This is a genomic window from Pedobacter sp. UYP24 (assembly GCF_054057295.1).
Genome location: NZ_JBSRZD010000001.1, coordinates 403,701 through 461,371, shown reverse-complemented (window position 1 = coordinate 461,371; position 57,671 = coordinate 403,701). Strand labels below are relative to the sequence as shown.

The 57,671-nt window shown below is 37.9% G+C and carries 57 protein-coding genes (2 of these 57 cut by a window edge); 24 read left to right on the top strand and 33 right to left on the bottom strand.

Features of this window, described 5'->3' with window-relative positions:
- On the bottom strand, positions 1 to 245 hold the 5' portion of the coding sequence (locus ACVWYN_RS02150) for a hypothetical protein (protein WP_457287172.1). 16 nt of this gene lie to the left of the window's left edge; the window shows 245 of its 261 coding nt (coding positions 1–245); it begins with the start codon at positions 243 to 245; its stop codon lies off the left edge, out of view.
- 78 nt (positions 246 to 323) lie between these two features.
- Between ACVWYN_RS02150 and ACVWYN_RS02145 the strand changes: the two genes are divergently transcribed.
- The gene (locus tag ACVWYN_RS02145; protein ID WP_457287171.1) at positions 324 to 2,474 is read left to right on the top strand and encodes a S9 family peptidase; all 2,151 of its coding nucleotides are present in this window, start codon (positions 324 to 326) and stop codon (positions 2,472 to 2,474) included.
- On the opposite strand, the gene ACVWYN_RS02140 is transcribed toward ACVWYN_RS02145, so the two are convergent.
- From ACVWYN_RS02140 to ligD, 5 genes are all read right to left on the bottom strand, one after another.
- Positions 2,475 to 3,752: a hypothetical protein gene (locus tag ACVWYN_RS02140; RefSeq protein WP_457287170.1), complete on the bottom strand. Its 1,278-nt coding sequence runs from the start codon at positions 3,750 to 3,752 to the stop codon at positions 2,475 to 2,477.
- A complete protein-coding gene (locus ACVWYN_RS02135; RefSeq protein ID WP_457287169.1) occupies positions 3,742 to 4,308 on the bottom strand; it encodes an RNA polymerase sigma factor in 567 nt (188 codons plus the stop codon). The genes ACVWYN_RS02140 and ACVWYN_RS02135 overlap by 11 nt, the downstream gene beginning before the upstream one ends.
- Before the next feature lie 19 nt (positions 4,309 to 4,327).
- On the bottom strand, positions 4,328 to 5,011 hold the full coding sequence (locus tag ACVWYN_RS02130; protein WP_457287168.1) for a DUF4397 domain-containing protein: 684 nt from the start codon (positions 5,009 to 5,011) through the stop codon (positions 4,328 to 4,330).
- Positions 5,012 to 5,242: 231 nt separating this feature from the next.
- Positions 5,243 to 6,598, bottom strand: coding sequence for a S8 family peptidase (locus ACVWYN_RS02125; protein WP_457287167.1), 1,356 nt, complete (start codon positions 6,596 to 6,598; stop codon positions 5,243 to 5,245).
- Between the two features lie 363 nt (positions 6,599 to 6,961).
- A complete protein-coding gene (gene ligD / locus ACVWYN_RS02120; RefSeq protein WP_457287166.1) occupies positions 6,962 to 9,664 on the bottom strand; it encodes a DNA ligase D in 2,703 nt (900 codons plus the stop codon).
- 122 nt (positions 9,665 to 9,786) lie between these two features.
- Between ligD and ACVWYN_RS02115 the strand changes: the two genes are divergently transcribed.
- Together ACVWYN_RS02115 and ku are read left to right on the top strand one after the other, a co-directional pair.
- Positions 9,787 to 10,050: a hypothetical protein gene (locus tag ACVWYN_RS02115; protein WP_457287165.1), complete on the top strand. Its 264-nt coding sequence runs from the start codon at positions 9,787 to 9,789 to the stop codon at positions 10,048 to 10,050.
- 2 nt (positions 10,051 to 10,052) lie between these two features.
- On the top strand, positions 10,053 to 10,829 hold the full coding sequence (gene ku / locus ACVWYN_RS02110) for a non-homologous end joining protein Ku (RefSeq protein WP_457287164.1): 777 nt from the start codon (positions 10,053 to 10,055) through the stop codon (positions 10,827 to 10,829).
- 125 nt (positions 10,830 to 10,954) lie between these two features.
- Here ku and ACVWYN_RS02105 read toward each other — a convergent pair whose 3' ends face one another.
- The 6 genes from ACVWYN_RS02105 to ACVWYN_RS02080 all read right to left on the bottom strand — a co-directional run bounded on the left by ACVWYN_RS02105 (position 10,955) and on the right by ACVWYN_RS02080 (position 14,646).
- Entirely contained in the window at positions 10,955 to 11,593 is a 639-nt protein-coding gene (locus tag ACVWYN_RS02105; protein WP_457287163.1) for a DUF6266 family protein, read from the bottom strand.
- A gap of 110 nt (positions 11,594 to 11,703) precedes the next feature.
- Positions 11,704 to 12,171: a CHAP domain-containing protein gene (locus ACVWYN_RS02100; RefSeq protein WP_457287162.1), complete on the bottom strand. Its 468-nt coding sequence runs from the start codon at positions 12,169 to 12,171 to the stop codon at positions 11,704 to 11,706.
- A gap of 59 nt (positions 12,172 to 12,230) precedes the next feature.
- Positions 12,231 to 12,605, bottom strand: coding sequence for a hypothetical protein (locus ACVWYN_RS02095; RefSeq protein ID WP_457287161.1), 375 nt, complete (start codon positions 12,603 to 12,605; stop codon positions 12,231 to 12,233).
- Between the two features lie 163 nt (positions 12,606 to 12,768).
- Positions 12,769 to 13,416, bottom strand: a complete 648-nt coding sequence (locus ACVWYN_RS02090) for a DUF6266 family protein (protein ID WP_457287160.1) — start codon at positions 13,414 to 13,416, stop codon at positions 12,769 to 12,771.
- A gap of 91 nt (positions 13,417 to 13,507) precedes the next feature.
- On the bottom strand, positions 13,508 to 13,897 hold the full coding sequence (locus tag ACVWYN_RS02085) for a hypothetical protein (RefSeq protein ID WP_457287159.1): 390 nt from the start codon (positions 13,895 to 13,897) through the stop codon (positions 13,508 to 13,510).
- Positions 13,898 to 14,034: 137 nt separating this feature from the next.
- On the bottom strand, positions 14,035 to 14,646 hold the full coding sequence (locus tag ACVWYN_RS02080; protein ID WP_457287158.1) for a hypothetical protein: 612 nt from the start codon (positions 14,644 to 14,646) through the stop codon (positions 14,035 to 14,037).
- Positions 14,647 to 14,895: 249 nt separating this feature from the next.
- Between ACVWYN_RS02080 and ACVWYN_RS02075 the strand changes: the two genes are divergently transcribed.
- The 6 genes from ACVWYN_RS02075 to ACVWYN_RS02050 all read left to right on the top strand — a co-directional run bounded on the left by ACVWYN_RS02075 (position 14,896) and on the right by ACVWYN_RS02050 (position 24,030).
- Complete coding sequence (locus tag ACVWYN_RS02075) at positions 14,896 to 15,846, top strand: hypothetical protein (RefSeq protein WP_457287157.1); 951 nt, start codon at positions 14,896 to 14,898, stop codon at positions 15,844 to 15,846.
- A 229-nt stretch (positions 15,847 to 16,075) separates the two neighbouring features.
- Complete coding sequence (locus tag ACVWYN_RS02070; RefSeq protein WP_457287156.1) at positions 16,076 to 16,480, top strand: hypothetical protein; 405 nt, start codon at positions 16,076 to 16,078, stop codon at positions 16,478 to 16,480.
- 44 nt (positions 16,481 to 16,524) lie between these two features.
- Positions 16,525 to 17,652, top strand: a complete 1,128-nt coding sequence (locus ACVWYN_RS02065) for a 6-bladed beta-propeller (protein ID WP_457287155.1) — start codon at positions 16,525 to 16,527, stop codon at positions 17,650 to 17,652.
- Positions 17,653 to 18,258: 606 nt separating this feature from the next.
- Positions 18,259 to 19,533, top strand: a complete 1,275-nt coding sequence (locus ACVWYN_RS02060) for a 6-bladed beta-propeller (RefSeq protein ID WP_457287154.1) — start codon at positions 18,259 to 18,261, stop codon at positions 19,531 to 19,533.
- A 47-nt stretch (positions 19,534 to 19,580) separates the two neighbouring features.
- Positions 19,581 to 22,418, top strand: coding sequence for a hypothetical protein (locus ACVWYN_RS02055; RefSeq protein WP_457287153.1), 2,838 nt, complete (start codon positions 19,581 to 19,583; stop codon positions 22,416 to 22,418).
- Positions 22,419 to 22,482: 64 nt separating this feature from the next.
- A complete protein-coding gene (locus tag ACVWYN_RS02050; protein ID WP_457287152.1) occupies positions 22,483 to 24,030 on the top strand; it encodes a hypothetical protein in 1,548 nt (515 codons plus the stop codon).
- Here ACVWYN_RS02050 and ACVWYN_RS02045 read toward each other — a convergent pair.
- Positions 24,027 to 25,505 (bottom strand): hypothetical protein, encoded by a 1,479-nt coding sequence (locus ACVWYN_RS02045; protein WP_457287151.1) that lies wholly within the window; start codon positions 25,503 to 25,505, stop codon positions 24,027 to 24,029. The genes ACVWYN_RS02050 and ACVWYN_RS02045 overlap by 4 nt on opposite strands.
- A 590-nt stretch (positions 25,506 to 26,095) precedes the next feature.
- On the opposite strand from ACVWYN_RS02045, the gene lepB reads away from it, so the two are divergent.
- Complete coding sequence (gene lepB, locus ACVWYN_RS02040; RefSeq protein WP_457287150.1) at positions 26,096 to 27,025, top strand: signal peptidase I; 930 nt, start codon at positions 26,096 to 26,098, stop codon at positions 27,023 to 27,025.
- Positions 27,026 to 27,071: 46 nt separating this feature from the next.
- On the opposite strand, the gene ACVWYN_RS02035 is transcribed toward lepB, so the two are convergent.
- The 5 genes from ACVWYN_RS02035 to ACVWYN_RS02015 all read right to left on the bottom strand — a co-directional run bounded on the left by ACVWYN_RS02035 (position 27,072) and on the right by ACVWYN_RS02015 (position 30,844).
- Positions 27,072 to 28,337, bottom strand: a complete 1,266-nt coding sequence (locus tag ACVWYN_RS02035) for a hypothetical protein (RefSeq protein ID WP_457287149.1) — start codon at positions 28,335 to 28,337, stop codon at positions 27,072 to 27,074.
- 15 nt (positions 28,338 to 28,352) lie between these two features.
- The gene (locus ACVWYN_RS02030) at positions 28,353 to 28,790 is read right to left on the bottom strand and encodes a DUF1573 domain-containing protein (protein WP_457287148.1); all 438 of its coding nucleotides are present in this window, start codon (positions 28,788 to 28,790) and stop codon (positions 28,353 to 28,355) included.
- 269 nt (positions 28,791 to 29,059) lie between these two features.
- Positions 29,060 to 29,479, bottom strand: a complete 420-nt coding sequence (locus ACVWYN_RS02025) for a hypothetical protein (protein WP_457287147.1) — start codon at positions 29,477 to 29,479, stop codon at positions 29,060 to 29,062.
- A gap of 234 nt (positions 29,480 to 29,713) precedes the next feature.
- Entirely contained in the window at positions 29,714 to 29,947 is a 234-nt protein-coding gene (locus ACVWYN_RS02020; RefSeq protein ID WP_457287146.1) for an HTH domain-containing protein, read from the bottom strand.
- Between the two features lie 129 nt (positions 29,948 to 30,076).
- Positions 30,077 to 30,844, bottom strand: coding sequence for a LytR/AlgR family response regulator transcription factor (locus tag ACVWYN_RS02015; protein WP_457287145.1), 768 nt, complete (start codon positions 30,842 to 30,844; stop codon positions 30,077 to 30,079).
- Between the two features lie 348 nt (positions 30,845 to 31,192).
- Here ACVWYN_RS02015 and htpG point away from each other — a divergent pair, with 348 nt between their 5' ends.
- The 5 genes from htpG (at position 31,193) to def (ending at position 37,029) form a co-directional block, all read left to right on the top strand.
- Positions 31,193 to 33,082, top strand: a complete 1,890-nt coding sequence (gene htpG / locus ACVWYN_RS02010; protein ID WP_457287144.1) for a molecular chaperone HtpG — start codon at positions 31,193 to 31,195, stop codon at positions 33,080 to 33,082.
- 73 nt (positions 33,083 to 33,155) lie between these two features.
- Positions 33,156 to 34,112 carry a DUF2157 domain-containing protein gene (locus ACVWYN_RS02005; RefSeq protein ID WP_457287143.1) on the top strand — a complete coding sequence of 319 codons (957 nt, stop codon included), beginning with the start codon at positions 33,156 to 33,158 and terminating at the stop codon, positions 34,110 to 34,112.
- Positions 34,099 to 35,184 carry a hypothetical protein gene (locus tag ACVWYN_RS02000; RefSeq protein ID WP_457287142.1) on the top strand — a complete coding sequence of 362 codons (1,086 nt, stop codon included), beginning with the start codon at positions 34,099 to 34,101 and terminating at the stop codon, positions 35,182 to 35,184. Before ACVWYN_RS02005 ends, ACVWYN_RS02000 begins: the two co-directional genes overlap by 14 nt.
- Before the next feature lie 42 nt (positions 35,185 to 35,226).
- Positions 35,227 to 36,456: a M16 family metallopeptidase gene (locus ACVWYN_RS01995; protein ID WP_457287141.1), complete on the top strand. Its 1,230-nt coding sequence runs from the start codon at positions 35,227 to 35,229 to the stop codon at positions 36,454 to 36,456.
- An 18-nt stretch (positions 36,457 to 36,474) separates the two neighbouring features.
- Complete coding sequence (gene def / locus ACVWYN_RS01990) at positions 36,475 to 37,029, top strand: peptide deformylase (RefSeq protein WP_457287140.1); 555 nt, start codon at positions 36,475 to 36,477, stop codon at positions 37,027 to 37,029.
- Here def and ACVWYN_RS01985 read toward each other — a convergent pair.
- Genes ACVWYN_RS01985 through ACVWYN_RS01975 form a run of 3 tightly spaced genes read right to left on the bottom strand, consistent with a single transcriptional unit; the run spans position 37,026 to position 39,079 of the window.
- The gene (locus ACVWYN_RS01985; RefSeq protein WP_457287139.1) at positions 37,026 to 37,667 is read right to left on the bottom strand and encodes a hypothetical protein; all 642 of its coding nucleotides are present in this window, start codon (positions 37,665 to 37,667) and stop codon (positions 37,026 to 37,028) included. The two genes, def and ACVWYN_RS01985, sit on opposite strands and share 4 nt — an antisense overlap.
- A 59-nt stretch (positions 37,668 to 37,726) precedes the next feature.
- Positions 37,727 to 37,972 carry a NifU family protein gene (locus ACVWYN_RS01980; RefSeq protein WP_457287138.1) on the bottom strand — a complete coding sequence of 82 codons (246 nt, stop codon included), beginning with the start codon at positions 37,970 to 37,972 and terminating at the stop codon, positions 37,727 to 37,729.
- 42 nt (positions 37,973 to 38,014) lie between these two features.
- Entirely contained in the window at positions 38,015 to 39,079 is a 1,065-nt protein-coding gene (locus tag ACVWYN_RS01975; RefSeq protein WP_457287654.1) for an Mrp/NBP35 family ATP-binding protein, read from the bottom strand.
- 117 nt (positions 39,080 to 39,196) lie between these two features.
- Here ACVWYN_RS01975 and ACVWYN_RS01970 point away from each other — a divergent pair, with 117 nt between their 5' ends.
- Genes ACVWYN_RS01970 through ACVWYN_RS01960 form a run of 3 tightly spaced genes read left to right on the top strand, consistent with a single transcriptional unit; the run spans position 39,197 to position 42,624 of the window.
- Positions 39,197 to 41,359, top strand: a complete 2,163-nt coding sequence (locus ACVWYN_RS01970) for a transglycosylase domain-containing protein (RefSeq protein WP_457287137.1) — start codon at positions 39,197 to 39,199, stop codon at positions 41,357 to 41,359.
- 1 nt (position 41,360) lies between these two features.
- Positions 41,361 to 41,906, top strand: coding sequence for a hypoxanthine phosphoribosyltransferase (gene hpt / locus ACVWYN_RS01965; RefSeq protein ID WP_457287136.1), 546 nt, complete (start codon positions 41,361 to 41,363; stop codon positions 41,904 to 41,906).
- 58 nt (positions 41,907 to 41,964) lie between these two features.
- Positions 41,965 to 42,624 (top strand): phosphatidylserine decarboxylase family protein, encoded by a 660-nt coding sequence (locus tag ACVWYN_RS01960; protein ID WP_457287135.1) that lies wholly within the window; start codon positions 41,965 to 41,967, stop codon positions 42,622 to 42,624.
- On the opposite strand, the gene ACVWYN_RS01955 is transcribed toward ACVWYN_RS01960, so the two are convergent.
- From ACVWYN_RS01955 to ACVWYN_RS01935, 5 genes are all read right to left on the bottom strand, one after another.
- Positions 42,599 to 43,714: a mechanosensitive ion channel family protein gene (locus ACVWYN_RS01955; RefSeq protein ID WP_457287134.1), complete on the bottom strand. Its 1,116-nt coding sequence runs from the start codon at positions 43,712 to 43,714 to the stop codon at positions 42,599 to 42,601. The two genes, ACVWYN_RS01960 and ACVWYN_RS01955, sit on opposite strands and share 26 nt — an antisense overlap.
- Before the next feature lie 83 nt (positions 43,715 to 43,797).
- Complete coding sequence (rplS, locus tag ACVWYN_RS01950) at positions 43,798 to 44,145, bottom strand: 50S ribosomal protein L19 (RefSeq protein ID WP_457287133.1); 348 nt, start codon at positions 44,143 to 44,145, stop codon at positions 43,798 to 43,800.
- 164 nt (positions 44,146 to 44,309) lie between these two features.
- The gene (trmD, locus tag ACVWYN_RS01945) at positions 44,310 to 44,987 is read right to left on the bottom strand and encodes a tRNA (guanosine(37)-N1)-methyltransferase TrmD (RefSeq protein ID WP_457287132.1); all 678 of its coding nucleotides are present in this window, start codon (positions 44,985 to 44,987) and stop codon (positions 44,310 to 44,312) included.
- An 11-nt stretch (positions 44,988 to 44,998) separates the two neighbouring features.
- Positions 44,999 to 45,526 (bottom strand): ribosome maturation factor RimM, encoded by a 528-nt coding sequence (gene rimM, locus ACVWYN_RS01940; protein ID WP_457287131.1) that lies wholly within the window; start codon positions 45,524 to 45,526, stop codon positions 44,999 to 45,001.
- An 86-nt stretch (positions 45,527 to 45,612) separates the two neighbouring features.
- The gene (locus ACVWYN_RS01935) at positions 45,613 to 46,179 is read right to left on the bottom strand and encodes a 30S ribosomal protein S16 (RefSeq protein ID WP_457287130.1); all 567 of its coding nucleotides are present in this window, start codon (positions 46,177 to 46,179) and stop codon (positions 45,613 to 45,615) included.
- 192 nt (positions 46,180 to 46,371) lie between these two features.
- Here ACVWYN_RS01935 and ACVWYN_RS01930 point away from each other — a divergent pair, with 192 nt between their 5' ends.
- Positions 46,372 to 46,890 (top strand): 5' nucleotidase, NT5C type, encoded by a 519-nt coding sequence (locus ACVWYN_RS01930; RefSeq protein ID WP_457287129.1) that lies wholly within the window; start codon positions 46,372 to 46,374, stop codon positions 46,888 to 46,890.
- Here the strand turns inward: ACVWYN_RS01930 and pfkA are convergent.
- Both pfkA and ACVWYN_RS01920 read right to left on the bottom strand, forming a co-directional pair.
- Entirely contained in the window at positions 46,885 to 47,868 is a 984-nt protein-coding gene (pfkA, locus tag ACVWYN_RS01925; protein ID WP_457287128.1) for a 6-phosphofructokinase, read from the bottom strand. The genes ACVWYN_RS01930 and pfkA overlap by 6 nt on opposite strands.
- Positions 47,869 to 47,945: 77 nt before the next feature.
- On the bottom strand, positions 47,946 to 48,722 hold the full coding sequence (locus tag ACVWYN_RS01920; RefSeq protein ID WP_457287127.1) for a biotin--[acetyl-CoA-carboxylase] ligase: 777 nt from the start codon (positions 48,720 to 48,722) through the stop codon (positions 47,946 to 47,948).
- A 41-nt stretch (positions 48,723 to 48,763) separates the two neighbouring features.
- On the opposite strand from ACVWYN_RS01920, the gene rsfS reads away from it, so the two are divergent.
- The 4 genes from rsfS (at position 48,764) to ACVWYN_RS01900 (ending at position 53,033) form a co-directional block, all read left to right on the top strand.
- On the top strand, positions 48,764 to 49,138 hold the full coding sequence (gene rsfS, locus ACVWYN_RS01915; protein WP_457287126.1) for a ribosome silencing factor: 375 nt from the start codon (positions 48,764 to 48,766) through the stop codon (positions 49,136 to 49,138).
- A 23-nt stretch (positions 49,139 to 49,161) separates the two neighbouring features.
- A complete protein-coding gene (ftsH, locus tag ACVWYN_RS01910) occupies positions 49,162 to 51,186 on the top strand; it encodes an ATP-dependent zinc metalloprotease FtsH (protein ID WP_457287125.1) in 2,025 nt (674 codons plus the stop codon).
- 55 nt (positions 51,187 to 51,241) lie between these two features.
- On the top strand, positions 51,242 to 51,886 hold the full coding sequence (locus tag ACVWYN_RS01905) for a LutC/YkgG family protein (RefSeq protein WP_457287653.1): 645 nt from the start codon (positions 51,242 to 51,244) through the stop codon (positions 51,884 to 51,886).
- Between the two features lie 64 nt (positions 51,887 to 51,950).
- On the top strand, positions 51,951 to 53,033 hold the full coding sequence (locus tag ACVWYN_RS01900) for a 3-oxoacyl-ACP synthase III family protein (protein WP_457287124.1): 1,083 nt from the start codon (positions 51,951 to 51,953) through the stop codon (positions 53,031 to 53,033).
- Here the strand turns inward: ACVWYN_RS01900 and ACVWYN_RS01895 are convergent.
- From ACVWYN_RS01895 to ACVWYN_RS01875, 5 genes are all read right to left on the bottom strand, one after another.
- Positions 53,030 to 54,529, bottom strand: a complete 1,500-nt coding sequence (locus tag ACVWYN_RS01895; protein WP_457287123.1) for a tetratricopeptide repeat protein — start codon at positions 54,527 to 54,529, stop codon at positions 53,030 to 53,032. The genes ACVWYN_RS01900 and ACVWYN_RS01895 overlap by 4 nt on opposite strands.
- An 85-nt stretch (positions 54,530 to 54,614) precedes the next feature.
- Positions 54,615 to 55,358, bottom strand: a complete 744-nt coding sequence (locus ACVWYN_RS01890; RefSeq protein ID WP_457287122.1) for a zinc ribbon domain-containing protein — start codon at positions 55,356 to 55,358, stop codon at positions 54,615 to 54,617.
- Positions 55,358 to 56,455, bottom strand: coding sequence for a Nif3-like dinuclear metal center hexameric protein (locus ACVWYN_RS01885; RefSeq protein ID WP_457287121.1), 1,098 nt, complete (start codon positions 56,453 to 56,455; stop codon positions 55,358 to 55,360). The genes ACVWYN_RS01890 and ACVWYN_RS01885 overlap by 1 nt, the downstream gene beginning before the upstream one ends.
- Positions 56,456 to 56,522: 67 nt before the next feature.
- A complete protein-coding gene (locus ACVWYN_RS01880) occupies positions 56,523 to 56,882 on the bottom strand; it encodes a TM2 domain-containing protein (RefSeq protein ID WP_457287120.1) in 360 nt (119 codons plus the stop codon).
- 11 nt (positions 56,883 to 56,893) lie between these two features.
- Complete coding sequence (locus ACVWYN_RS01875) at positions 56,894 to 57,205, bottom strand: DUF2752 domain-containing protein (protein WP_457287119.1); 312 nt, start codon at positions 57,203 to 57,205, stop codon at positions 56,894 to 56,896.
- A 77-nt stretch (positions 57,206 to 57,282) separates the two neighbouring features.
- Here ACVWYN_RS01875 and mfd point away from each other — a divergent pair, with 77 nt between their 5' ends.
- Positions 57,283 to 57,671: the 5' portion of a transcription-repair coupling factor gene (gene mfd / locus ACVWYN_RS01870; RefSeq protein ID WP_457287118.1), read on the top strand. The gene runs 2,953 nt beyond the window's last position; only the first 389 of its 3,342 coding nucleotides appear in the window; its start codon is at positions 57,283 to 57,285; its stop codon lies off the right edge, out of view.

Here is a 57,671-nt window from a genome sequence, read left to right as displayed (position 1 = left end):
GGCTCCTCGTCTTCCTCTGCTTCAGGTACGTGGGCAAGTATTTCTCTGCCGATGCTGTTAACTTCTTCGTCTGTCTCAAAGATGGGCATTCCGGTCTCGGCATCTAGCTTGATCCATTGCAGGTCTGTATCTTTTTGTATGGATACATACTCTTTACCATCTTTAAAAATTACATAAGTATCATTTCCCTCTGGGAATACCGCATAATCGATAGCTCCTAGTTGAATGTCAAAAGGTTGTTGCATAATTTTAATTCTTTAATAATGTGCAGATTATGGCCTATAAATTTTAATTTGCATTGATAAACCGCTAAACCCGCAGAAATGAAAACAATCCTATTAGGGCTCTTCATGCTAACCATAGCTATTTCCTGCACAAACAAAGATAATAAAATGGAAACTTATAAATGGCCGGATGCAAAAGCTCCCCTGGCAGAAATTAAACCTACAAACCGTATACTGCATGGAGATACCGTAGTTGACAACTATTATTGGATGATAGACTATTTTAAAAAGGGACCAGACAGTACTAACGTGGTCAACTATCTTACGGCCGAAAACAACTATCTGGACACGATGTTGAGCGGATCCAAAACCTTGCAGGAAAACCTTTTTAAAGAACTTAAAGGAAGAATTAAAGAAAAAGACGAGTCTGTTCCGGTATTAAAAAACGGTTATTTCTACTATACAAAAACGGAAGACGGAAAGCAGTATTATAAGTATTGCCGCAAGAAAGGAAGTCTTGATGCAAAAGAAGAAGTGCTGCTGGATATTGATGAAATGGCAAATGGACACCCCTATTATGCTGCTGCAGGTTTTAGCATTAGTCCTGACAATAAATTGCTAGCCTACGGGGTAGACCAGGTATCCCGCCGTCAGTACACCATTCATATAAAAAATCTGGAAACTGGTGCAGTGTTAAAAGATGCGATTATAAATACGGAGGCCGATCCGGTATGGGCGTCAGACAGCAAGACGCTTTTCTACACCTCCAAAAACCCAGTAACGCTGCTAAGTGAACAGATTAAAAAGCATATTCTTGGAGCAGATGCAAAAAATGACAAGGTAGTTTACGAAGAAAAAGACCATTCCAATTATATAGGGGTAGGGAAATCTAAATCAGGCAAGTACATTTTCATCTACTCCTCAGCTACTATGTCTGATGAGCTGCGTATGATTGAGGCAGATCAACCTGAAAGCCCTTTTAAAGTATTCACACCAAGGATTAAAGACGTTAAATATGATGTTGTTCCTTTGGCAGACAAGTTCTTGATTGTAACCAATTGGGATGCACAAAACTTCCGTTTGATGGAAACACCATTGGATAAACCCAGTAGGGAAAACTGGAAAGAAGTAATTCCAAACCGTAAAGACGTACTGCTTTCGGGAGTGGATGAATATGAAGATTTTATTGTCCTGTCTGAACGTAAAAATGGACTTACTCAATTGCGGATTAAAAGCCTGACCAGTGCAGACGAGCATTACCTCCAGTTTGATGAGCCTGCTTATACTGCAATGAATACAGGAAACCCGGAATACAGTTCTAAGACATTGCGCTATAGCTACACCTCTATGATTACCCCAAATTCCGTGTACGATTATAACATGGAGACCAGAGAAAAAACTCTTAAAAAGCAAAAAGAGGTAGTTGGAGGATATACAAAAGAAGATTATGTTACGGAGCGACTTTATGCTACCGCAAAAGATGGAACAAAAATCCCGATCTCGCTGGTTTATAAGAAAGGGCTTAACAAGGATGGTAAAGCACCGCTTTTGTTGTATGGCTATGGCTCTTACGGGGCATCAATGGATGCCGGCTTCTCCAGCAATAACTTAAGTTTATTAAACAGGGGCTTTGTCTTTGCAATGGCTCACATACGCGGCGGTCAGGAAATGGGACGATATTGGTATGAGGACGGGAAGTTGATGAAAAAGATGAATACATTTACGGATTTTATCTCCTGTGGAGAATTCCTAATTGAGCAGAAATTTACAGGAAAGGGGCACCTGTATGCACAGGGTGGCAGTGCCGGGGGCTTGTTGATGGGCGCAGTAATTAATCTGGCTCCAGATCTATGGCATGGCGTATTAGCTCAGGTACCTTTTGTAGACGTGGTTAATACCATGCTGGATGAAAGCATCCCGCTTACAACAAATGAGTTTGATGAATGGGGAAACCCTAAAAATAAAGAGGCGTACTTCTACATGAAAAGCTATTCACCATATGAGAACATTGAGAAAAAAGCATATCCAAACCTCTTGGTAACAACAGGCCTGCACGACAGCCAGGTGCAGTATTTTGAGCCTGCTAAATGGGTAGCAAAGTTAAGGTCCACAAAGACGGATAAAAATATCCTTCTGTTAAAAACAGATATGGATTTTGGACATGGAGGTGCTTCCGGCAGATTTGATTACCTAAAAGACGTTGCACTTAACTACAGCTTTCTTTTAGCGCTGGAAGGGATATCGAAATAATTAAAAATCAAACCTGATCTTTAAACCTGTGCCCATCAAGCGCAGGTTTTCTTTTGACAAATCTTTCATAGGAACTTTGATGAAAGGCTCTATTCCTATAAATTTATCTTTAGAAACCTTTTGTTGATAGCCAAAAGAAAAGTTATAGAATCCAATCAAATTCCTTTTGCTGACTTCAGCCGGATCAGCACTTTCTGTTATCTTTTCTGTAAGCAAATAAGATTGTTGTCTAACATCTCCTGATGGAGAAACAGTTGTACTTTGCTGTACCCTGCTTTGTTGATACGTATTGCTTTGCTTCTGATTAATTACGGCAAAGGCAGAAATACCTACATTTGCATAAAACCGTTTACTTAGTTTATACTTAAAATCAAGCGGTATGTCTATTCCGGTAACCTGCGTGCTTACCGCCTCCAAACTTTTACTATCGCTAACAAATGCAGAACTGGATGGAGAGTCATAGTGCTGCCCACCAGTGCCAATCTCTTTTGAAGCGTCCATTTCGTTGTAAGAAAGCCCAGAACTTACAGACACTCTTTTAGAAATGTGATAGGCCATACTCATTCCATAACCCATATTGAGTTTTTTAGAATTACCGATAGATGGAGCTAATACCACTCCAAGATCCCATTTGTTTATGGCGGCAGGCTTTGTCTTAGCCTGATTATTTGATGCATTTTCTTTTGCTAAGAACTCGTCAAGCATAATCCCTTTTACCTTCTTTTCTGTTTGGACAACTGCAGGTGTTTTTTCGATAATAACGAGTGGATCTTTCTGTATCTCCGGAACTTTGGTAACTGCAATCTGATTGTTTACCATACTACTACCCGTGTTGATCAATGGTTTAACCGGTTCGTTCTCTTGAATGCTGTTCTTGTTAGCCCTTGAATTCTTGCTATAAGTATTCTTAGCCGTTTGACTATTATTATCCCCAACAAAATGATCTAATACCTTTAGGCTTTTTTTACCCTCAGGCCTATTCTTGCTGTCAGGCATTGCCTTTTCAATTTTTGTTGCTGAGTTGGCAGATTGTATGGCATCAACCGGTATTTTGTCCTCCTTCTGTACGTAGAGAAACACGCCAATGCTCAGTAAAAGCAATGCCGCAATACCGCTTAATCCACTCATCCAGAAAACAAGTCCCCTTTTATTTCCTTCTTTCTTTTGGAAATTTTCCCATGCGCCAGGTACATACTCCTCCTCATAACCGGAAAGTCCTTCCTTTATTTGAGCAATTAGGCCTTGCTCGTCTGATGGTTTCAAACGCTTAGTTGACATACGATTGCTTTAAAGTTTTTGAATACAGTTCTCTCAATTTATTTTTTGCCCGGGTTAGATAGACCCTGCTAGAGCTACCGGAAATGTTAAGCATTTTTGAGATTTCATCATGTGAATAGCCCTCCATCTCATAAAGGTTAAATATTACTTTCTGCGTTTCAGGCAAAGCATTAAGCAGGCTCAGGATATCCTGCACATGCAATTTAGAGATGACGTTTACTTCGGTAATGGGCTGCTGAAGCTCTGTTATATCGTCTACATAGATGATTGTCTTTTTTGTCCTTAAAAAATCAATCGCGGTACGCGAAGAGATTTTCGCCGTCCAGCCTTTAAACGCTTTTTGCAACTCATCATTATTTTCAGGAAAAGTAAACGATGCCATGTGTTTAAAAACCTTCACAAAGCAATCGTTTACTACCTCCTCTGCATCATTTCTATCATTAACATACCGCAAAACTACTCCCATAAGATAGCCGTAAAACGATTTATAGATCGCTTCTTTAGCCTTATTCTTATGTTGTAAACAACCCTTTAGCAGGTCTTCAAGTTGGAGCATCCGCGTTTTAAAATATCAATTATCTGTGCTGAAAAACAGCCAAACCAATTTTAGTGTCATCTGTAGCGGCTTTTAGACCCTTTACCCAAATGGTATAAATTTTACCACTTTCAATCTTAACATCAGCAAGCGTTGCTTCAGTAGCGCCTGTTTCCTTATTTTTTAAGTTAAACGTCAGCTTTTCTGCTGCATCAATGGTTTCAAAGGTACTATACTCTTTAAATGATTTATTAGTAAACAAATCTGTCTCTTTACCTGCAATGGCTAAATTAAGGGCAGGAGCATCCGGACTAAGATTAACAAATCTTACCCTTGCTTTTCCTACAGCAGGTAGCGTTAAATCATCCTTTAACAACAGTAAACTAACATTTTCAAGTTGTCCGGCAACAAACAACGAGTAGCCTACCGTAGCATCAAGCGTAAAGCTTTCCGCTTTTATCACTGTTTGTTCACCCTTTTTACGGATGCTAAGTTGCCTTGTACCCGGAAAAAGATTAAGGTAATCGATCTTGGTCGTGTAAGAAAGGTCTACCGGCAAACTGGCTTTAGCATTATCGACATATAAATCGAACTTTGTTGTATTTGGCGAGGCATTTATAATGCTTAACCCGGCAACAGGCTGAGGGGTAAAATTGTCATCCTTCATACAAGATCCCAATGTAGCTGTAAGCGCAAGCGCTGTAATAAGTGTTTTAATTTTCATCTGATAAATAGTGTTAATATTACAATAGGGTAATGGCCATTAACTCCTTTCCTTTAGAAACGACACTGGTAAAGCAAACGCTACACTTGTTTGGGGATTTATTAAAATTTGCAGCAGAAATTATGGCTACAGTGTTAAATCAGATGATTTTAATACGGCATTATATATCAACGGGGGTTCCCTATAAAGGCGACCCCCGTCGATATGTATTCGAGATTATTTGACCCAGACTTATTTATAGGTAGCTGCTAGCTTAAGTGCTTCATAAGCATTTACTATACCTCCTGAAACACAAAGATCTGATAGGGAAACTTCCTCTTTGGTTCCAGGCTTCTTAACATTTGCGGCAGGTTTTACACAAGATTTTACAATAATATCCTTTACCTGAGCAGGTTTTAACTTAGGGTAATATTCCAAAATCAGTGCCGCCAGACCAGCAACAACTGGTGCTGCCATACTGGTACCACTTGCATTGCCGTAGGTGTTGCCACCTGGGATGGTAGAGTAAATTTTTACTCCGGGCGCAAATACATCAACATTAGTTTTACCGTAGTTAGAAAAAGATGCGGTTAAGCCTCCTAAGCCTGGATCTGCACTTGCCCCAACAGTGATCATATTCTTGGCCCGTTTACTATTCTTTAAGTAAACCTGGTTAGGAAAATTATCTTCCACATCGATATTCTTATGGTCGTTACCCGCAGCGTGAACCAATAAAACACCTTTCTTTTCCGCATAGCGGACTGCCTCATCTACCCATTTCTTTTCAGGAGAAAAGCCCTTACCAAAGCTCATGCTGATTACTTTTGCACCATTGTCTACCGCATACCTGATGGCTAAAGCTATATCTTTATCATGCTCATCTCCATTGGGCACTGTACGCACCATCATTATTCTTACATTATCAGCCACCCCATCTACACCAATACCATTGTCTCTTTTTGCGCCAATTATACCAGAACAATGCGTTCCATGGAAAGAGAAATCAGCCATCACATCTGGATTCCCGTAATATTTATCAGAAAAATCTGCATAGTTATCCTTTACAATCACACCTCGAACATCTATTGGCGGAATATCTAAAGATATCTTACTGGTCTTCGCTTTTAGTGCCATTACGGTTTGTAATTTTGTCCAAAGCGCGGTGTCTTTTGGTGCAATTACAGCCTGACTTTTCAATTTAAAATACAGCCTTACCGACTCTTCAGAATCGCTGCTAACATTCCGTCCGTCTTTGCCACCCAGAAAGTTCCAGCCATACACGTCATCTACGTAACCATTTTTATCGTCATCTTTTCCGTTGCCAGCAATTTCCTTTACATTTCTCCACAAAACCGACTTAAGGTCTTCATGCAAAGTATCTACTCCAGAATCAATAACAGCAACCGTTATTGTCTTGCTGGTTTTTCCACTCAGTAATTCGCTATATGCTTTGTTCAAGCTAATCCCGTTAAATCCGTCTTTATTTTGATCCAACAGGTGCCATCCGTTTGGAACCTGGGGGGGTTTTGCTTTATCCTGAGAAAAAGCTACCAGCTGCAACGCTACAAGAACAGTAGCTAAAAAAATAGGTTTGATATTCAAATTCATGCACAATGTTAATTATATACTGCAGGTAACGCAAATTCATCACATTTTTTAACAATTAGACAACAAGTGTGCATAGGAAAGATACAAAATCAATACGTCAAGGAACTTTTAAAGCAACTATCACAGCTACTTTAGATCGCTAATCCCAGTCCTAATTGAATAATTGGAGGTATATACTGAGGTTATATGATGATACAAATTTACCTCATTCCCTTGTTCTAGAAAATGTCATATGACATCACTTGGTACATCTTTTGAACGATTTTAGTACCTCAGATGACCGATAAAAGGTACTAACAATTAGTTATCAGACTCTTGGATGGGCAACACTAGATTTGCTTTATAGGGTAGTAGTTGAGCACTTTACCCATATACTTCTTTAGCTTTTTGAATTGCTTTTGCGAGATCAATCCCTTTACCTAGAACACCTTTAAACAAATCTCCAGTTTCTTTTATACGGTCTAGTGCATTATGGATATTAAAATCCTGAATCGTTAAGCCTGGCTTTACCTCCACCCAATCAAGTGGCATGGAAACGGTTGCACCTGGTTTCGGTCTTAATGAATAGGGGCCAGCAATAGTAGCACCCGGACGATTCTGTAAAAAATCAAGGTACATTTTACCTTTACGTGCCGCAATACTGCGCTCTAAACTAGTGTAGTCACTTATCTCGCGGTGAACCAGCTTAACAATAATATTGGCAAATAATTGCGACTGTTTGTAGGTGTATTTCCCCCCAAGGGGAATATAGATGTGCATTCCAGTGGAGCCGGAGGTTTTTGGATAGGAAGGCACTCCAATCGTATCCAGAATATCTTTAGTGATCAAGGCGGCTTCAACAACCTGGTCGTAAGTATGCTTATCCGGGTCAATATCGATCACACAATAATCTGGATTATCGGGAGTTTTTACCCGACTAAACCATGGATTAATTTCAATACAGCCAAGAGAATTCATCCACAGCAAGCTGGCCTCATCAATAGCAACCAAATACTTGGTAACCTTTCCCTCGTCAGTTACATGATCAAAAGTTTCCGCCCAATCCGGAGCTTTATCTGTAACATTTTTTTGGTAAAAACTCTGACCGTGAATACCACCCGGAAACCGATTCAATGACATAGGTCGGTCCTTTAAATAGGGCATCATATATTCACCTACTTTATAATAATAGTTCAGCATCTCACCCTTGGTAATTTTATCTTCAGGCCAGTATAACTTGGTTACGTGATTAAATTTGAGGAGGTGCCCGCAAACCGTTTTAGTCTGTGTATCTTCTGTAGGGTTTAGGAGTGTTTTCCGCCCTGTATCTTTTACAGGGTTTAATCCGACATCGGCTTTTTTGGATACCCCCTCAGACTTGGTTTTCTTACCTTCTTTCTTTGGAGATTCAACTCCACCTACCTCCTGCTCAATGGTTTCTTCCGTATCAGCAGGCGTTTCCAAAACTACATCTTCCGCTTTTTTGTCTTCCCGCATTCCTTTAAAGGAAGCTTGCCTAAATACGCCATCAGTGGTTATCTCTGCAAAAGCAACTTCACACACAAGTTCAGGCTTTAACCAGGTTGGTTGAGCACCCATTCGCTTAGGCCGAAACCGGGTAGGCTTGTCAATATCCACTTCATAATTAAAAGGACTTTCTTTAGTAATGAGCGGCTTAAATTGCATCATCAATTCCTTTTGCAGTTTATCTGAGAACCCAGTGCCAACTTTACCGGCAAATTGCAATTCCTTGCCTTTATAAAAACCCAAAACCAATGCGCTAAAGGATTTTGCACTGCCTTCATTCTTCGTAAAACCAGCAATGACTACCTCCTGCCTGCGCTGAACTTTTACTTTCAGCCATTCTCTGCTCCTCAAATCTGAAGTGTATGTACTGTCGGCCTTCTTTGCAATGATTCCTTCTAAACCGATCCTTTCCGCAGCAGCAAAGAAATCAATCCCACTGGCATCAAAAACTTTACTCTGTCTGAGCACATCATTATCCTCCGGTAAAACTGATTTCAGAATGATTTGTCGTTCAAAAAGTGGTAGATCCATCAGGTTTCTCCCCTTGTACCACAGGATATCAAAAATATAAAATACCAGGTTACCATCTGCCTCACTCCTCCAGTTCTGCATGGCTCCAAAGTCCGCTATTCCTTTTTCATTTAACACCACCAATTCCCCGTCCAGAACGGCATTAATATTCAATTTCTCTATCGCGTTATTAATCGGGTAATATTTCTCAAAGGGTAAATTATTTCGCGATATTAACCGTGCCTGCTCTTTTTTGTCTGCAAATGCCAATGCGCGATAACCATCCCATTTCACTTCAAACAGCCAACCCGGCTCGTCAAATGGCTGATCTACCAAAGTAGCCTTCATCGGCTTTACCGCAGTCGGGATTTTAGATTTGGAGGCCTTTTTTAATATGGTCTTAACATCAGTTTCTTTTTGGCTAACGTCCTCGATATCTATTGCTATCTCTTCTTCTATATTTACCTTTTCGCCGTCTTTTTCCATTGCAGCAATAGTTTTTCCTGAAATAACCGATTTATCCTTTTTAGTGATGTCGGCAATTGCCGCAAAATCATCTTTATGTTTAATCAAGAGCCAACCGTTTTCTCCCATACCATGGGTTTTTACAAGCGCAAACTCTCCCTTAAGTTTTTCTCCATGTAAAATGATTTTAACTGACCCAAGCTTCAGCTGTTCCAACAAATGTTTTTCCTGAGCCTTTTTCCCCTTAATTTTTTCTATGGGTTCATAAGTACCCTGATCCCAAACAATGACTGTTCCACCGCCATACTCTCCTTTAGGTATCAATCCTTCAAAATCTTTATAATTGTAAGGATGGTCTTCCACCATCATTGCCAGCCGCTTTGTTTTAGGGTCAGTAGAAGGCCCTTTAGGCACCGCCCAGCTTTTCAATACCCCCTCCATCTCCAACCTAAAATCATAATGCAAGCGCGAAGCGTCGTGCTTTTGAATAACAAATTGAAGCTTGGTCTTATCAGTAGATTTTCCTGCCTTCGGCTCCTTCGTCTTCTTGAAATCACGTTTTTGGTTGTATTTAGTCAGCCCCATAGCATTGAATTTTGTTAAAAAACTAACAATTAACCAGTAACAAAGTTTTTTGCTTTGCCTATCCGATAAAATAGAAAACTACTTGCTGCAAATGTTGTTAGTTAATTTAAGAAGTAACAGCCATGGAAAACTATCCGATTACTATAAATGCAGACCAACAAACGCATTACTTTGAAGTGGGTGAATACTTACATGTGGACGGTGAAAGCTGTAAAGTGAAAATATTTCAGGAAGGTAAATTGGTTGCCAGCTTTGAGCCGGATAACCACAATTATCTTCACATCTGCCAGAACCCAGGTAAACTTGATGCGTATTTATTGCATCTGTTGGCAGATCAAATTGAAGCTCATCATCCTCAAGGAATTAATAAAGACTTAGAATTATAGTTATGAGATCAATTTGGAAAGGAACCATAGGTTTTGGTTTAGTTAGCATACCAATGAAATTGTATTCAGCAGTACAAACCTCATCACTTGACTTGGATATGCTTGATGGTAGGGACCATGCGCACATTAAGTTTCAGCGAATCAATGAAAATACAAGAAAAGAAGTCCCTTATGACAAGATAGTTAAAGGCTACAAATACAAGGAGGACAGTTATGTAATTGTTGAGGAAAGTGATTTTGACGCTGCCGCACCAGAAAAAACGAAGACGATTGAAATCGAAAGCTTTGTAGACATTGCCTCAGTAAATCCTATGTTTTATGAAACCTCTTATTACGCCGAACCAGAAGCTAAAAGTAACAAGGCTTATGCGCTTTTACTTCAAGTCCTAAAAAAATCAAAGAAGGCAGGCCTTGCACGCTTCGTGCTGCGAAACACAGAAAGCTTATGTATTGTGCATCCGGTCGGAAAAGCATTGGTTGTTACGCGGATCCGTTTCCAGCAACAAATAAGGGAGCAGGACGAGCTAAATATTACAGACAAAATAGTTATCAGCAAAAAAGAAATGGACATGGGTTTAGCGCTGGTGAACCAATATGCGGAGAACTTTGATGTATCAAAATACAAAGATGAATACCAGGAAAAGTTATTAAAATTGATTGAGGCGAAAGCTAAGGGTAAGCGGCCTACCATCAAAAAACTTAAACCCCGTAAGGAAACAGAGGATGATTTGTACTCGCAACTCATGGGAAGCCTGGGTGCCACTAAGAAAAAGGCATAGGGCATAGGAACAAGGAGTTCCAAACTGCTTTGAAACTCCTTCTGTACTTCTTCGGTACAAAGAAAATAATTCTACACTAAATATATAACGTGTTGTGCGATCACAATTTGAGCGCATTGTTATAATTAAACTACAACCTCCCCCAAATAGGCCGTTGTACTTACAGCAGTTCCGGTTTGGTCTACATACTGCATCCAGCAATGCACCGTATTCCCGGCAAAGCTATTGGGAAGTTTAAGATTCACCTCACCCACTTCCCTATTGGTAAAATCTTTAAAGGTTACAAACTTAGCCTTTTCAGGATTGTAGATAATAAACGTTGCCTTATCATCCGGTTTGTTAAACGCAGAAGGCAAAGCATTTTCCCATTTAATGTGCACTATCGCATCCACAAGCGCAATCAGTTCTTTAATGATAGAGATCAATAGTTCTCCCCTGCTAAATACCGCATTGGCAAAATCTATCTGTGGGCCAGTGGCGCTACCCATTATTGCCTCCCTAAGGTGATAAGAAACAGCGCCGTTCATCGGTGTCTTGCTACCGGTAAAAGATTGAAACCCGATCTTAATAATTTCCCTTAAGGGCTTAAGCCAGGCTATTACCATTGCAAACACCGCGCGACTATCTATTTGCCGCTCAGACGGCGCTGCTGTTATCACTTCAGGCACACTTCTCATGTAAGGAGTACCTCTTCTTTCAGCACCCACAACAGAACCTACTTTGCCCGAAAAATTTCCATTTATTCCACTTTTATATCTTGCCATTTTTGTTAAAAATTTAATACTAATACGTCAATGAACTTTCAAAGCAGCTATCCCAGCTACTTCTAGATTGCTAATCCCAATCTTTAAATAATCAAATTATTGCTGCTGCTTTAATTTAACCAGTCGGCCAATGCCTTAATGGTCCTTTTATGCCTCAGTCTTCTAAACACACCATTACCTTCCCTGCCACCTTCACTATTGGTATTTCCTTCCAATGTGGTATACATTTCTCCTCTTACACTTTCAACAAGCCCGCAATGGCCAATCCGCTTTAAATGATCAAAGTAGATTCCAAATACCATTGCGGGCGAAGCATCTTTGACCAGCCTTTCTGCGGGGAACAAGCCCGGGCTCCATGCCGTCTTGGGCTGTTTAAAACCAGCCTGATAAAACACCCAGCTTACCCATGCTGCACACCAGGGATTTCCTTTTTTAAACCCCACATAGGCCAGGTACTTTTCTACTTCTGGTCCATCATTGTTACCAGTAAACTCCCTAACCCCCAGCTGAGCTCGTGCAATATCCAAAACACTTATACTCAAATTCCTTCCATCCATGTTCGAAATCACCCGTTTCATATTCAAATACTGAAATTTCGTGTTCCAAACCGTTCTTTTATTTTGTTCAGCTAAGTGTGCTACAACACTGCTGCCAGCGCTCCTATTGCTGCCAAAAGCAATAATGAAAAGGAGGCATAGTAAAATCCTAATTGCTGCCATAATTCAAGTTCTTTAAAGTGTAAAACCATAATATTAATTGAGGGTAATCCCAATGCTTTCCAGCACCATTTCAACAACCACCATGCTGTGCCAACCGTTAACATAAAACTGATCATGCTTAGCAATACCAGCATCCATATACTCTGGTCAATCACACCAATTGTGCTGTCAAAAACGGCTAGCAACTTTGGCGCAGTATACCATACCAGGAAAATGATCACCCCCAATAAATAACTCTCCAATTTTTTCATTCCTGCCTTTGTTTCCGGCAGTTTTAAGCTTATTAATCTCATAAAATTCCAATTTAAAATTCAACGTTTATACCTTCCCTGTTTGCGTGTATCTGCTCATTTTACGGGCAGACCACCAGTTTTCCAGGGTAAATTTGGTAGCCCAAAGGGCCCCGGGGATAATCGGCAAAGCCATTTCCCCAGGCCCCTAAAGCGCTACCTGATTTTAAAGCACGGTAAGCGGCCCCATGTAATAGCTTTCGCTCACCTCTTTGCCGTCAACCGAAGTCAATACCATCCAGGCATGCACCAACTCACCAGAAAACTCAGCCGGCACACTTAAAGTATAAGTAAGCGCTGAGCGCGGCACTACGTTGGATACCTTGGTGAACTTGTTCAGGATCGGACAAAAAACCAGGAAGGTTACCGTGTCGGTGTTCTTGCCATAATCCATTTGGGCTTCCACCTGTGCATCCCAGTTAAACTTTATCTCAGCGGGAGTTGACATGATCATTCCAGGATTATAAGGCTGATCCAGGTCGCCGGCACTCACCACAACCTTGCTATAATCGATGGTGTAATTAGGAGAAACTCCGGTAATGGCATACTTCAAGGTATAAGAAGTAGCGGCGTTCATCGGCGAGATCCCGTCAGTAAACTTCTGGTAACCAATGTTGATCAGCGCTTTGATCCTTTTCAGGAAACCCTGAGCAATTGCGAACTTGATCCTCACGTTCAGCTGTGATTGGGTCGGAGTGCTATTCGTGGTGTCGGGTAATGATCTCATGTAATAGATACCATTCCATATAGAACCAATTACGGTTCCAACTTTTCCTCTAAAATGGCCGAGGATGCCTTTTTTGTACTGTCCCATACTATTATATATTTAATGGGTGAAGCGACCGTAACTTTTTTTTAAGCTGTAGTTAACGACGATGGTAATCAGCTGTCTCTTTATATCTTTACTACCAGGCGAACCATTTGTATCGGCCCAGCCGGGTTAGCATTCTAGAAATTGCATCATCAAACTCTTCCTTAGTGCCTGCCCAATCAAACAAATTCTCCAGCTTTTCAATAGCGCCAAATCCCTGAAACCAGAGGTTAAGCCCAACCTTACCATCATTCACTTTACAAGACAATACCCATTCCAGGCCGTTGCTGTCTTTGATCTCATAACCACAGTCCAGATCCGCGCCCAGGGTGATCATTTTAGTCAGGTGCTTAAGGTTACCTACAAACCTTAAAATATTAACAACCCCGGTTATGCTGTTGCGAAATTTCCCAATCCCCATGGTAATGGTACCCATGTTTTCTGGCCTAAGTTTTATTGCTAGCGTAAGTTTATTTTCATTCATAATATTTTCCTTAATGATTATGATACAAATTTACCTCAATCGCGTGTTCTAAAAAATGTCATATGATATCACTTGGTACATCTTTTGACCGATTTTAGTACATCATATGAACGATAAAAGGTACTAACAGCTAACTATCAACTCTTTGCACGGGCAACCGTAGAAACACTCATTCCCGTAAAACCACAGATCTCATCAACACTCAACCTGTTCCTCAAACCCGGAAATTTGCTGTTCAACGCTGTAAGCCGATCACCCTTTGGCTCAATCAGCAGGATATCCATTTGCTTCAGCATTTGCATACACATCAGGTTCATGGTCTTGGAAGTAATGTCTAAAAAACAAGGGAGCTTACCTACCTGTAGGTTTGGAACACCTACCAGCGTCGCATCCTCTACCAATTCAATAAAATAATCACCATTAGACAATAGGGTGCAAAAATTGATGTCCATACAGATGAGTGATCCTGCATCCCAAAAATGTAAGATCCTGGGCAGTCCGCTTACCTGATCTATGAAATATAATTTAGCTAGCCCCTCATAAATATAGTAGGCGCAAAAAGATGGGCCATTTGGTTGAAACAGCAGATGGCCCTTTCTTCTCATTCTTGGAGATAAAGTGGTGGGGATGGCCAGCAACCTATCCAGTTCCTCAGAGTTTTCATCATGAATATATTTCAAAAATTCAGTGGTCTTCTCTTTTAAAAACATGATCCTTTTTTCAGTAAGCGTAAATATTCTTTTTCTCATTTGTCTTGGTTTTAATGATGGGGCAAAAATAAGAAAGGGCAATTTTTTTACAGAATATTCAAGGCACAACTTGTTTTAACTGCATATTCTTTTGTTTTAACTGCATATTTTCTGTTTTTTCTGTATATTTTTATCACCTGAAAAAATATATTACCTAAGCGTAACCCTTTCTGAAATGGCATAACCATAAATTCCATCTTTTTCATTATTTTTAAAAACCACCAAATTATCCAACCAGGCCAAATATTAATGAAGTTAGCGCCACCAAACCTCTCCATCAAACAGTATACCTATGAAAAATTATGGGTTAGAATAGCTGCTGCCCTACTGGGTTCAAACCTCGTGGTATTACTGGGCCAGCCCACCAGTTTTTTACATACATTTTCAAGCTGGGGATATTATAAAGATTCTTTAATAAGTTTCTTAGTGGCACTGGCGATGTTACAGACAGTATATTATTTCACGGTTAAATTAGACCTAAGCCATCCCTGGCCTAAAAAACCAGAATCCAGAAGATGGAGGATGATCCTGCTTTGCATCATCTTACCACTAGCCATTGATACTGCAGGGATGTTTCCTTACTACTACACCAAATATCACATCAATATACTGATGAGGCAACGCTGGTACACCAATTATTTACCTCTTGCTGTAGTATTGCTCACTTTGATCAATACGTATTACTACCTCAGATTTAAAAAACATGAAACCATCATCCTGCAAGAACAGCTGAAAGGAAAGGAAGAAGAAATCAGAATACAAAAAGAGAAAATCAAACTTGAAGCAGATGAAATCAAGAAAAAAGTTGAGGGCCTAAGAATAAAAGCGGTAGAACTCGAAAAGAGGAATAATGAAAAACGCCTTAATGAAAAGAGAATTGAAGCCCATGCTGCATTATTTAATTTAACAAAAGATGCTGTATTCTACTATTTAAAAGAGCGCGCCATTATTGCTGTGCTCAAAAATGGCGAAGAAGTAATCACCGCTTATTTAGCCATCAAAGAAGTCCCTGCCTCTCCGGAGTTTATCTATCCGAATCATTCCGTAATCCTGCGTTGGGATAACATCATTAAAGTGGTACAAGTTGAGCAGAATTTTGAGATCACGCTACTATTGCCTAAAGGCACGGTTGTTAAAGTTAGTCGTGATGCTTCAAGCATCTACCGCAAACAACTTAAAGCGTTAATGAAGCAATTGTAATTAATACACATTCTTCCAATCCGTGCCATTTGATCATCATGTTGCAATCATATACTCCTCTTTTACCATTTAAAAAGCATAAAATAAATTCTTTTTAGTGGCTAAAATATGTGCTGACGCATCCAAATAAAATGTGGGTGTATATTTTCTAATTTTTTAGATAAAAAATTAGACTGCAATTTTTTAGCAGTTTGATGAGCTACCTTTAAAATAAACAACTTAATTAATTATGGAAAATAAAAGAAAAATCAAGCCCTTAATGAAAAAGCTATTGGGAGGAGCACTATTTGCCGGACTTTTTATTTTGAATATCATGGTGTTTGTTCAATCTGAGGATGACAGTGGAGCGCTATCCCTTTCAACTCTTAAAGCCTATGCACTCAGCGGTAACTCAGGGGAGGACGGTTCTGGTAGCGGAGATGCTTGCCATGGCTGCAAAACAGGGCTAACCTGTATAGAGGGAACCTGCGTTCAATTACAACGGGTAATAACTCGTACTTGCACTATAACTTTCTTTTGTTGGTCGACATTAACGAATAAAACAGCAAATGGGCTTCAGCTGGGCTGCGAACCCTTCCCAACAGGATCAACGGAATGTATACCAGTTGAATGTGACGCCCAAGATCCCTGCTAAACCTAATCCTTTCCAACTCTATTATGATTCGATACTCAAAAATAATGCTCGCATTTTTCTTTATCTGGTTTACTTCTTGTACATCTGATAAAGGTGATGAAAACTATGTTTTTCACAAAATCGTTAATTCTTCATTCATCACAAAAAAATTTACACAAGCTGATGAATTAATCGATAAAACAGAATTTGTTAAACTTGAAACTAATCCCAATTCGTTACTTGGGAAAATCGATCGAGTAGAGCAAATTGAAAATTCATTTTTGCTTTATGACAGCAAAAATAAACTTATTCTTCGATTTGATAGGTCAGGTAAATTTCTAAATCCTATAGGAAAAGAAGGTCACTGTCTGGAATGCTATACAAAAATAGACTACTTCACTATTAATCGTAGCAAGCGACAGGTTTTAATTATGGATATGGCCATACAGAAAATTTTGGTTTTTAATCTCGATGGCAAGTTCTTGTCGAAATCTGATCTGCCACAGGTATATCCAGCAGCCTTTGCTATATCTGGAGACAAGTATGTTTATTTTCAGAATAAATCCACCTCGCTCAATGGCGGTACAAATTATCATGATCTTCTAATAATGAAGCAGGACGTAGTTCTAAATCAATATTTTAAACACAATTCCGATTATAAGTCTTGGTTTGATGGAGAAAGTTATTTATATTATAGAAATGATACGGTGAATTATGTAAATTTATGGGCTGGCGAAGTATTTGCACTTGCAAATGACAGTATCATTCCAAGATACAAAATCGATTTTGGAAAAAATAAGCTGCCCTTACAGAATACCAAAAACCTTGAGGATTTCGATCGTAATCAATCAGAAAAATTTACTTACATACTTACAAAATTTGTAGAGGGTGATGAGGCAATAACATTTCTATATATGGATCAAAAGGAGATTAAAAGAGGTCTAATCAATAAGATGGACAATACTTTTTCCACTATTGAACCATCAGAGTTTAAATTAAGTCTCTTTAAACCGTTGACTACATACAATGATACATATATTAGCGTGGTGGAACCCGGAGAATTATTAGAAGCTCACAAACATCTAAAAGATGACAAAACTATAACAGATATTACACGAGATCTTAGCCCAACTGACAACCCAATTCTAGTGATACATAATATTAAAACATTTTCCCATGGTTCGTCAAAATAAATTACCCTGGCTTCTATTAGGTTTTTTAACTTTCGGTTGTCATGGCGATTCAAACAAAAAATCTTCACAGAAAAGACCACAAAACATAGTAGTGGAGCGCATTGTATTTTCACCTGATAAGATTAACTATGTGACCAACACAGACCAAGATATTTCAAGTTTGCTAAAGACAGGAGATAAGCTTGTCCTTAGGTACTCCAGTTTAAACTGTTGGTCCTGCGTTGAAGACTGCTTGAATGTGATACGGAGTGAGACCCTCCTCGGAAATATAGACAGGCAGTCGGTACTCATTTTTACCTCTGACTATAACCAGCGGGATTTCATGCTGTTTCATAAAAAATACCTTACCGATTATAGTATCTATCACCTTTCTTCTAAAATTGGGCTAAAGATGGAAATGTTAAATTATCCATTTTTATTTATAATTGATACGAACAGAGTTATAAAGGAGACGTACATGCCCGTAAAACATAAACATATAGCTCTCAAAGCATATCTTTCAAGGGTCTCAAAAAAATACCTAAAAAAATAAGCTCCTTTATTAAATAAGGATAACTTCAATATTGATATTTGCTAAATGAATTTAATAAAATCCATTATTAACCTATGAAACAGCCGTTTGAAAAAAAGAATCTATTTAAAACGAAAGTTACATTTATAGTCATTGCGTTCTATTTATATTCTGAAATATGCATAGGGCAGATCAAGCCTTTAATGTTAAGGATTGACCCCTCTCAAGCTCACGGAGCAACAGTAAAAGATATCATTGACAGTATAATTTATATCCCCTTAGCAACTAGCAAGGAAAGCCTTTTTGGTAAAGTGACTCAATTGGAGGTAACGAATGACTATTTCATAATCTTAGACCGCGAGACCAAATGTATCTTGTTTTTTAAACACGACGGGAGCTTTGACCATAAAATAAAATTAAAAGGGCAGACATCCAAATTCATTATAAACAAAAAAAAGAAAGAGCTAACCTACGCTGTCATCACAAAGGAAAGATCAGATAGGTTTTCTTACAGGTATAGCTTCGAAGGGCTTCAATTGATGAAAACAGTTGTAGCCCAAGAAATTGAGGCGCAAAAGAGATACGAATACCTGTATGATACTTATATCTTTGCTAATCAGGACATGGTAGTGGCGAAGGGTTTTCCCTTAAAAAAAGATCATGAGGATTCTACCAGAGCAAAGGCTTGGCTGACCTTTCATCACGAATATGGAAACGCTACCGCTTTTGCAACCGGCCTGGAATTTAAAGCTGATCTGCAGTTCGACGTGGGGACGTGGACTGCAAATAACGGACCTTTCTATAATTCGGGAGCCGATGATTTTGTCTTGTTTGCAAAGGCCTATGATTATAATATTTATAAAGTCCGGGCTTCCGGAAGGGTGGATACGTTATACAAGCTTATATTACCCTTGAAAAATGCAACGCCTGTAGATTTCACTACAAACCCCCAATATAATGAGAAACGAATGGGCTATTTTCAAGAAAATAAAGACAAGGTTTACTTCCTTGAAAACTGCTATCAGTTTGGAGACCGCTTATTTTTCAAACTAAACTGTATCAATACAGATGATCAAAAAAATTATGACGACATCTATAACCTTAAGAATGGTGAACTGACCTCCTATTTAAGGGTAGCCTCGGATAGCAAGAGCTTTCACCTTCCTCTTTTTAGTGATAATTTTGCCGGTTTTATAGCCTTTGACGGTGAGTTCCTATACAGATCCGTATCCTCTGTAGAGATGTTTGGAAACTATGAGGCCAACAAGGAGAAGAAGTTAAAGTATCCCGCCAATGTGAAAAAGTATTTTGACAAAGGTACTTCAAAAGATAATCCGGTGTTGGTGCTGGTTAAGTTTAGGAATAACTAGAAATTAACCCAGCTTAACATCATTTTAAGTCATCCTAAATCAATTTGATGAAATACTTACTTAGCGCAGTCCTTTGTTTTTTTCCATTCTTTACACTCTTTGCACAGAGTAAGCCTTTAGACTCTACGAAAGTAGGGCAGTTGAAAGGTGTGGTGAAAGATTCTGTTTATAATTATGTTTTGCAGGCCGCTTCTGTTGCTATATATGTTGCTAAAGACTCCGTATTGCTGGGATATCAATTGTCTGATCAGGTTGGTGAGTTTAACTTTAAGAGGCTGCCTGTTGGCGTACCGCTTAAACTGGTGGCAAGTTATATAGGCTACAGCGCCGTTACCAGTAATTTCACGATTGATAGGGAGATTAAAGAACTGGACTTAAAGTACATCAACATGGAAAGGGTTGTTAAAGAGCTTGAGGAGGTGGTGGTGAGGTATCTTCCTCCGGTACAAATGAAAGGTGATACGTTAGTATTTAATGCGGATGCATTTGAACTGGAACCTAATGCAACGGTAGAAGACTTAATGCGTAAGCTTCCTGCAGTAACTGTATGGGGCGATGGAATGATCACTGTTAATGGCAAAGAGGTGAAGAATTTTACCGTAAACGGCAAACCTTTCTTTGGGGGCGATCCTAAAATAGCCATACAGAATATCCCTAAAAATGCAGTCGACCAAATACAGGTGTACAGTACTAAACAAAGCAAAGAAAATCCATTGGATTCCATCAGTTCGTTCAACATCAAACTAAAGAAAAACAAGAATTTTGGTCATTTTGGAAAATTGGGTGGTGGTTATGGAACAAGCGACCATTATGAAGCTGATGGAAACCTAAACTTTTTTTCTAACAGGACTCAGTTTGGTGTGGTGGCTGCGACCAATGACGTTAACAAAGTAGCCTATAACGTGGAAACATTAATGCGCAACAGCACTTATAAGGGCACAGGTGCAAGCGTGGAATACCAACCTGATTTTAGGACTAAAGGGATCAACAAACCCAGCGCAGGAGGCTTCACTTTTCAGCATGATTTTATAGAAAAATCTTCTTTGGAGGAAATAAACAGGCTAAAGTCAAATTACTTTTTGAGGGATAAGCGTACATTTTATCGAGATAACTTACAAACCATAACGGCTATTGACGGAATAAGTAATCAGATTCAGCAAAATCAGAATGATGATTTTTCTAATAGCACCAGTCATGACTTTAATGCAAGTTATGATAATCGTAAGAAGAACAAAACCTATAATACGTCTATAGATTTTAAACGAAGTAGAGACGTGTCTGATCATAAACAATTTTCCAGGATTTTAAATGAAGATAATGAAGTTCAAAGTACCAATAGTTCATTATACACTAATGAAAATATTGGCAAAGAGATTTCTTTTTCAGCCGGCATAGACCGTAAAAAAGATTATTCCACTCAGTACAATGAAAGGCCAGGAGACTTTTTATTGAAGTATGATTTGTATGCAGGAGATTACAACAATAACGGAAGCACACAGACGGATTTTGTTTCGTTATCAGACCTTAGTCAGAACAAAGCGGTGAACAGAAAAAATAACCATTCTGATAATAACCTTAATCAGCAGCTGCAATTTGGCTTGGGTGATTTCTCTCCCTGGATTTTCAAGAAAGGCCCTCTTCGTAAAATATCGCTTGAGCTGAATAATTATCTTTATTACAAAATACACCATGAGGATAATCTTGTAAATAATATCGACGCTACCACAGGACAGGAATTCCGCAATGACTATTTAACCGTGGATTCAAAATATTACTTGCTGAATGATTTGTACGCCCTAAATTTTTCAAGGTCTTTTGTTAAAAGTTTAAGCGACCGGTACAACAAAAGCCTCGTTTTCAAGGTAAACGTTCAGGGTCAGTACTATGATCAAAGAAACAGCTCAGATCAAGCTTTTCAAAATATCAGTCAAAACTACAACAGGTTTGTCCCTGATGCCGAGGTGAGCTTTCGGAACTATCAGTACGGAGATTTTGATGAACGGACTTCCTTACAGTTTAAGAAATCTGTAGATTACCCAACATTTGAACAATTAGTGCCTTTAGTAGATAGTGCAAATCTGTATAATGTAAGGCTCGGCAACATCATGCTTAAACCAACAGACAGGAGAGAGTTGGATTTCAGTTTCAACCATTCTAAACTAGGCTCTCGCAATGATTTAAGCTATTTTTTACATGCCACAGCCGGGGTTTTAGATAACAGTTTTGCAGATAGTAGCAATACCGATGGATTAGGCAGGAGAACTTTTTATACCGTTAATATGGATAGAAATAAATACCTGAGCGTTGGTGGTTATGTAAACAGGTCATTCAAGGTAGGCCTGCAGCATCAGGTACAGCTTAGGTTTAATTTTCGTTTAAGCTTAGCAAAGGTCCCTTCCTATCTAAACGGGTTGAAAAACGAATCCGCTAATTTTTATCGTTTCCATAGTTTGGATGCTTATTATACATTTACAGATGCCTTTGCCATGATAATGAGCTACAGTAATAGTTATAACAGATCCCGGCAAATTGGTGCCAATAGCAGAGAATTCAACTATCACAACAACAAAGTCACTTTAAGCGGCAGCTGGAAATTAATCAGACAAGTTATCCTGGGAAGTGATGTTGCTTACGATTATACCTCTTCTTTTGGTTCAGGCTCAATAAACTATACTATTTGGAATGCATATGCAAAATACCGCTTGTTGAAGGCTGACAACTTAGAGTTTAAGTTGTCAGCTCTTGACTTACTACATCAAAATACGGGTTTAAGCAACTATGTAAACAACAATAGTATTTCTACAAGCACAGCAAATGTACTGCGGCAGTACTTTATGTTCAGCTGTTCTTATTTTCCCAGAGCTTTTGGGAAAAAGGAAAAATGATATTCTAAACCATAGTTTTACCGTTAACCAACTAGCAAGCCATATATTTTAATTTAAAAGGTTGATGTCTTATTTCAAATTTCATCTAAAACAAAAACCCTTAATTAAGGGCGTACCTATTATACTGTTTTTATTTTTTTTCTACTTTTTATTCTGGTGGCTCTACAAACTTGATATTTTACCAGGATTGCATGGAGATGAGGCCTGGTTTGGTTTAAGGGCTTACTATTTCGGTCAAAAGGGCACAAGTGAACTTTATTCTATGAATAATTATACAGGTGTTTTAGAACCTTTGATTATTTGTTCTATTTTTAAAGCATTCAAAATTGGAGTTTTTCAATTACGCCTAGCAGGAGTCATTTTCAATTCTATAGGGATTTGCATTATTGGTTTCGCTCTCCTAAAAAAGAAAAAACTCCGCGTATTGTTATTGTTTTTAATGATTATTGGACAATCTAGTCTATATCTATTAATGCCAAGAATAGCATGGGAAGTTAACACATTGACTCTTTTTTTTATTTCACTATTGGTTTTATCATCTATAAAGATTTTAGAAAGTCAAGATGCTAAACCCATATGGACATTATTATTTCTTATCACAAACATACTTGGAACATATAACCATATTATATTTTCCTGTATTTCAGTAGCTTCACTAGTGGGTTTAACATGTTGGAGTTTGTACTTAGGTAATTCACATTATAAAAAAATTATTCTGTTATTGACTATCAATTTTTTAAATGTATTCATTGTATTTTTAAGTATGCATTATAAGCTTGATGTAGTTTTTATGATTAAGTCACCTACAGTCATATTATGCTTAGCTTTAATATTGGTAATAGAAGAATTTATAATCTTAAAAAAAATTCCAAAAACTGAATTTTCATCTCCTATAATAGTAAAACCAGCACTTATTTATTCATTCCTATTTTTTGCATTTGCCAACTTTGTGGCTTATCATGGAATTGCCTTTTTTCAGACAGTATCTAATTATTACCTATTGATTCGTTTCTATTCTTATAAACCTGAAATAGTCTCTCAATTCTTATCTTTTCTCTGTGCTTTTATTTTTATAGGATACATAATTTACTTTTTATTGGATGACGTAAAGAGAAAGGATACATCTGCAATATTTGCATTTATCCTCATAGCTTATATGGGAATATTCCCTTTTTATACTACAAATTGTTCTTTCAGATATTACTTGTCTATATTTTTACTATTTAGCCTTTACATTGCATTAAAAATTAGCAAGAATTTAATATTATGTATTCCAGTTATCTTTTCTATGGTAATTTCATGTATAATAATAAACTTGAATCTTATAACTATTTTTTATTCCAAACGTCCAGTTATGGCTATGAATTTTATTATAGGAAACGGTAAAAAAGAAACATCCGCACACTTTATTCCGAATAAACCTATAATCGATTTTCTGAGAACTAACCATGTCGGTAAAATTATTTATGTATCTGACAGATATTTTATTGAGCAGCCGGTTTTATTTTACCGATTGGCTGAACCGTGGAAATCAACAAAAGAAAAGGAAGCAATCATTCTATACGATTTCGAGAATTTTGGCTCGGGTTACTTTTATAGTCTAAAGTATTAATTTTTACGCTTATATAAAGTCAACCCAGAGTGGTTTATCGACAAGTCATAGTATTTGTTTATGCTTCTGACTAACCGTGGAATTGTCTCATAAACTATCTCAAAATTATTTCTATTAAGAAAATCAACACTTTGCTTACTTACAATACTTGTAGGTATAACAATCAAAGTAACACCATCATTTTTAGTTCTTTTTAATGCCATTTTTTCCCACCCTGCAGTCAATTGGAATAACTTCACTCCTGAGTTTCTATAAAAAGTATCTTTTGCATAAGGATTTGCGCCATTAAGATACATTAGATTAACCTTTTGAAAGGGATAATGTCTATATATAAACTGGGTAAGTGATACCCTGGCCAATCCCGCTCCTTTTTGAGAAATCGCAATCAAACCAGCAGTATTTATTATAAATAGACTAACCAAAATTATATACCTAATTGTAGTGGATTTTAAAATTCTAAAATATGATACTTCTTGCCATGCCAAAACTAAACCCAATGGTGAAATTAATGCAATAGGATATAGAAATCGCAACTCTTTATGTGGGATTATGGAATGTATAATTATAAATGGCATGACAGACCATAATAACAAAGACTTAGATTTATAAACAACTAATATAATCAAACTGCTCAATATCGCAGTTCCCAATATTGGTCCTGGCCCAAATAAAATATACAATATGATATGATACCATGGAGAGACCCCGAAATTAGATGCAACACCCTGAACTAGATTTACATAAAAATAATTGTAAATCGTGAATGTGAAAACTCCATATAACCAGTAGTCTATAAGAAATCCACAAATTAATACAAAAATAATTGTACCGATAATTAATCCTATTTTAAGAAAAGACAATTTATCAATTGCCAAAAGCCAAAAGAGAATTCCAAATGCAAGCAATGCAGATTGATAACGAAGAAGAATTGACAGACCTAAAAAGAGCCCTAAAAATATGAGCTTTGAATTACTACATCGGTGTTCTTTTGATAATACTATGGATATTGATAGAATGAAAAATAATCCAGACCAATTTTCAGATGAGAATCGAACACTTAAGAAAGGTATAAACCATAATAAATAAGACATTATACGGAATAGGTCATAATTTTCTTCCTTAACAAGTTCCCTTCCAGAAAGGACGAGACAACTAATAGCAAAAACTGCGAAGAGTCCGCTTATAACACGTAAGATAAATGCGAGATGATAGACGTCATTTATTCCGACAAGGGCGGAAATTTTAAGAATGCTGTAGCATAGAAGAGGCTGAATCCCTGATCTGATTTGGGCCTTAAATTCCCATGCTAAATCACCTAGATTGGCGTTTCCTAATTTGTAATTAGCAAATTCAACGATTTGATAATGTTCATCCCAGTGATTATAGCCCGAACTATTATAAGCGACAAAAATAAATAAAGAAAATATGAAAATTAAATGCAACCAAGATTGACGTAGATATGGGTGAATTAACATTGAAATGCTTATTTATGAATTTACAAATTAGGACCTAATTTAATACTGGTTTTTTGAATTTTTTCAATAAAGACTTACTATTAATTTAATTTGCAATTATAGATTTATCTATGATATAGATTTTTTTTAAATGAAATTGTTTAATGATACATAAGTGATAGGTTTTACACTAATAGAAGTTTTTTTGCTATATGTTTTGAGAACGATTGTAATATCTATGAATTAGGAAATCAAGATGCTTTATTCAGTTAAGGTAGGAAACAAGAATTAGATTTAAGTAAACGTTAACCTTTTTGTGCAGAAACAATATACGAAAAATAAACGTATTAAAAAGAATTATTTACTTAATTTTAAACTATATAGCTAGTAAAATATAATTCCAGTAATCTACCTATTTATGAGTATAGTGTCCTGTTTAATCATTGATTACAGGAATATTATGGATTTATCTGGTGTCTACAACCTATCTTTTTTTATAAGTTCTATCTTTTTTCGCACTAGTTTTTCAAACCTTTTCAATAGCTGTGAAAATTACTCATTTTTAAAGTATTACATTGGCCTTAAGTACTAGAATATAAAAAATTAAAATTATGAATAGAAAAAAGAATCATTATACCATCCTAAAAAAAATTCTTTTGATAGCGTTTATTGCAACTCTAACAGCATTTTTATGTAAAATATTTTTAGTTCAATATTATAATATTCCAACTGACTCTATGTCAAAAACGATATTAATCGATGATGGTGTTTTTGTTAGTAAGCTACATTATGGCGCAATGGTGCTTGAAACTCGCCTTCCCGGTTTCTCCAGTATAAAACGATTAGATATCGTCGTATTTAATGATCCTAAAAATAAAGGCCAGTTCCTAATTAAACGCTTGATCGGTTTACCTGGTGACACGCTATGTTTAAGACATCAAAAGATTTTTATTAATAATCGTGGTCTTAATGATCCACCAAAATCAATGTCAATTTACCTCCTAAAAACAAAAACCGGTAGGCAACTTGACAAATTAGTTCAAAATGATCAGCTTCAGATCCTCAATCGAACTGATAGTAACTCGACCTTAACTTTAATAACCTCAGAAATTGCAGAATCATTAAAACAGGCAACAGGTACAATAAATTTAACTGCAGAGGAAGAGACTAAGCCTGATCATGATATATATCCCTCTGATGCAGATTTTGGCTGGAACAGAGACAATTATGGCCCCATAGTTATCCCTAAAAAAGGTCAGAAAATACCCCTCACGTATACAAATTATTTACTATATAGAAAAATTATCGAAGAGGAAACTGGGAAATCATTGAAGCTAGTTAACAATAAGGTTCTTCTTGATGATATGCTAACGAATACGATCACCATAAAAAAAAACTATTATTTTATGATAGGTGACAATCGAAGTAACTCTAAGGATTCTAGGTATTTTGGATTTATCGCCCAAGATCAAATTATCGGAAAGGCGTTAATTAAAATTTCATCAAAGCCCAAAAAATTAATGCAATTTACTTTCCTATGATATGTGTACAACAATATGAACATTGCCAGCTTGCCCGATCCGACTTTTAACCGATCCATTTGTGATTTAAAAAATCGTGGTAGAAGAAAATTTGAACAAAGGCATTAAGTGTGTACATAATATATGTAACAAACCTAAGTTTGGGATAGAATGGAATAATAAATAGAGTTATACAAAAAAGAATATAATAGTACATTTGGTTAAATAGAAAAGCCACGCCGGTGAAATAACAGCCCGCTAAGATCAGAATGGAAATAAACAAAAAGTCACTTTTTAATACTTGATATTCATGGTGCAACCAGACTAGAAAATATATTGCGAAAGGAACACAAAACAAGTGTCTATTTATACTCCAAATGTTGGTGTGCCCCCCTGATTGGGATGTGAAAAACACATCAACAAATGCAGTACCTGCGAGATATAATGCAGAGAATAGTACAGAACGATCTTCAGGTATAGTTATTGACTCAAATTTAGGCTGAATATTTTTAAATAGAATACGGAGCCATTTCAAACAAAACCATCCTGCTACAGCGCCCAATATTACCGCTACCCCATCGATACCAAGAACCTTCTCAGGAGAAATAGTAGTAAATGGCGCTGACGGCCAATGTAAAATCCGTCCCCAATATTTCTGCATACTTAAAAAATGAAACCACATACCGGTTTGAATCCCTTGAATGATGACAACTACACCAATACTAATTATACACGCTCCACAATATATGGTCAGCTTCTTAATTAAAGCTTTCAAATCGTGACTAAAATGAAAATAAACAAGAACTTCCGTAACGATTAATGCTGGGATAAATAATATAGAAACGGATCTGGAAATGCAGCAACCCAACAATCCAATTGTTATTAAGTAATTGTTATTTCGACTAAATCCGAGAATAAGCAAAGTTCCAAAGAAGAAGAAAATAGCTTCCGTGTAAGGTATGGATACAAAAATAAAGCTCGGGATAGCAACCAAGCCTAGCAGAAATCCACTACTAATTTTGCGATTATGCATCAAAATCGACATTGAAGTGACAAACAACAATAAATTAAATACGCTTATTCCGATAGTTGTGAGTGCCGAATATCTCCAAAAATAAGGAAATAGTGGAAAAAACGCAATATTACTACGCGCGCCTTGATTAAATTGATAGCCGTATTTTTTAATTCCACTATACCATCCCACATCCTCACCGAGGAGAGACATATTGTCTGGAAGTTTATTAAATACACCGATTCTATAAAAGAATATAAAGGCAGAGACTACAATGGTTAAATGCAAAAAGATAACTATCGCCGATTTCTTGAAATTCATAATTATGTTAGCAAACTACTTAACTATACCTTCTATAGTGAGTTTAATTGGCTTTTCTTCTCCATTAACATATACCCTAACTTCTTTATTAAAAGGGCCAATAGCCAAAGCGTCAAAGGAAAGCTCCACGTTGCCTTTGCTTCCAGAGTTAACAGAGCTATCCCACTGTGATGTAGTACAACCGCAAGAACTTACAACATTGGCTATCTTAATCGCTTTTACACTTTTGTTCGTGAAAGTAAAACTTGTTTTAACTGGTTGGCCATGCGGGATATGAGCAAAGTCATGTGTATATTTGTCAAATTTGACTGCGGAAGATTCGCGATTAACCTCCAATTCCTTTTGTTTCCTAATCTTAAAGATTACAGATTTTTGATCCGAAATCTTTAATAGAAGTGCTATATTTAAAATTATTGCAATAAACAGCAATATTGAAGTTATTCTTATTTTCATAACCAACCTTTTTTGTGAGTTACTTTTTTGGTGCCTTTGACCGAGATATATAAAGCGAGAAATATTTATGTTTTAAGGTATTTGGGTTTCTTTTATTAGCATGAACTATATTTTTAAAATCATAATTTTCATCACCTTATCAGACATACATTAAATGGATAAATAAGGGAAAAGACAAGGAGTAATGTTGAATATGCAATCATAACAAAGAACTTAAAAATTTACTTTACTGGATTTGAAGTTCCCAAATCCAGTAAAGTAAATTGTTCTTAACAAGGATCTACTGCATCGCAATTGGTTGCGGCGCAATTTGTTGAGCCCGTTGCACTAGAAGGACAGGTTGTCTTATGACCATAAGCCGTCTTGCTGCTCAACGTTTTCCAACAAAAGAAACTTTCAGTGCAAGACGTACTGGTTGCCTTTTCTTTTACGACACAGAGACCCTCTACACAAGATTGACCAGCTGGGCAGCCATTGCAAGAATCTCCGCTACCAGAACCGCTGCTGCCAGAACCATCATCTCCAGAGCTTCCGCTGAGCGCATATGCTTTAAGAGTTGAGAGAGATAGCACTCCGCTGTCATCGTCAGATTGAACAAACACCATGACATTCAAAATAAAAAGTCCGGCAAACAATGCTCCTCCAAGTACCTTCATTAATAGAGACTTAGATTTTTTTTGATTTTCCATAATTAATTAATTAAGTTATTTATTTTAAAGGTAGTTCCTCAAACTGCTAAAAATTTGCAGTATGATTTTTTTATCTAAAAATAAAGGAACCAGTTAATTAGGTATACAAATTTTTACTCTGATGTCATAAATATATGATTTGGATTTGCTTATCGTCAGATGACTCCAATTTTTAAAAGATCTCACTTGGGGAGAGAAAGTAGAAGGTTAAAAGCACTTGAAAACTTTCGTTCTTTATCCTGTTTTTTTGAAGGTGAAATCAAAGAAGCCATCACAAGTATAATAATACGACTGCCTGGCCCTACTGAATTTAATTTCAGCACCCTGTGCTTTGAGAATGGAAATATATGAAAAAACGGTTCGCTCACTTACTCTTAACCTTTTAGCTAATTGCACCGGTGGTCCGGTAGCTTTTCTTTTAATTAGCGCATGGAGCTGATCAAGGCGATTAAAATAGTACGTTGGCATTATAGAAAACTTTAGACCTACAATTTAAGCCTATGATCATAATCAATGCAAAACCAAGGACATACAACTGAATTCCCTATTTGAAATGGTATATTTTTAGGATGAACTTCAATTGTTACTATTATTCAGTTAAAGAAAATTTAAAGCCTCTAAAACAATATAAATTCGGATTAAATTTGCTATATCCAAAGTTTTAGACATGAAATTATTAAAAATCTCTTTTTTATAGGAATGTCCTATAGGAATAACCTCATCATTATCTAAAAAAACACTATTGGACTCAATAGCCTGGGTGCGATCAATGTTAATGACGTATGATCGATGTACCCTAACAAATAAGGGTTTTGGGAGTATCTGCATTATACCATTTAGTGTGAAATTAAATGTGCTATTAAATGTATCTTGATGTATACTCACATAATTTTGTTTGGCTTCCACATAAAGAATATTAGCGATTTTTACACGTTTTATTTTCCCCTTATCACACTTTACAAAAAAGTGATCGCTTTTGGAAATGCCAGGTTGTTCACCATATTCCGATAAATTGATAGGGATTAAATTGTGAATGTAACTATTCAAAATATCTAAATCTACTGGTTTGGTTAAAAAAGGAATTCTATAAAAGGAGCAACATTCTTGAAGCTCACTACTAGCCAACCCTAAAAAAACAATTCTAAAGGACTTGGATAACAATTCAAAAAGATGAGGAATATAAATTAGCTTATATTCAATATCTATAAATACTAAATCCGGTCGTTCGGGCTTATCGGTGGCAATCATTAAATCAATTAAATCTGGGTAATGATTTACCGACTTAACGTCATCCAGTTGGCACAAGTATTTTGTTAAGCCGTCTAAGAAGTCCTTATCATTGGTGAGAACAGAAATTTTTAACATGAGGGATCTGGTTATAAATGACTTACGCTAAGCTACAGATTTTAAAATTGTTTTGCAAGCATATCCATTGGGATTTTTGATGCAATCGAAACAAGTAACCCCCACCGCCCCACCTGCTTAGGAACTCCTTCGATACTTCTTCGGTACAAAGACCATACTTCTACACTAAAAGTACTTGTTTTGTGTAGAAATACCGTAGAAGTATGGTCCTTGTATGGTTTTAGTGTAGAACCAGTCCCAAGTTATTCGTTAATGACCTCCCTCCCAGTTAAACTGTCAATTTGACACCATTTTTACTTTGGAATACACATTGTTATATGCTTTCTATATTTTAAAATAAGTTAACATATGAGCATAGAAGAAAAAGGAAGTATTTCAATCCACACAGAGAATATTTTCCCAATCATCAAAAAATTCCTGTATTCAGACAATGAAATCTTTTTGAGAGAATTGGTTTCCAATGCCGTAGATGCGGTACAAAAAATTAAAAGACTGGCAGCTCTTGGTCAGTACAATGGTGAACTTGGTAATCCACTGGTAGAAGTAGCAGTTGATAAGGAAGCGAAGACGATAACTATATCCGACAATGGATTGGGTATGACTGCTGAAGAAATCAAGAAATACATTAACCAGGTGGCTTTCTCTGGCGCCAGCGAGTTTGTAGAGAAGTTTAAGGATGCAAAAGACGCCAACGAAATCATCGGTAAATTCGGTTTAGGCTTCTATTCTGCCTTTATGGTGTCAGATCTTGTAGAAATACAGACACTTTCTTATCAGGATGATGCTGAAGCAGCCAAATGGGTATGCGACGGAAGTACTGCGTTTGAAATATCTGCTGGTAACCGTACTACACGTGGAACTACGATAACTTTACATGTTAATTCAGAATCTGAAGAGTTTTTGGATAACCATAAGCTAGAAGGCATTCTTGATAAATATGGGAAGTTCCTTCCTGTGCCTATCAAGTTTGGTACTAAAACTGAACAGGAACCAGATGGCGAAGATGAAGAAGGAAAAGCCAAAACAAAAAGCGTAGAGGTTGATAACATCATCAATACGACTAATCCAATCTGGACAAAAGCGCCTGCAGATTTGTCAGACGAAGACTACCTTTCTTTTTACAAACAACTATATCCGTTTTCAGAAGATCCTTTATTTTGGATTCACCTGAATGTAGATTATCCTTTTAACCTGACAGGGGTATTGTACTTCCCTAAGGTGAAAAACGATTTCGACATGCAACGGAATAAAATTAAGCTGTACTCCCGTCAGGTGTTTATTACCGACGAGGTAAAGGACATTGTTCCTGAGTTTTTAATGTTATTACATGGTGTAATAGATTCTCCAGATATTCCGTTGAATGTTTCCAGAAGTTTCTTACAGGCTGATAGCAATGTAAAAAAGATAAACAGCTATATCACTAAAAAAGTGGCAGACAAACTTGCGGAGCTTTTCAACAAAGACCGTAAGGGTTATGAAGAAAAGTGGGGTGATATTGGATTGTTTGTAAAATACGGTATGGTGAGCGAAGAAAAGTTCAATGATAAGGCAAAAGATTTTGCGTTGTTAACCAATACTAAAAAAGAGAACTTTACTTTGGAAGAATACCATGAAAAAGTTAAGGGTCTTCAAACTGATAAGAATGGACAGGTAGTTTACATTTACTCAAATGATCCGGCTAAACAAGATAGCTTTATCCAGAGCGCCAATAAGATAGATTACGATGTATTGTTAATGGACTCGCCGATAGACAACCATTTTGTACAGCACCTGGAGCAAAAGCTAGAAAAAACTTCTCTAAAACGTGTAGACTCTAGCGTGGCTAGCAAGCTGATTGACAAAGATGACAACATAGAATCTGTTTTAACTGAAGATCAAAGCAAAACAGTTAAAGAGGTATTTGAAAAAGCAATTACTAAACCGGGTTACACGGTAGAGATTGTTGGATTGAATCCAGAAGAACTACCTGTTACGGTTACTATGGATGAATTTATGCGCCGCATGAAAGATATGGCATCTATGGGTGGCGGTATGGGCTTTTACGGCAGCATGCCGGATAGCTATAAGGTTGCCATTAACGGAAACCATAAACTAATCGCTAAAATACTTGCCTCGGACAATGAGGAGACTAAAGGCATTCTTGCGAAGCAGGCTGTAGATCTTGCTTTATTGGCTCAAGGCATGTTAACCGGTGCAGAATTAACTGCATTTGTAAGCAGGAGTGTTGAGCTGATATAAGTAATCGCTAATCATAAGATTAAGAATAGGGTGTCCATTGCTTTGGGCACCCTATTTTGTTATCTTTACAATTATGAGTTCTCAAACGGATAAACCCGGGCAGCCCGCCCTGTTCTCCCTCTATTGGGAATTAAAGGTGCTGCTTTATTTGGGGGTATTGCTCCTGAGTTCAGGCTTGGGCATTTTGATTTATAATCACATCGACACCATTGGTCATCAGGCCATTATTGGCCTTATCTTCGCTTTGAGCGCGGGGTGTTTTTACTATTGCTTTTTGCACGGGGCGCCTTTTAGCAAACTGAGGGTTAAGACTGAAGGTCCTTTGTTTGATTATGTGCTGTTGCTGGGCTGCCTCAGTTTCTTAACTTTTGTGGGTTACCTGCAAACGGAATATGCCGTGTTTGGCAATAGTTATCGTCTGGCTATTTTTATCCCGATGCTGGTATTTTTTTTTATGGCCTACCGGTTTGACCACCTTGGGGTGCTGAGCATGGCCATTACCAACCTGGGTATATGGTTCGGTGTTACGGTTACCTCCTTAAATTGGTTTATGGGTAAAGACGGCGGAGGCTATGGCGTAAGCCTTGAGATAGGAAAGCTAAATTACATTTATTTAGGACTGGGACTATTGCTGATTGGACTGGGGTATTTCTCGGCCCGCTTTGATTTTAAAAAACATTTCCGTTTTACCTATCAGCACTTTGGTGTACATATGGCTTTCATCGCCCTTTTATCGGGTTATTTTGCTCATTTTGATGAGGGTATAGCCATATTATGGCCTTTGGCCGTGTTTGCGCTGGCTTCATTTTTATATTTTGATGCATTGAAGCACCGTTCATTCTATTTTATCATACTGGCGTTTTTGTATAGTTATGTGGCTTTAAGCGCCCTGATCCTAAAAGCATTTAGCAACCTCAGGGGTGATGGTTTGTTGTTTATGGGCTTCTTTTACTTCATTGTTTCGGCATTTTTGCTCATCAGGATTTTAATTGGTATAAACCGGAAAATTAAAAGCGATGATCATTTATAAAAAGCCCGCGAGCGACAATTATTCGCCAAACATATTTATCCGTGCTGGCCTGTTTATTTTGACCCTGATGATTGCGCTAAGCGTGATCGGCTTGCTGAGTTTGCTGCTGGGCGATATTTTTATCTCCAACGCTGCCTATTGGTTATTTCTTGGACTATGTTGCTATTTTGCCCTGGAGCTTTCCGTTTCTATGCACCACCACTGCCGCTCTGGTGTAGATGATGCCTTGCTTTGGCTAAGCGGGGGACTGGTATTAGGGGGCTTGGTCATGCTGACGGACAAGGCAATGAATGGAAATGAGGAGCAGATGATCTCCGCTCTGGTGCTGGTACTGAGTTTCTATTTAACCCTTCGTTTTGCTGACTTGATTATGGCGGCAGTGTGCTACTTGTCGCTCATTGCTTTCTTCTTCTTTGGTTGGGCACGTATTCCGGTTTGGGGAATGGCTACCATGCCTTTCCTGATTATGATTGTTGCGGTTGCCAGCTATTTCTCGGTACAGCATTATAGTAAGAAAACCGAACAGCCTGCATATCAAAAATGCTTAACGATTGTGTGTATGTTAACGCTGTTGGTGCTTTATGCTGCCGGCAATTATTTTGTGGTGCAGTGCCTCAATCCGACTACGGAAATATCGCCTCTTACAGATGGGGCTGCCGTTAAGCCCATTCCTTTTGCTTTGTTTTTTTGGTGCTGGACGGTATTGGTTCCATTGCTATACATCGCCTTTGGCTTAAAGCGAAAGGATGTGATTTTATTACGGATGGGTTTATTGCTGCTTGCCGCCGCAACTTTTACGGTGAGGTATTATTACCATGTTTTGGATATAGAATGGGCATTAACTTTAGGAGGATTGGTACTGGTTGGTATCGCTTACGCTGCGTACCGGTATTTGAAGGTACCGCGACATGGCTTTACTGCTGATGAGCTTGAAAACAACAACCAACTGGATAAGCTTATTGGGGAATCGTTAGTGATTTCAGAGACCGTAAATACTGCCCCGAACCTACCAATAGACCATCACTTTGGCGGTGGTAGTTTTGGTGGTGGTGGTGCCAGCAGTAATTTTTAATAAAGTAAACTTTTATACATTTCTGTGTACCTTTGCAAATTGATGGAATATAACGTTCATACTTTGCCAAATGGCATACGTCTTTTACATGTACCTTCTTCTTCGGCAATTTCTCATTCCTGCATTATCATCAATAGCGGTTCGAGAGACGAAAAGGAGCACCAATCTGGTTTAGCACATTTTATTGAGCACTTAATTTTTAAGCGTACTGAAAAGCGATCTACCAATCAGATTTTAAACCGGCTGGAAAGTGTTGGTGCAGATCTTAATGCCTACACTACAAAAGAATATACTTGTATTCATGCTTCTTTTTTACATCCTTATCTGGACAGAACACTAGAGCTTTTTAATGATATTGTTTTCCATTCTACTTTTCCAGAAGATGAATTGGATAAGGAAAAGGGGGTTATACTTGATGAAATTGCTTCCTATCAAGATCAGCCTGAAGAAGCAATTTACGACGATTTTGAAGATCTTGCCTTTGCCGGCCACTCATTGGGCAGAAATATTCTTGGTACTGTGGATTCTGTTGCTAAATTAAACCGTGAGGATATAAAGCAATTTATTGCAGAGAATTACCATACCGATAAGATCATCATTGCGGTGATTGGAAATTACAGCCTACAAAAGCTCGTTAAAATTGGCACTAAACACTATGCAGATATTCCGCAAAACCTGCATAAGCCTGAGCGCATTGCTCCATTAAAACAAGAATTGTTTACGCGTATACAGCATAAACCAATTACCCAGGCACATACTGTTTTAGGTTGTTCTGCTTATTCCTTACATGACTCCAATAAGACGGGCTTACTGCTGCTAAACAATCATTTTGGTGGCACCGGAATGAGCTCTGTTTTAAATCTTCAGATTAGGGAAAAATACGGAATTGCCTATACTATTGAATCAGGATATAGTCCGCTAACTGATACCGGTATCTTTACCATTTATTTTGGAACCGATGCGGAAAAGGTGGATAAGGCCCTTAGTCTTATCTTTAAAGAGATGAAAAAACTGAGGGAAAATCCGCTTTCTGAAATACAGCTTCAAAAGGCCAAGCAAAAATTTATTGGTCAAATTGCCCTTGGCGAAGAGAACCGAATTGGATTGATCATCTCTATGGCTAAAAGCTTGCTGGAATACGATAGAATTGATGATCTTCAAACCGTGTTTAAGAAAATTGAGTCGGTATCCAGCACTGATATTGCCAACATAACTACTGAAATACTAGATGAACGCAATTTGAGTTCTCTTACTTTTTATCCTTTAAACTAATATTTCTACCTTTGCATCATGAAATTATCTATTGTAGCATACGGAGATCCTGTTCTAAAAAAGGTTTGCGCTCCTATTGATGAGACCTACCCAAATTTACAGGACCTGATTAAAAACATGTTTGACACCATGTACAATGCTAATGGTGTTGGCCTGGCCGCTCCTCAAGTTGGACTGCCTATCCGTATTTTTATTGTAGATACAGGTAGTGACGATAAAGCCCGTTATAAAAGGGTTTTTATTAATGCCGAATTGATCTCTGAAACCGGAGTACTATGGGCTTTCAACGAAGGTTGTCTTAGCATCCCCGATATTAGAGAAGATGTAATGCGTAAGCCTGATATCCGTATAAAATACTATGACGAGAATTGGGAGTTGCACGAAGAAGATGTTACCGGTATGCCTGCTCGTGTGATCCAGCACGAGTATGATCATATTGAAGGAACACTTTTTACAGATAAGCTAGGATTGCTGCGTAAAAGGATGCTTCAAAGTAAGCTGGATAATATTTCTAAAGGGAATGTTAAAGCAGATTATAAAATGCGCTTCCCTAATCAACGTAAGAAACGTTAATTATCTGAGCTCCGGCTCTTATCTCCTTTAAAGATAGACTGCATCAATTTGCCCCATGCGAAAGGATTGAGTAACGGGTTGGTCTGCGTCATATTCTTGTTTAGAGAATTGTAATGGTTTAATCTAAAGTTTGCGCTTTGGATTTCACCCCCATCTCTGGGCAATGTAACCATTAAACCGCCGATACTTTGTTTGGATAGGTTTTTAATAGCGATAATGTAATCGTCATCAGCAATTTTCATGGTCATAAAATCCTTGGTAAAGTCTTCCACGGTTGCCCAGGGATAAACCCTTACAGTAGGAAGGTTAACGATTTCTGATTTCAGTTTAATTATTGCCGTGTATTTTGTTTCATTGATATCACCTGGAATAGGCAATAGCCTATCCTGATAACCAACTGCTGTATAGAGAATGGTATCTCCAGGATGGGCGATAAAAGAAAAGAAGCCTTTATAATTGGCTGCATATTTTTGCTCTTTATTGCTTAGGTTGGTAACCGTTACATACGGCACAACTGTATTGCTATCCACATCGGTAATAATCCCCGAAAACTGTATTAGTTTCTTATTATCAGTTGCTTGCTGTGCAAAAACTGAAGAAACAAAAAGAAGCAATAAGATGGTTAAAGCATACTTCATTATACAAATTTACCTGTATTAAACAACACGACTAGTTAAATTGTGTTAAAATGTTTAGGTTAAACCGGTTCTGCCAGGTTTATAGCTACAACAGATGTGATTTGTGGTACAGATTTCATGATGGCTTGTTCAATTCCTGCTTTCATGGTCATAAAGCTCATTTTGCAAGATCCGCAGTTGCCTAACAATTTCAATTTAACTACATTATCCTCCGTGATTTCCTCTATGGCAACATCGCCCCCATCGGCTAATAAATATGGGCGGATGCTTTCCAGTGCCTGCTCTACTTGTTCTGTTAAATTCATTGGATTTTATATTAAAGCATAAAAATAGTAAAATTATATCAATTAGGCGATTGCGTTGTTTATCGCGATCTGCTGTGCTACTCTGCCAGCAATTTCTGAAAATGTTTTACTAAGTAAGTTTTCTCTGCTCAAAGCTATTGGAGAACCGCTATCGCCAGCTTCAGAGATTCCTTGCACCAATGGGATCTCTCCAAGGAAAGGCACATTAAAGGACGTGGCGAGCTGCTTACCCCCGTCTTTTCCGAATAAGTAGTACTTATTTTCTGGAAGTTCTGCCGGTGTAAAATAGGCCATGTTTTCAATAACACCTAATACAGGGATATTAATACCAGGCATTCTAAACATTGCCAATCCTTTACGGGTATCTGCCAATGCCACTTGTTGTGGTGTGGTTACGATAACAGCCCCTGCGATAGGAAAGCTTTGTGTAATGGTGATGTGTATATCTCCAGTGCCCGGTGGAAGGTCTACAATAAGGTAATCCAGTTCTCCCCAGTCGGCATCATTAAACAATTGTTTTACCGCATTAGAAGCCATTGGTCCGCGCCATGGTACAGGCTGATCGGGATCGGCAAAGAAGCCAAGAGATAATAGTTTGATCCCGTACTTCTCTATTGGCAAAATAAGTGTTTTGCCATCTTCAGTTTCCCTGGCAGACGGCTTGGCGCCAACAAGATCAAACATGGTTGGTACAGACGGGCCATAGATGTCTGCGTCTATTAATCCGATTTTAGCACCCTCAGCAGCAAGTGTTACTGCCAGGTTGCTTGCGACAGTAGATTTACCAACGCCGCCTTTTCCTGAGGAGACAAGGATAATATTTCTAATGTCCTTAAGCTGAGTGGTATCCATTGGCTTAGTAACTCTTGAGGTTACATTAATGTTTACCACAGCATCTTTACTTACAAAATGCTTTACCGCATTATTGCAGGCGTTTTTAAGCATCTCTTTCATCGGACACGCAGGTGTAGTTAACTCTAATGTAAAATTAACGTTATTGCCTTCAATCTGGAGATCCTTGATCATGTTAAGGGTAACCAGGTCTTTCTTTAGATCCGGGTCTTCTACATTTCTTAGCGCAGAAAGCACTTGTTCTGGACTTATCATCATTAACAGCAAATTTAGCCCTTATTTAATTTTATATGCCCCATTTTATTGTAATTTTATCGCAAATAAACTTTTAGTTTGTATTGAACGTTTAGCATTAAACACCTAATTTACAACATGCGGCCTCCAAAAATTACTATCCCTAAAAAGTACCTGAAGATCGGTGCCTGGGTTTTAGGGATACTTATCCTCCTCACTGTAATAGCAGGAAGCATCGCCTACAGCAAAAGAGAGACTTTACTTAGAACAATGATTGCAAAGGCTATTAAAAAAGCTGATAAAGATTACGATCTGGAAGTGAAAATTGGGGAAGCTGGGTTTAGCGGACTAAGTACTGTGCGCATGACTAATATTTCAATTGTACCAAAAGAACGCGATACCCTTGGTAACATAAAAGACTTGACCATTGGCGTGAAATTGTTTCCACTACTTTTTGGGAACGTAAAGCTATCTGAGATGGCCTTAAGTGATGGCAAGATTAATCTTGTGTTTAGGGATTCAATTAGTAATATAGATTTTATTCTAAAGCGGAAAAAGAAGGACAATACAAATGATAAATCTAAGCTGGAGCTCTCTAAAATTGCCAGCAACTTACTGAACCAGATACTTTACAAGGTGCCAGATGATATGGAAATCAAAAATCTGATGCTGGCAGTTAATGACAATGACACCGCAAAACTTTCCTTTCTCACCACAACGGCAACAATAAAGAGTGGGGTGCTTAAGTCTACCATTAAAGTAAACGATACAGAGTCTACCTGGCATGTAGATGGAGAAGTAAGAGCGGGAAGCAGGCATTTTGACGTCATGGTGTTTGCAGACAATAAAAAAGTTGAATTGCCCTATTTGAACAACAGATTACATGCTAAGTTTAGCTTTGATACCATAAGAACAGTTTTAAAAGGCGCAGAATATAGCGGAGATGATTATAAGATTGAGGGCTCATGGTCTGTTAAAAACTTGTTGATAAACCATGCAAAGATTGCTGCGAATGACATTGTTGTTCCTGAAGCCAGGATTGAGGCTGCGCTTTTGGTTGGACCAAATTACGTAGCGCTTGACAGTACGTCGACTGTGTTTTTAAAAAAGGCCGAGATTCACCCTTACCTCAAGTATACATTGAGTCCGAATAAAATTTATGAGGTTAAGCTAAATGCCCCTGAGCAAGATGCGCAGGAAATATTGAACGCCTTTCCACAAGGTTTATTTGAATCGTTGGAAGGTTTAAAAGTTAGCGGAAAAGTAAAATATGCATTAAACTTTTACCTGGATAGTTCACGCCCGGATAGTGTTAAGTTTGATTCTGGCCTTATCCCCTATAACTTTAAAATTGTGAAATGGGGTAAAACTAATCTTCAAAAGATAAACGAACCTTTTGTTTACACGCCATACGAGTATGGAAAACCGATGCGTAATATTATGATTGGGCCATCAAACCCAAACTATACGCCGCTTTCTGAGGTATCAAGTAATTTTAAAAATGCCATACTGACATCAGAAGATCCTTCGTTTTTTTCCCATAAGGGATTTGTGCTGGAATCTATTCGTAAATCTTTTGCAGTAAACTTCAAGGAAAAGAAGTTTGTACGTGGAGGAAGTACCATTTCTATGCAATTGGTTAAAAATGTTTTTCTAAGCAGAAAGAAAACACTGGCTCGTAAAGCAGAAGAAATTCTCATTGTATGGTTAATTGAGAACAATAGACTAATCAGCAAAAATCGCATGCTGGAGGTTTATTTCAACATAATAGAAATGGGGCAAAATGTGTATGGTATTGGAGAAGCTACTCGGCACTATTTCGGTAAAACACCTGCTGAATTGAATATTGGCGAAGGTATATTTTTGGCCAATATAGTGCCCCGACCAAAAGCTGCTTTGTATAAATTTACAGGACAGGGTGGATTGAAAGACTATATGTACAACTACTTCCAGTACATTGGAAATATTATGGCCAGAAGGGGTCTTACCCCATCGGATACAAGTGGGTATGGTTTTTATAATGTTAGGCTTAGAGAGGGCCTGCGACAGTATCTGTTGCCGGATTCTGTAGCTATAGACACTAATATGCTGGATAGTGAGGACCCGCTACCTCCAGTAGAAACTCAGGATCAGTCTAAGAATCTTTTCGATCGTCTTTTCGGGTCTAAACCAGACAGTACAACCAAGCAATCATTGCCACAGGCAGATACCGTTAAGACAAAAAAACAGTTGCGACAAGAGAAGAGAGACCAGAAGAAAAAGGAGAAAGAACTGGAAAAACAAACTAAGGAAAACGGATAGCATGAACACCATTCAAATAGAAGATAAGGAGTTTGAGATTTTGTTGGAAAATGACAACATCTGCAAACGAACCCGATTAATTGGCATTCAGTTAAATGTTGATTACGAAAATCGTTGCCCCATTTTTATTGGGGTGCTTAATGGAAGCTTTTTGTTTATGGCAGACCTGTTAAAGGAGATTACTGTCTCTTGTGAGGTTGGCTTTATTAAAGTCTCCTCTTACGAAGGGGCAGAAAGTTCTGGTAAAATTAAACAAGCTTTTGGTCTGCCTACTGATCTATTTGAGCGGGATGTAATTATTGTTGAAGATATTGTGGACACCGGCTTTACGTTGGATTACATTATTGCTGAAATCTATAAGCAGAAACCAGCATCGGTAAAGGTTTGCGCTTTGCTTTTAAAGCTAAAAGCATTAAAAGCTCCAATTGAAGAGCTGGAATATGTAGGTTTTGAGATCGCCAATGAGTTTGTTGTAGGCTATGGGCTAGACTATAACGGCCTTGGCAGAAATTTAAAAGATATTTACAGAGCTAAAACTGTTAGCTGAGCAGGCGCTTTATCCAATTATTTTTCACAATTTTGCAATGTTTACATAATTCTAAGAAATGACCATACACAAGGAAGGTTACACCACTATTGCAGTATCGCTGCTCTTTATATTTGTCCTTAACGCAATTATAGACTACAGGTTTGCTGATATTACCTGGCTGCGTTGGTTAGCTTATATATTCTCAGTTTCATTATTTCTTATTGTGCTGCAATTTTTTAGAAATCCTTCACGTTCATTTACATCGGGTAACAACCTGGTAATTTGTCCGGCAGACGGTAAAGTTGTGGTAATTGAAGAAACGGAAGAAGGAGAATATTTTAAAGATAAGAGGTTACAGGTATCCATATTTATGTCGCCTGTTAATGTACACATCAATAGAAACCCCATCTCTGGTGTAGTCAAGTTTTTTAAATATCACCCTGGGAAATACTTAGCGGCCTGGAATCCTAAATCTTCTACTGAAAATGAACGTACAACTGTTGTAGTTGAACATGAAAATGGCATCCCAATACTATTCAGACAAATTGCAGGTGCACTTGCAAGAAGAATTGTATGGTACGTTAAAGAAGGTGATCTTGTTGAACAAAGCAAAGAATTCGGCTTTATAAAGTTTGGCTCAAGAGTAGACATATATCTGCCACTAGGTACAAAAGTAAACCTGGAATTAAATCAGGTTGTAAAGGGTGGTATCACTGTCTTAGCTGAATTGGCTTAACTGCGAAATCTGCACCGTTCTTCTGCACTATTCCTATAATTTTAAAATTGATTTCTTCTTTGATTTCGGCAGGAGTTACAGCACTTTCATTTGGCACTAAATAAATTACTTGAATATTTAATGAGGATTCGCCAAAGGCCTCCAGTCTTGCTGATCCATCTTGTATTTGGGGGTGTTCCTTCAACAAGTTTGTTATGTCATTTACAATTGTTTTTATAGTTTCCTCTTGTGTAGCATAGCTTAAGCCAATCATAAAAAGGATTCTTTGATAATTTCGCCTTGTCACGTTTTCAAGTACTCCATCAATCATCGCCCTGTTGGGTATGATAATGGTTGTTTTATCCGGACTAATGATCCTGGTGCTTCTAAAGCCCACTTTATCAATTGTTCCTTCAATTCCATCTACCTTCACTACATCCCCTACTGTGAACGGTTTATCAAGGAAGATTGTAAATGAGCCGATCAGGTTTTCGAGGCTCTCTTTTGCGGCTAATGCTACGGCTATACCGCCAATGCCAAGACCTGTTATTAGGGTAAGCACATTTATTTCGAACACGTAGCCTAAAAGCACAAAAAAGCCAATAAAACACGCAATGGTTTTAGTCAGCTCTTTAAGGAAAGGAACCAACTGATCATCTGCCTTATTTTCAGTAATAGTTGCTTTGTATGTTAACACGTGGGCTACAAAATCTATGATCCTCAGGACAATCCAGAATATAGAAAGAATGATAAGGAAGAGAAATACTTTATCTATAACCTGTCCAAGATATACTTCAACTGGCAGCTTCGTTTTATGGATTTGTCCGGCATTACTAAACACCCTTACATCAAGGGGGTGCTTAAGTTGATTAATGGCTATATAATACGTAGTTAATTGAATAAATAGCTCAATAGGTTTTAAGAGGAGGGAAACAAATTTGCCATCTTCTACGTCTGCAGCAAAGTTTCTGAAAAGCCTGAAAAGTAACAAGCTCAGTATACGTGAAATAATGCGCTTGAAAACTAGCCCCAGTAATATTATTACAGCAAAGAGGCAATAATCCTTAATTGTATTCCCCCAGAATATTTGTTCAAAGAATTTACTGTTCATGCTGAGTGTCATGCTTAAGATTTTACACACAAAAAAACCTCCCCGATTGATTCGAGAAGGTTAATATATTATTCACTAAAAGATTATACCCTTTTAGATTTGATACGTGCTGCTTTACCAGTAAGTTCACGCAGATAGAATAATTTTGATCTGCGAACTTTACCATGGCTATGTACTTCTACCTTAGCGATGTTTGGAGAGTTGATTGGGAAAATACGTTCAACCCCAACACCATTAGACATCTTACGAACGGTAAACGTTTCGTTAGCACCAACGCTATTGCGTTGCAATACTACACCTTGATAAATTTGGATACGCTCTTTATTACCTTCGCGAATCTTATAGTGAACACTCACTGTATCTCCTGATTTGAATGCAGGAAACTCATTTTTTGCGATTACCTGCTCTTCAACAAATTTTACTAAATCCATGATTTTAAGCTATTAAGCCGACTTTTTGTTGTTTAAAATCGGACTGCAATATTAGGAATTTTATTTTATAAATAAAAGTCTATTTTATTTTTTTCCACAATCTTTATTATTTCCACATGTTTGCTGCGTTTAACGGGGGAAATAACTAGTTTATTGAGTAATATTTAATCTTCCAGCAAATCAGGCCTGCGGGCTTGCGTACGTAGCAATGCCTGCTCATGTCGCCATTCATTTATTTTAGCCTCATGTCCGCTAAGCAACACGTCAGGTACTTTATTTCCATTCCAGTTGGCGGGCCTGGTGTATACAGGCGCGTCCAGTAGCTCTCCCTGAAAGCTATCTGACAATGCAGATGTCTCGTCGTTTAAAACTCCCGGTATGAGCCTTATAATAGCGTCTACCACGACTGCAGCAGGAAGCTCTCCTCCTGACAATACATAATCTCCAATGGATATTTCTCTTGTAACATAGAGATCCCTTATCCGCTGGTCTATTCCTTTATAATGCCCACAAAGCACCAGAATGTTTTTAAGTCCTGATAATTCATTTGCTGCGGTCTGATTGAAGGTTACACCATCCGGGCTCATAAAGATTACCTCATCGTATTCGCGCTGCGATTTCAATAATTCAATACATTTGGCAAATGGCTCGATAGACATAACCATGCCACTTCCACCGCCATAAGGGTAATCGTCTACGCTTTTTTGTTTATTGCTGGCATAATCACGTAGGCTATGGACAACGATCTCAGCAATACCCTTGTTTTGGGCACGTTGCAAAATGGAATGCGCAAATGGACTTTCAAGAAGTGCGGGCAAAACAGTTATGATATCAAAACGCATAGATAAAGACATTAAGGATTTAGATAAATATCCAGTAATCCATCTGGAAGATCAACCAGCAAAGTCTCTTCTTCTTCGTCGATTTCCACGATCATATCCTCATTTAACGGAAACATGATCTCTGTATTTTTATAAAGTACAGTAGCTACAAACTGTTGAGGATATTCATTGACTTCTATTACTTCTCCTAATTCACCATGAGTCTCGTCTGAAACAATAAAGCCCTTTAGATCATTATAATGGAACTCATCCTCTGACCGATCTGGCATTTTATCCAATGGTAAGTAGATTTTCTTTTTAACGAGCACCTGAGCTTTATCGATATGATCAACATCATCAAAGTAGAAGTTACCGGTACTGTTGGTGTGGAGTTTATAAGAAGATACGAAAAAAGGAACCATTTTACCGCTAATCTCTGCAAAAACGACATCAAGATCCAATAAATCTGGCTCGTCGTATTCGAAGTACAATTGCACCTCCCCTTTTAAACCTTTGGTTTTGGTAATGTATCCGATATAAAATGATTCTTCTTGTATCAAAGTTGATATAATTAAACTGCATAAAAAAATAGCGAAGATTTGTTCTGATGAATAAATCTTCGCTATAATTAAGAATAATAAAAATATTACGCTTTTTCTTCTTCTGAAGCTTCTGCTGCCGGAGCTTCTTCTGATGTTTCTTCTGCTACAGGAGCTTGTTCAACTTCAGGAGTTTCTTCTACAACTTCTTCAACTGGCGCATTTTTGATCGCTAGAGCAGCAGCACGGTCAGCATTTTTCTTAGCTTCAGCAGCTAATGCAGCTTTTTTAACTTCATCCTTAGATTTAGTCAAATTGTCTTTTTTGCCTTCAATTTTGTTGTCTTTAGCACCTAACCATTCAGCAAACTTAGCGTCTGCCTGGTCAGTTGTTAATGCTCCTTTTTTAACACCGCCTTCTAAGTGTTTCTTGTACAAAACACCTTTGTAAGAAAGAATAGCGCGACAAGTATCCGTAGGTTCAGCACCTTTGTTTACCCAGTCTAAAGTTTTATCAAAGTTAAGCTCAATGGTAGCAGGATTGGTGTTAGGATTATAAGATCCTAAACGCTCAATAAATTTACCATCTCTTGGTGAACGGGAATCCGCTACCACTACGTGGAAAAAAGGTTTACCCTTTTTACCGAATCTTTGCAATCTGATTTTAGTTGCCATTGTATTTTGTTTATGTATTCAACATAGTTCCCGGAGCTTCATGCTTGCGGGGATGCAAAAGTAAGTAAATTCCTAATGATTAGCAAGATGCAATAATTTTAAATTCAATTGCCTCAATTTCGTCTTAAAAACAGGATATTTGAACTTGTTAAATCTGGCGAAATCAACAATCTTTGCTATAATAAATTTTAAATGAGAATTGCAATTGACATGGATGAGGTATTGGCCGATCCAATACACAAGTTTATTCAACTTTACAACAAGGATTATGGTGTGCCTTTAGACTTAACCATGGAACCAGGAAAAGAATTTTATCACCATGTTCCAGAACACATCAACAATAAGTGGTTCGAGTATATTAATGAAAAAGGATTTTTTAGAGATCTGCCTGTTATTGATGGGGGTATTGAAGCAGTTAAAAAACTTCAGGAAAACCATGAAGTATATATTGTGTCGGCAGCAATGGAGTTTAGGAATTCTCTTGAGGATAAACTAGATTGGCTAGCGGAACATTTTCCTTTTATCAGCTGGAAGAACATTATGTTCTGTGGCGACAAAATTGTGAATGTAGATGTGATGATTGACGACAGGGCCAAGAATTTTGTAGGGTTTAACGGCCGCAAGCTTTTATTTACCTCACCCCATAACTTGCTTTTAAACGACTACGAAAGGGTAAGCAACTGGAGTGAGGTTTTAGAAAAACTTTTATAAAGAGAGTATCTCTACTAGTTTTAACCATGCTGGGGTTATCTCCTTTGCATCGATGTGCTTAATTGCATGATCAAACGGTGTGAAAACGATCTCTCCATTTTTTAAACCAACCATATCTCGAGATTGTCCGTTAAGCAGGCCCTCAACAGCTGAAACACCTAGCCTGCTCGCTAATACCCTATCCATGCAGCTAGGCTTGCCCCCTCGTTGAATATGCCCAAGCACAGATATCCGAATATCATATGTAGGAAACCTTTGCTTTAAGACTTCGCCAACGTTAAATGCCCCGCCAACCTCATCTCCTTCGGCCACAATGATAATTTTTGACGCTTTATCTTTACGTCCGCTCTCCAATCTGGTTACAAGGCCTTCAACGCCCATGTTCGCTTCGGGGATCATAATAGCCTCGGCACCTACGCCTATTCCACTTCTTAAAGCAATAAGTCCGGAATCACGACCCATTACTTCAACTATAAACAGTCGGTCGTGAGATTCTGCTGTATCCCTTATTTTATCAACAGCATTGATCACTGTATTTATAGCGGTATCGTAGCCTATAGTAAAATCTGTTCCTTCTAGGTCATTATCAATCGTTCCGGGTAAACCAACTATAGGATAGTTGAACTCTTCGGAAAACAGATTGGCTCCTGTAAATGTTCCGTCTCCTCCAATTACTACAAGTGCATCAATATCTTTAGATTTCAATTGCTCAAAAGCTTGATTTCTACCTTCTTTAGTTCTGAAAGCATCACTACGCGCCGTTTTTAGAATAGTTCCGCCTCTTTGAATGATGTTAGCAACGGATTTTCTTTCCATTTCGATGAAATCTCCATTAATAAGGCCTTCATATCCCCTTAAAATTCCGGTAACCTGTAAATCGTAGTAAATAGCCGCCCTAACAACGGCTCGTATTGCAGCGTTCATTCCTGGAGCATCCCCTCCGGATGTTAGTACCGCTATATGTTTTAATTTGTTCATTATTCTTTTTGTTCTGCATTCTTTGACCCTTATTAAAAACCCGATTTAAGATGCGGGGGTAAAATTACTGATAATTTTCAATTGTTATCGAAAAATTCTACCTCTTTAAAGTTAAAGAGTAGCTCTTCCCCGTCTGATACCATTACTAATTGCCCTGTCTGCATTACGTTAGTTATTGTCCCTTCAAAAAGCAATTCCTTTTGTTTGTATATTGAGGGTTTTCCAAAACGGTAAAGATTTTTAAGGTAATTACTATGATGGTCATCTGCTTTACCAGCCCTCAGCTTTAAATATTCAACCTCAATAGCATGACATATATTATTAAGAAGCTCCATCAAATCAACATCTTGTTGTAAAATTTCGGAAAGAGAAGATGCCCGTTTTAACTGATCTTCTTCAAAGCTTTGTTGATTAACATTTATTCCAATGCCAATAATGCTTGATTTTATTCCACTTCCCAACAATGTGTTTTCTATCAATACCCCACCAATCTTCTTATCATTGAAATATATGTCGTTAGGCCATTTAATGCTTATCCCGTGGGGAATAAACGTAGACAATGCATTCCTTATACCTATGCTAACGGCTATGTTAAGGGAAAACTGGGCACCCACATTCAAAAAATTTGGCCTCAAATAAATACTAAAGGTAAGATTGAGACCTGGTTTAGAGAGCCAGCTATTTCCCTGCTGCCCTCGTCCGGCAAATTGATCATCTGCCATAATAACAGTACCTTCTGCTAATGGCTCGGATTTTGACATCAATAGTTTTAAGTAGTTATTAGTAGAGTCAACTGCTTGCAGATGGATCAGATTTTGGCCGATAAATAATGTTGAAAAAGTGTTATTTTGCAAGTGTTGATTGTATATTTGTTTATCAAAATTAAAATATTTTAATGGTAAAAAAGAAAATAGGGAACCTTTCTACATACCTCTCAGAAATTGCCGTTCATGGTATACAGGAAAAAAAAGGTAACGATATTGTTCGACTTGATTTACGTGAGCTTAATAGTTCCGTTTCTGACTACTTCATCATCTGTAGTGCAAATTCTTCTACCCAGGTCAAAGCAATAGCTGATGGCGTTGAAGAAGAAATCTATAAGAATACGCAAGAAGATCCTTGGCGCAAGGAAGGATTAGAAAGTGCAGATTGGATAATACTTGATTATTTTGACATTGTTGTGCACATATTTAAAACCGAAAAACGCGAATTTTACGGAATCGAAGATTTGTGGGGTGATGCCCAGACTACTTCTTACAAAAGCGCTTAATCATTCACATTTTTTAATTAATAATGGAAGAGAAACAAAATATAAAGCCCAGGCTGATAAAAAAATTACCTAACATCCCTAAAAAACCACAAAAAGGCCCAAAATTCAATATATTTTGGGTGTATGCCGCAATAATTGTGGGCATTATCCTTTTGCAATTCTTATTTACTGCCGATAATAGCAAGTCCATTCCTTACAGAACATTTGAAACTCAAATGTTAGCGCCTGGAGATGTTGAGAAACTTGTGGCCTACAAGCATGAAGATTTAGTTAAAGTAGAGGTTTATATTAAAAAAGACAGGCTTAACAGTCCAAAATATAAACAGTATGAGACTAAAAGTAATTTCGGAACCAATGCCGGTCCTACAGTATTTTTTACTGCGGGGTCCATGGACGCATTGGATACCCAATTAAGGGAGTCCCAAAAGAATATCCCCCCTAACCAACAGATATTGGCAGAAAAAGACACAAGACAGAGTTCTTTTAATTCTTGGTTCTTCACTGTTATCATTCCCTTACTTCTATTTATTGGCTTTTGGATATTCATTATGCGCCGCATGGGCGGTGGCGCTGGTGGCGGCGGTGGACAAATCTTTAATATTGGAAAATCTAAAGCCACGCTTTTTGATAAAGAAAGTCAAGTAAGCGTTACATTTAATGATGTTGCCGGTCTTGAAGAGGCAAAGCAAGAAGTGATGGAAATTGTCGATTTCTTAAAAAACCCTAAGAAGTATACTGATTTAGGTGGTAAAATACCTAAAGGAGCACTCCTAGTTGGTTCTCCGGGTACTGGTAAAACTTTATTGGCTAAAGCCGTTGCAGGAGAAGCTCAGGTACCATTCTTTTCACTATCAGGGTCTGATTTTGTAGAGATGTTTGTTGGGGTTGGTGCATCACGTGTTCGTGACCTATTTAAACAAGCTAAAGATAAATCACCTTGTATCATTTTTATTGATGAGATCGATGCAATCGGCCGGGCTAGAGGAAAGAACAGTATGATGGGCGGGAATGATGAGCGAGAGAATACGCTTAATCAGCTTTTAGTTGAGATGGATGGTTTTGGAACCAATACCCATGTAATCATCCTAGCTGCTACTAATCGTGCTGATGTATTGGATAAAGCACTGTTGCGTGCCGGAAGGTTTGACCGACAAATCTATGTTGATTTACCTGACGTTATTGAACGTAAACAAATTTTTGAAGTGCACATAAAGCCGCTTAAAAAGGACGGGAGCCTGGATACTGAATTTCTTGCTAAACAAACTCCAGGATTCTCAGGAGCTGATATTGCCAATGTTTGTAACGAAGCTGCATTAATTGCCGCAAGGAAAAATAAATCCGCTGTAGATAAACAAGACTTTTTAGATGCTGTAGACAGAATTGTAGGCGGTATGGAAAAGAAAAATAAAATTGTAACCCCTAAAGAAAAACGCGCAATCGCTGTACATGAGGCTGGTCATGCAACTGTTAGCTGGTTATTAGAGCACGCGGCGCCATTAATCAAGGTTACTATTGTGCCCCGCGGACAAAGCTTGGGAGCCGCATGGTATTTGCCGGAAGAGCGGCTTATTGTTCGTCCACATCAAATGCTAGACGAAATGTGCGCTACCATGGGCGGAAGAGCCGCCGAAAAGGTAATGTTTGATATGATCTCCACGGGTGCGCTTAGCGATCTTGAGAAAGTTACTAAACAAGCTCGTGCAATGGTAACAATATATGGTTTGAATGAAAAGCTAGGTAACGTTACTTATTATGATTCTTCCGGACAGGGAGAATATAATTTCTCAAAACCTTACTCTGAAGATACCGCAATTACTATTGATAAGGAAATTTCTAATCTAATTGAAAGCCAATATCAACGTGCAATCGCTTTGTTAAGTGAAAACAAGGATAAGTTGATTAAGCTTGCAGATATACTAATCGATAAGGAAGTTTTGTTTAAAGATGATCTAGAAGAGATTTTTGGAAAACGATTATTTGATACTTCAATTTCGGGAACCGAATCCCCTGCAGGAAGCACGGGACAGATTACTCCAGTAGAAGCATAAAACTAAACATTTATTTCTGCTGCCATTATTGATGATGGCGGCAGAACTATCTACCATGCAAGAAAATATCTCCTCTAAAGAACAAATACTAAAAAAGGTAAGAAAAGCCCTCCTTGAAAAAAGAGATAATCCTTATCCTAATTTAGAAGACACCCCACTATACTCAGAAAACACAGAGTATCTCGACATACTTTTCGCTGAGCAGCTTACGGCCGTGTCTGGCAATTTTATTTATTGTGAGAATGGGCTAGAGTTTATAGAGAACATTTTACAACTGGCCGATAAATACAATTGGAGAAAGATCTATTGCTGGGAGCCTGAGCTTCAGGAACTTCTTTCAACTTATGAGTTTCCATTTTACAAAACAGACAAAGACTTCCATCTGGCAGATGTTGGTATAACTATGTGTGAAGCCCTCATTGCGAGAAATGGATCAGTTATGGTTTCAAATCAAAATGCCGCTGGCAGAAGACTAAGTATTTTCCCACACCATCATATTGTCATCGCAAGAACCGGCCAAATGGTTCTTGATTTAAAAGATGCTTTTACTTTGATTAAAAATAAGTATGGCACTCAAATCCCCTCTATGATCAGCACAATAACTGGCCCTAGCAGAACTGCCGACATCGAAAAAACACTAGTTCTAGGTGCCCATGGGCCTAAGGAATTGTTCGTTTTCTTAGTTGAAGATTTTTCTTAAATTTCCATATCTAATATTATTATCTTAATTTTATACCGTATACCAAAAGAGTCTACGGTTCAAAATGAGCAATATATCCAAAAAATACGCCGTTATTAAAGGAACTGGGAGCTATATCCCTGAAAAGATAGTTTCTGGTGATGCCTTCTTAAATTCTACTTTTTACGACAACGGTGTAATCCTGGACAAGGATATCACCGAGATTATTAAGAAGTTTTCTGAAATCACCGAGATCAACGAACGTAGGTATGTTGATGACAATTTAGTCAATAGCGATATTGCTGCTGTTGCTGCACAGAATGCCATAGATAGCGCTGGTCTTGATAAAGAGTCTATTGATCAGATTATCCTCTGCCATAATTTTGGCGACATTACTATTGGCAGCAACAGGACCAACATGATTCCAGCTCTTGCTGCAAAAGTTAAACAAACCCTTAATATCCAAAATCCTGATTGCGTAGCTTACGACATTATTTTTGGCTGCCCAGGCTGGGTTCAGGGTGTTATCCAGGCAAACTACCTTATCCAAAGTGGAGATGCAAAAAGAGTAATGGTAATTGGATCGGAAACGCTTTCAAGAATAACAGATCCGCATGATCGTGACACAATGATCTTTGCTGATGGTGCTGCTGCAGTAATTTTTGAAGCTAAAAAATCGAATGAACCTACCGGCATCATTGCACATAAATCACAAACATTTGCTGCTACCTATGGGTCATTGCTAGTAATGGGTAAAAGTAATAATCCAGCTGAAACTAACGGAAATTTATACCTTAAAATGAATGGGCGTAAGCTCTACGAGTTTGCTGTAATTAATGTGCCTCAAGTAGTTAAAGGAGCTATAGATAAAGCTGGAATAAGTATTAAAGACATTAAGGCCGTTTTCATTCATCAGGCAAATGGAAAAATGGACCATGCAATTATGAAGCGCGTATTTAAACTATATGGTCTGGATGAAATTCCTGAAAACCTTGTGCCAATGACAATTTCTTGGTTAGGAAACAGCTCTGTCGCAACTATCCCAACATTACTAGATCTTGTCTTGAAGGGCAAAATGGAAGACTATAACATAAAGGAAGGCGATTATGCAGTATTTGCTTCCGTAGGCGCAGGGATGCACATTAATGCTGTAGTTTATCGGTTTTAGCTCCCCGTTACTCTTAACAATCCTGCCTTAGCCTGCGTTTCAATACTACTTTCGTAATCATGATTCTTCATCTGTATTGCCGTATTGTAAAAAGCTCTTGCTTTTGCAAAGTTCTTTTGCCTTTCATAGATCTTACCTAATTGTAATGCCGCATTTGCAGCATAATAATATCTTAAATTTTTGCCTTGATTAATCGCATTTTGAAACCTTGAAACTGCTTCATTATCCCTCCCGACTTCATCTAAAATACGTCCTGATCGGTAATAATATTCAGTTATATCTCTTCCAGCAGAAAACTCTTTTATAGTATTTACCGAGATTACATCTGCCGCTTTATCGTAATAGCCGCCATCAAACAGCAACCTCGCTTTCAATAGCAACTTATTTGGAGCAGTATCATTCGCTTCATTTAAAGCTTGCTTATCCTTTTCCTGATAATTATACCCGGTAGACTTTACTTTATCCATATAGGCATTATAGCTCTTTGTATCCCCTTTAAGCAAGCCAATCCAAGCCAACCTTAAGTTTGCATCCCTGATGTAATTAACCCCTTTATTTTGTTGTAAAAACAGGAGGAAATCCTGCGCAGCAGCGATATAATCTAGCTTATTTAATTTGGCGGAAGCAGCAAGGTAATCAAGGTAAGGGAACGCCTGATAAGAGGCTCCAGATGGTCGTGAAGAAAGGATAGCAATTGCCTCATCATTATGCCCACTTTTACTGCAAACCAAAGCCTGAAGATAGCTTTTCAATAGGCTGCTATTACTAATTCTGGCGGTATACTTCATCGTCTTCACATATGCAGAAGGGCTATGCGCAATATCGTTCAAAACGAAAGAATAATAAAACACAACCTCTTCATAAAAAGGCTCGTATTTAGACAGTGGTAAATTTTCTGCCAATTTTTCCAGCATAGCAATGCCTTGTTCTACATCCCCCTTTATTCCGAAAGTTGATAATGTACTTTTCAACATGCCATCTGGCAAATTTCCCAAAAAAGCATTTATTAATCCCAATCCTTTACTATTGAGTTGAAACGCCGGAAACCTCTTGCTATTATCCTGAAGCTGCCCATTAGCTTTCTTTATTTCGCGTGCAGCTGTAAAGTATTCTCCATAGCGTCCACGTATGAGTGCCCATTGCAGGTTTATTTCCGCCTGGGCATACAGGTAGTAAGGGGAACTTTTGTCTTCCTCCTCAAGAGCTTCAATCCTTATCTTTTTGTTACGTTCCAATCTGTCAAACTCCTGCTTGCTATCATTGGTTAGCAGGTAAAAATAGTCCACATAATTTTCAAGAAGAATAGTAATGCCATTATCAGGGTTCTTCTTCTTTTCCTGTGCAATAAGCTGCTTTGCGCTATTTAATTTAAGCGCAAAAATATGCTCATAAGCGTTTAGGCAATTCGCGTTAAAATCAAACTTTGCAAAGCTGAAAAGTGGGAATAAGAAAATACAAAGAAATAGGATTAATCCTGGCAGTAATTTTTTTTCCATACATCAAGAAGCCAAAAAATTATAAAATAAGCCAATAAAAAAAGGGCCGGTAATTAAGCCGGCCCTTTTCAACTAAATAATATTATTAAGCTGGCACAACTTCTAGTGTCAGTGCCTCATCAACAAGGATTCTTCCACAATGTTCGCAAACAATTATTTTCTTGCGCTGACGGATATCCAATTGGCGTTGAGGAGGAATCTGATTGAAACAGCCAGAGCATGAATCACGATCAATTGTTACAACAGCCAAGCCATTGTTGGCATTCCGCCTTAATTTACTATAAGCCGTCAACAAGCGCTCTTCAATTTGAGTCTCTGCTTTTTCTGCTTTCTTAGAAAGTGACTGCTCTTCTTTTTCTGTTTCTGAAGTAATAGTCTCCAATTCACCTTTCTTTATATCAAGGTCTTTCTTTCTGGTTTCCATATCAAGAGCTGCTTTTTCATAGACCTCTGTTTTACCGGCGATATCGAACCCAAATTCCCTGATCTTCTTTTCAGAAACCTGAATATCTAAAGTCTGGATTTCAACTTCCTTGGTTAAAGCATCATATTCACGGTTATTCTTTACTTCTTTTAATTGCGTTTCGTATTTCTTGATCAGGTTCTGAGCTTCCTTAATCATATTTTTACGAGTTACGATAGCATCTTCAGAATCATCCAATTCAGCTTTAAATTTTTGTATACGTGTTTCTAAGCCCGCAACCTCATCTTCAAGATCGGCAACCTCCATTGGAAGTTCGCCACGTATCTGACGGATCTTATCAATTTTAGTATGCAGGTTTTGTAATTCATACAATGCCTTTAGCTTTTGCTCTACAGTTTGTTCCATTAAATCAAATAATTTACGGGGTTTGTATTATGCTCCGTTAAACGGATTGCAAAGTTAGGAAATTTTTCTTGAATAATATCTATCAACAAATGAGATGTAAATTGTTCTGTTTCAAAGTGTCCGATATCAGCAATCACCAATTTATCCTCTGCGTCAAAAAATTCATGGTACTTAAAATCTGCAGTAATAAAAGCATCCGCTCCCGCAGCAATCGCTTCCTGCAAAAGGAAACTGCCAGATCCTCCGCATACTGCTACTTTTTTTATCCGCTTAGGAAGAATAGTTGTGTGCCTTATCACAGCAGCATCCATATTGTCTTTTACAAATCTCAAAAAATCTATTCCATCCATCTCCTGCTCCAGCCAGCCAATCATACCTGCTCCTACGGCATCTGTTTTGTTGTCTAGTGAGTAGATATCATAAGCAACTTCTTCATAAGGGTGATTTTCTAGTAAAGCAAGAACAACCTTTCGCTGTTGCTCAGCCAAAAACACAGTTTCAATTCGTGTTTCTGCTTCATGGTGTAATGCATTTTGTTGTCCTACGTATGGATCTGTCCCTTCTCCTGCTTTAAACGTTCCTATACCCTCACCATTGAAACTACAATCCGCGTATTTGCCAATGTTTCCTGCTCCTGCGGCGAACAATGCAGCCCTGACAGCATCAGCATGTGGTGTGGGACAAAACGTAACTAGTTTTTTTAAAAGATTCTTTTTCGGACTTAATATCTTCGCATTTTTCAAACCAAGACGGTCACAAATCACCTTATTTACGCCATTATTTACGTGGTCCAGATTTGTATGGATGGCATACAAGGCAATATTGTTCTTTATGGCTTTCATTACCACCCGCTCCACATAATTCTTACCGTTAAATCTTTTTAGCCCCTTAAAAACAACGGGGTGGTGCGTTATTATTAAATCACAACCTAAAATAATAGCTTCATCTACAACCGCTTCAATACAATCCAGTGCGACCAACACCGCTTGAACCTCCTGATCAGGACTGCCAACCAATAATCCAGAATTATCGTAATCTTCCTGGTATTGGACTGGAGCAAACTCTTCCAGATGTTTAATTAAAACAGACAACCTCATCTGTTAAAAATACAAAAAGATATGGCTTCCACTATTGAATTATATTTTTTGAATCAAATAGTTACTACTATTGCAAATTTGTCATTTTAACCATTTGTAAGCTTTCAAAAACCATACGCTGGTTGTATTCAAAGGCCAGGTTTTTATGGTTAATTAAATCTATAATAGTGCCTATGAAACAAAGCCCTATGGTAAAAAAGTACAGAATCCCCATTCCTATCTGGTTAACAAGAAATCTAGGCAGACCGGGAATAAAAAATCCCAATATACAATACAACACCATATCATCCGGATTTCTCCGCTTACTGCCGTAAATCATTAAAAACCCCCTCAATTGCTGTTCGCTAAACCCAGTAGTTGCAGTTTGTAAGTACGAATATTCTTGAGGCGTAATGCCTGGTAATGACATAAATGGTGAATCAAACATATCTTTATCTCCTATATTAATTTTAATCTTTTTAAATTCTTTATCTCTATTCTTATCAACTCCAAAATTCTGTATACTAATATCAACAATCCAGGTATTCCAAACCAATGCAGCTTTAGGCTCGCATTCAGGTTACCATGAAAAATCTGGGTAATCGCCCTTCCAATTCCGCAGCCAGGGCACCAGTCAAATCCCATTGCAGCCAAGGGACATAAGGTAAAATGATTTTCATGAGTCGTTGCTATCGGCTGTGCTAAAGCCAGCAATGCAATTGCTACCACCCAAAACAATAGCTCTAAAGGCACATAGCTGAGCATTTTCATTTTATCCCTTTTATTTTAGATAGATTAAAGCCTACTTTGTTACAGCTAAAGCTAATCATAAATATTACATTTGTAATGTGAATATCCGCGACCTGATAAACAGATATAAGGAAGATGAGCGTGTCATAGCCTTGGCAAAATCGCTCAACATGGGTAAAGGGACCAAGATCCAGTTAAAAGGACTTGTTGGTTCTGCCGATGCTGTAGCTTCAGTTGCCTCCTATTTCCTCCTTCATAAACCCATCCTTTTCGTCCTGCCAGATCGTGAAGAGGCATCATACTTCCTATCAGACCTTGAAGGAATCATAGATAAAGAAGTTCTATTGTTTCCTTCTTCATTTCGTAAAGCATTTGATTTTACGCAAGTAGATACAGCTAATGTATTGGCGAGGGCCGAAGTGCTTAACGAGCTTAACCACCACTCTGAGTTTGGTAAAATAGTTGTTTCCTATCCTGAAGCAATTGC

Excerpts from the sequence above, each read along its gene's own strand:
- ACVWYN_RS02145 (WP_457287171.1), top strand. The coding sequence starts at position 324 with ATGAAAACAATCCTATTAGGGCTCTTCATGCTAACCATAGCTATTTCC.
- ACVWYN_RS02140 (WP_457287170.1), bottom strand. The coding sequence starts at position 3,752 with ATGTCAACTAAGCGTTTGAAACCATCAGACGAGCAAGGCCTAATTGCT.
- ACVWYN_RS02135 (WP_457287169.1), bottom strand. The coding sequence starts at position 4,308 with ATGCTCCAACTTGAAGACCTGCTAAAGGGTTGTTTACAACATAAGAAT.
- ACVWYN_RS02130 (WP_457287168.1), bottom strand. The coding sequence starts at position 5,011 with ATGAAAATTAAAACACTTATTACAGCGCTTGCGCTTACAGCTACATTG.
- ACVWYN_RS02125 (WP_457287167.1), bottom strand. The coding sequence starts at position 6,598 with ATGAATTTGAATATCAAACCTATTTTTTTAGCTACTGTTCTTGTAGCG.
- ligD (WP_457287166.1), bottom strand. The coding sequence starts at position 9,664 with ATGGGGCTGACTAAATACAACCAAAAACGTGATTTCAAGAAGACGAAG.
- ACVWYN_RS02115 (WP_457287165.1), top strand. The coding sequence starts at position 9,787 with ATGGAAAACTATCCGATTACTATAAATGCAGACCAACAAACGCATTAC.
- ku (WP_457287164.1), top strand. The coding sequence starts at position 10,053 with ATGAGATCAATTTGGAAAGGAACCATAGGTTTTGGTTTAGTTAGCATA.
- ACVWYN_RS02105 (WP_457287163.1), bottom strand. The coding sequence starts at position 11,593 with ATGGCAAGATATAAAAGTGGAATAAATGGAAATTTTTCGGGCAAAGTA.
- ACVWYN_RS02100 (WP_457287162.1), bottom strand. The coding sequence starts at position 12,171 with ATGAAACGGGTGATTTCGAACATGGATGGAAGGAATTTGAGTATAAGT.
- ACVWYN_RS02095 (WP_457287161.1), bottom strand. The coding sequence starts at position 12,605 with ATGAGATTAATAAGCTTAAAACTGCCGGAAACAAAGGCAGGAATGAAA.
- ACVWYN_RS02090 (WP_457287160.1), bottom strand. The coding sequence starts at position 13,416 with ATGGGACAGTACAAAAAAGGCATCCTCGGCCATTTTAGAGGAAAAGTT.
- ACVWYN_RS02085 (WP_457287159.1), bottom strand. The coding sequence starts at position 13,897 with ATGAATGAAAATAAACTTACGCTAGCAATAAAACTTAGGCCAGAAAAC.
- ACVWYN_RS02080 (WP_457287158.1), bottom strand. The coding sequence starts at position 14,646 with ATGAGAAAAAGAATATTTACGCTTACTGAAAAAAGGATCATGTTTTTA.
- ACVWYN_RS02075 (WP_457287157.1), top strand. The coding sequence starts at position 14,896 with ATGAAGTTAGCGCCACCAAACCTCTCCATCAAACAGTATACCTATGAA.
- ACVWYN_RS02070 (WP_457287156.1), top strand. The coding sequence starts at position 16,076 with ATGGAAAATAAAAGAAAAATCAAGCCCTTAATGAAAAAGCTATTGGGA.
- ACVWYN_RS02065 (WP_457287155.1), top strand. The coding sequence starts at position 16,525 with ATGCTCGCATTTTTCTTTATCTGGTTTACTTCTTGTACATCTGATAAA.
- ACVWYN_RS02060 (WP_457287154.1), top strand. The coding sequence starts at position 18,259 with ATGAAACAGCCGTTTGAAAAAAAGAATCTATTTAAAACGAAAGTTACA.
- ACVWYN_RS02055 (WP_457287153.1), top strand. The coding sequence starts at position 19,581 with ATGAAATACTTACTTAGCGCAGTCCTTTGTTTTTTTCCATTCTTTACA.
- ACVWYN_RS02050 (WP_457287152.1), top strand. The coding sequence starts at position 22,483 with ATGTCTTATTTCAAATTTCATCTAAAACAAAAACCCTTAATTAAGGGC.
- ACVWYN_RS02045 (WP_457287151.1), bottom strand. The coding sequence starts at position 25,505 with ATGTTAATTCACCCATATCTACGTCAATCTTGGTTGCATTTAATTTTC.
- lepB (WP_457287150.1), top strand. The coding sequence starts at position 26,096 with ATGAATAGAAAAAAGAATCATTATACCATCCTAAAAAAAATTCTTTTG.
- ACVWYN_RS02035 (WP_457287149.1), bottom strand. The coding sequence starts at position 28,337 with ATGAATTTCAAGAAATCGGCGATAGTTATCTTTTTGCATTTAACCATT.
- ACVWYN_RS02030 (WP_457287148.1), bottom strand. The coding sequence starts at position 28,790 with ATGAAAATAAGAATAACTTCAATATTGCTGTTTATTGCAATAATTTTA.
- ACVWYN_RS02025 (WP_457287147.1), bottom strand. The coding sequence starts at position 29,479 with ATGGAAAATCAAAAAAAATCTAAGTCTCTATTAATGAAGGTACTTGGA.
- ACVWYN_RS02020 (WP_457287146.1), bottom strand. The coding sequence starts at position 29,947 with ATGCCAACGTACTATTTTAATCGCCTTGATCAGCTCCATGCGCTAATT.
- ACVWYN_RS02015 (WP_457287145.1), bottom strand. The coding sequence starts at position 30,844 with ATGTTAAAAATTTCTGTTCTCACCAATGATAAGGACTTCTTAGACGGC.
- htpG (WP_457287144.1), top strand. The coding sequence starts at position 31,193 with ATGAGCATAGAAGAAAAAGGAAGTATTTCAATCCACACAGAGAATATT.
- ACVWYN_RS02005 (WP_457287143.1), top strand. The coding sequence starts at position 33,156 with ATGAGTTCTCAAACGGATAAACCCGGGCAGCCCGCCCTGTTCTCCCTC.
- ACVWYN_RS02000 (WP_457287142.1), top strand. The coding sequence starts at position 34,099 with ATGATCATTTATAAAAAGCCCGCGAGCGACAATTATTCGCCAAACATA.
- ACVWYN_RS01995 (WP_457287141.1), top strand. The coding sequence starts at position 35,227 with ATGGAATATAACGTTCATACTTTGCCAAATGGCATACGTCTTTTACAT.
- def (WP_457287140.1), top strand. The coding sequence starts at position 36,475 with ATGAAATTATCTATTGTAGCATACGGAGATCCTGTTCTAAAAAAGGTT.
- ACVWYN_RS01985 (WP_457287139.1), bottom strand. The coding sequence starts at position 37,667 with ATGAAGTATGCTTTAACCATCTTATTGCTTCTTTTTGTTTCTTCAGTT.
- ACVWYN_RS01980 (WP_457287138.1), bottom strand. The coding sequence starts at position 37,972 with ATGAATTTAACAGAACAAGTAGAGCAGGCACTGGAAAGCATCCGCCCA.
- ACVWYN_RS01975 (WP_457287654.1), bottom strand. The coding sequence starts at position 39,079 with ATGATAAGTCCAGAACAAGTGCTTTCTGCGCTAAGAAATGTAGAAGAC.
- ACVWYN_RS01970 (WP_457287137.1), top strand. The coding sequence starts at position 39,197 with ATGCGGCCTCCAAAAATTACTATCCCTAAAAAGTACCTGAAGATCGGT.
- hpt (WP_457287136.1), top strand. The coding sequence starts at position 41,361 with ATGAACACCATTCAAATAGAAGATAAGGAGTTTGAGATTTTGTTGGAA.
- ACVWYN_RS01960 (WP_457287135.1), top strand. The coding sequence starts at position 41,965 with ATGACCATACACAAGGAAGGTTACACCACTATTGCAGTATCGCTGCTC.
- ACVWYN_RS01955 (WP_457287134.1), bottom strand. The coding sequence starts at position 43,714 with ATGAACAGTAAATTCTTTGAACAAATATTCTGGGGGAATACAATTAAG.
- rplS (WP_457287133.1), bottom strand. The coding sequence starts at position 44,145 with ATGGATTTAGTAAAATTTGTTGAAGAGCAGGTAATCGCAAAAAATGAG.
- trmD (WP_457287132.1), bottom strand. The coding sequence starts at position 44,987 with ATGCGTTTTGATATCATAACTGTTTTGCCCGCACTTCTTGAAAGTCCA.
- ACVWYN_RS01935 (WP_457287130.1), bottom strand. The coding sequence starts at position 46,179 with ATGGCAACTAAAATCAGATTGCAAAGATTCGGTAAAAAGGGTAAACCT.
- ACVWYN_RS01930 (WP_457287129.1), top strand. The coding sequence starts at position 46,372 with ATGAGAATTGCAATTGACATGGATGAGGTATTGGCCGATCCAATACAC.
- pfkA (WP_457287128.1), bottom strand. The coding sequence starts at position 47,868 with ATGAACAAATTAAAACATATAGCGGTACTAACATCCGGAGGGGATGCT.
- rsfS (WP_457287126.1), top strand. The coding sequence starts at position 48,764 with ATGGTAAAAAAGAAAATAGGGAACCTTTCTACATACCTCTCAGAAATT.
- ftsH (WP_457287125.1), top strand. The coding sequence starts at position 49,162 with ATGGAAGAGAAACAAAATATAAAGCCCAGGCTGATAAAAAAATTACCT.
- ACVWYN_RS01905 (WP_457287653.1), top strand. The coding sequence starts at position 51,242 with ATGCAAGAAAATATCTCCTCTAAAGAACAAATACTAAAAAAGGTAAGA.
- ACVWYN_RS01900 (WP_457287124.1), top strand. The coding sequence starts at position 51,951 with ATGAGCAATATATCCAAAAAATACGCCGTTATTAAAGGAACTGGGAGC.
- ACVWYN_RS01895 (WP_457287123.1), bottom strand. The coding sequence starts at position 54,529 with ATGGAAAAAAAATTACTGCCAGGATTAATCCTATTTCTTTGTATTTTC.
- ACVWYN_RS01890 (WP_457287122.1), bottom strand. The coding sequence starts at position 55,358 with ATGGAACAAACTGTAGAGCAAAAGCTAAAGGCATTGTATGAATTACAA.
- ACVWYN_RS01885 (WP_457287121.1), bottom strand. The coding sequence starts at position 56,455 with ATGAGGTTGTCTGTTTTAATTAAACATCTGGAAGAGTTTGCTCCAGTC.
- ACVWYN_RS01880 (WP_457287120.1), bottom strand. The coding sequence starts at position 56,882 with ATGTTTGATTCACCATTTATGTCATTACCAGGCATTACGCCTCAAGAA.
- ACVWYN_RS01875 (WP_457287119.1), bottom strand. The coding sequence starts at position 57,205 with ATGAAAATGCTCAGCTATGTGCCTTTAGAGCTATTGTTTTGGGTGGTA.